This window comes from Micromonospora sp. NPDC049060 (genome assembly GCF_040649055.1).
Classification (GTDB): Bacteria; Actinomycetota; Actinomycetes; order Mycobacteriales; family Micromonosporaceae; genus Micromonospora; species Micromonospora reichwaldensis.
Genome location: NZ_JBEZEV010000003.1, coordinates 112,449 through 168,348, shown reverse-complemented (window position 1 = coordinate 168,348; position 55,900 = coordinate 112,449). Strand labels below are relative to the sequence as shown.

The following is a 55,900-nucleotide window of genomic DNA, read 5'->3' as shown; positions in this document are numbered from 1 at the left end:
CCACCGGCTTCGACGGGCAGGCCGGCTACCGGGTGCAGCGGGTGCCCACCGCCGACTACCGGGGCGTGATGCTGCCGATGGGCAACCCGGTCACCGCCGACCTTGCGGTGCGGCGGGCACTGAACGCGGCGGTGGACCGCGCGGCGATGGTCACCGGGCTGCTCGGCGGTGCCGGCGAGCCCGCGTTCGGGCCGGTCCCGCCGACGTCGGAGTTCGCCGAGCCGTCGATCGTGGGCAGGCCCGCCGCCGACCCGGCCGCCGCGACCGCCGCCCTCGACGCCGCCGGCTGGAAGCCGGGCCCGGACGGGATCCGCGCCAAGGACGGCCGGCAGGCGGCGTTCGCGCTCATGTACCCGGCCACGGACAGCCTCCGCAAGGAACTCGCCCTCGCGGTGACCGCCGACGCGAAGAAGGTCGGCATCAAGATCACCCCCGAGGGGTTGACCTGGGACGCGATCACCCCCCGGATGGGCAGCGACGCGCTCATGATGGGCTACGGCACCCCGTACGACCCGGACTTCGTCTCCTACAAGCTGTTCGGCTCCGCCTTCGCCGGCCAGGGCTTCTTCAACCCCGGCTCCTACCGGTCGCCCGTGGTGGACAAGGCGTTGCAGGACGGCCGCGCCAACGCCGACCCGGCGGCCCGCAAGGCCGCGTACGCCACGTTCCAGAAGCAGCTCGCCACCGACATGCCGTGGGTGTTCCTCACCTACCTCCAGCACACCTACGTGGTGAAGGACTCGGTCGCCGGGGTGACCCCCCGGGTGGAGCCGCACGAGCACGACGTCGCCAACAGCCTCTGGTGGAACATCCACACCTGGACGAAGAAGTCGTGACGACGCCCGCCCCGACAGCGAAGACCCCCGCCCCGACCGCCGCGCCACCCCCGGCGAGGACCACCGCCCGGCGCCGGCCGCGGCGGCTGGCGGGAGCCGGCAAGGTGGTCCGCCGGCGGCTGCTGGTGGCCGTACCCATCCTCGCCGCCACCAGCGTCGGCATGTTCGCCCTCGGCGCGGCCTCGCCCATCGACCCCGCCCAGCAGTACGCGGGCGCGGCGGCGTTCACCGCCACCGAGGAGAACCTGGCGCAGATCCGCGCCAACTGGGGCGTCGACGACCCGCTGCCGGTGCAGTACCTGCGCTGGGTCGGCAACCTGCTCCAGGGCGACCTGGGCTGGTCCACCAGCCGCCACGAACCGGTCACCTCCGTGCTCGCCGCCCGCGCCGGCTGGACCCTGCTGCTCGTCGGCGCCGCCCTCGCCCTCGTCCTCGTGGCGAGCCTGCTGCTGGGCACGCTGGCCGCGTACCGGCGTGGCGGCTGGTTCGACCGGGCGCTGCGCGCCACCGCGTACGCCGTGCAGTCGATGCCGGTGTTCTGGATCGGGCTGGCCGCGATCGCCCTCTTCGCCCTCACCCTCGGCTGGCTGCCGGCGGGCGGGCTCACCGACATCACCGCCACCGGCACCGACCCCGCCGACGTGGCCCGGCACCTGATCCTGCCGGTGGGCGTGCTGGCGATCGCCCAGACGCCGTGGTTCGTGCTGTTCATCCGGGACGCCGTCGCCGACAGCCTCCGCGACGACCACGTCCTCGCCGCCCGGGCCCGGGGCCTGCCCGGCCGCACCGTCCTGTTCGGCCACGCCCTGCGTACCGCCCTGCTGCCGTTCCTCACCCTCGTCGGCACCCACCTGCCCGAGCTGATCGGCGGGGCCGTCCTGGTGGAGACCGTGTTCTCCCTGCCCGGCCTCGGCGCGGTGACCGTACAGGCCGCGCTGGGCAGCGACTTCCCGCTGCTGGCCGCCACGACCCTGGCCACCACCGTCGTGGTGCTGGCCGCGAACCTGGGCACCGACCTCGCCTACGCCGCCGCCGATCCCCGGGTACGCCTCGATGACTGACCTCGCCCTGCCCGCCCGGGTCCGGCGGCCGAAGCCGCGTACGGGCCGGGTCGGTGCCGCGCTCGCCTGGGCCGTGCTCGTCGGCGCGGGCCTGGCCTGCCTCCTCGCCCCCGTCCTCTGGCCGCTCGACGAGAGCGCGGTGGACCTGGCCCGTACCCGGCTGGCGCCCTCCTGGGCGGACCCGGCCGGCACCGACGACCTGGGCCGCGACGTGGCCCACCGCAGCCTCTACGGCCTGCGGGTCTCGCTGCTCGTCGGCGCGGTCGCCGCGCTCGTCGCCACCGTGATCGGCGGCCTCGTCGGCGCGGTGGCCGGCACCCTCGGCGGCTGGGTCGACCGCGTGCTCATGCGGGTGGTCGACACCATCGCGGCGCTGCCGCACCTGCTGCTGGGCATCTTCATCGTCGCGATGCTGCGCCCGAGCCTCGGCGCGGTGATCCTGTCGATCGGGCTGACGCACTGGCTCTCCACCGCCCGCATCGTCCGGTCGGAGCTGCTCAGCCTGCGCACCCGGCCGTTCATCGACGCCGCGATCTCCGGCGGCGCGAGCCGCACCCGGGTGATCACCCGGCACCTGCTCCCGCACGTGCTGCCCCGGTTGGCGCTGGCCACCACGCTGATGGTGCCGCACGCCGTCTGGCACGAGACCGCGCTGTCCTTCCTCGGCCTGGGCCTGCCCCCGCACCTGGCCTCGATCGGCAACATGATCAACGACGGGCAGCGGTCCCTGCTCACCGGCGCCTGGTGGGCCAGCATCGTGCCCGGCCTGCTCCTCGTTGTCGTCACGCTGGCCCTGGCCGCCCTCACCGGCCGGTGGCGCGACCGCCTCGACCCGCGCGTACGAGCGGAGCTGCACCTGTGACCACCACCCGCGAGCCCACCGCCACCGCCACCGCCACCGCCGCCGCCACGGGTGATGCCGCCGCCCCCGCCGGTACCGCCGCCGACGGTCGGCCGGGCCTGTTGGAGGTCGACGGGCTGATTGTCCGCTTCCAGCTCCGCGACGCCGTCGTGCAGGCCGTCACCGACCTGCACCTGACCATCCACCCGGGCGAACTCCTGGCGGTGGTCGGGGAGTCCGGCTGCGGCAAGTCGGTGCTCGCGCACGCCCTGCTCGGCCTGCTCCCCGGTAACGCCACCGTCACGGGTCACGCCCGCCTGCGCCCGCCCACCGGGGCGCAGGTCGACCTGGTGAACTCCTCGGAGCGGCACCTCGCCCGCGCCGTACGCGGCCGCGCGGTCGGGCTGGTCCCGCAGAGCCCCGCCACCGCCCTGACTCCCGTACGGACGGGCCGGCGGCTGCTCGAGGAGACCCTGCGCGCCCACGGGCGCACCCGGCGCGAGGCGCCCGCGGCGGCCGAGCGGGTCGCCGACGACGTCGGGCTCGACCCCGCCGACCTCGACCGCTATCCCCACGAGCTCTCCGGCGGCATGGCCCAACGCCTGGCCACCGCCCTCGCCCTCGCCCCCGACCCGCCGCTGCTGCTCGCCGACGAACCCACCACGGGCCTCGACCGGCCTCTGGTCGACCACACCCTCGACCTGCTGCGCCGCCGCTGCGACGCCGGCGGTGCCGTCCTGCTCATCACTCACGACCTGGCCGCCGCCCGCCGAGTCGCCGACACGGTCGCCGTCATGTACGCGAGCCGGATCGTGGAACGGCGGCCGACGGCCGAACTCTTCGCGGCACCCGCCCACCCCTACACCGCCGGCCTGCTCGACGCCCTGCCCGAGCGGGCCTTCCGGCCGGTCCCCGGCCATCCGCCGATGCTCACCGACCTGCCTCCCGGCTGCGCCTTCGCCCCGCGCTGCGACCGCGCCACCGACATCTGCCGCACCCCGCCCGCGCCCTCGGCGGGCACCCCGGCCCGGATCGCCTGTCACCACCCGCTGACCCTCGGAGCGCCGGCATGACCAGCACCGCCGGCATGACCACTACCGCGCTCGCCGCCCACGAGGTCGCGGTCTCCTACGGCGGCCGGCGCGTCCTCGACGGCGTGGACCTGCGTGTCGCCCCCGGCGAGACGGTCGGCCTGCGCGGGCCCTCGGGCAGCGGAAAGTCCACCCTCGCCCGGGTGCTGGCCCTGCTGCACGCCCCCGAAGCCGGGCACGTCACCCTCGACGGTCAGCGGGTGGCGGGCGCCCGGCACCGGCTGCCCGCCGCCGTCCGTACCCGCGTCGCGATCCTGTTCCAGAGCCCCCGCGCGGCCACCGACCCCCGGCTGGGCCTCGCCGACATCATCGCCGAACCGCTGCGCGCCACCGGCACGCCCGAGGCGCCGGCGCGGGCCCGCGCGGCGGAGCTGGCCGACCTCGTCGGCCTCACGCCCGACCTGCTCGCCCGCCGCCCCCACGCCGTCAGCGACGGGCAGCTGCAACGCGCCTGCCTCGCCCGCGCGCTCGTGCACCGGCCGGACTACCTGCTCTGCGACGAGGCCACGGCCATGCTCGACGCCTCCACCCAGGCGCACCTCGCGGCCGTCATCACCGACTACCAGCGGGAGCACGCCGCCGGGGTCCTGCTCATCACCCACGACCCGGCGCTGATGGCCCGCTGGGCCACCCGGGTGGTCGACCTGCCGCCCCCGCCGCAGCCCTGACCGGCCCCCCGGGGCCGATCGCCGACGTCTACCGGGTACGGGCCGACGTCTACCGGGTACGGGCCGACGTCGCGGCGGAACCGTCGGAGTCGGTGGCGTCGGCGCGGCCGGCTGCGGCGAGGAACGAGTTGTAGCGGGCCAGGTCGTCCGGCTCGCCGGTGGCCTCGGCGCGGGCGGCGGCCCGGTCGAGGCGGGCCTGCTCCCGCCCGTCGGCGCGGATCCACTGGCGGACCAGCACGACCAGCACGACCGCGGCGGGGATCTCCCCGAACGCCCAGGCGATGCCCGCGCCCAGCCGCTGGTCCTCCAGCAGCGACGACGCCCAGTCGGGGTGGACGGCGACGTACCAGTCCGGGGCGATGAGGCTGGTGGTCTGCATCAGCACGAGGCCGAAGAAGCCGTGCGCCATCATCGCCGCGAGGTGGATGATCACCAGGATGGGGTGGGGGAGCCTCGACCGGCCCGGGTCGACCCCGATGAGCACCCAGAACAGCAGGTACCCGGCGACCACGAAGTGCGTGAGCATGGCCAGGTGGCCGAGGTGGGAGCGCATCAGCGTGCCGAGCAGGTCGCTGAGGTAGAGGCCGAAGAGGCTGCCGGCGTAGATGCCCAGTGCGACCAGGGGGTGGGTGAGCAGCCTCGCGGGCCGGCTGTGCAGCGCCAGCAGCAGCCACTCCCGCGCACCACGGACCTGCGGGTCGGCGGGGCGACGTAGGGCGCGCAGCGCGAGGGTGACCGGGGCGCCGCCGACGAGCAGGATCGGCACCAGCATCGACAGCACCATGTGCTGCACCATGTGGGCGCTGAACAGCACGTACGCGTAGCGGGCCACGCCCAGGTTGGTGACGGCGGCCAGCAGCAGCAGGCCGGCCGACCAGCTCGCGGTCCGGGCCAGCGGCCAGCGGTGCCCGGCCCGTTGCAGCCGCCACACCCCGGCCAGGTAGCCGCCGATGCCGAGGACGGTGAGGGTCAGGAAGAACATGTCCGGCAACGGCTGGCCCACCAGGCGTTCCGGGGTCGGCGCGGCGGGCATCGGGAAGCCGAGCAGCTCGGTGATCGGATCGGCGTCGAGCGGGCCCTGCGTCACCGGGGTGGGGCTGCGGGACAACGCCACCGCCAGCCCGACGGTGGCGGCGAACACGACCACCTCGCCGGCGGCCAGCCGGGCGAACGCGCCGCGTCGACCCGCGCGCAGGGCCGGCAGGGTCCGCGACCGGTGCACGGCGCCCAGGGTGCCCAGGACCGCCAGGGCGACGAGCTTGCCGAGGACCAGCCAGCCGTACCGGGACTGCCAGAGCTGGGTCACGTCGCCGAGGCGTACGGCCGCGTTGGCCGATCCGCTCACCGCGACGGCCACGAAGCAGCCCAGGGCGAGGCGGCCGTACCGGTGGGCGGCGTCGGCGAGCTGCCGGCTGCGGCGGACCATCAGCAACGCCACCAGCCCGCCGACCCAGAGGGCGGCGGCCAGCACGTGCAGGGCGAGGCTGGACACCGCGATCTGGTGGTTGCCCGCCCCGGCGGCGTGCCCGGTGAACGCCGGCGGCAGCACCCCGACCAGCGCGACCAACGCCGTCAGGGCGGCGAGCCCGCGTGACACGCCAACCCGGGCCAGCACCGCCACCGCCAGCGCCAGCCCCGCCTGGAGCAGCAGCGCCTGCCCCTGCGAGATCGAGGTGGCGAAGCTGACCACGGTGGGGGCGCCGAGTCCGTCCACGGGGACGCCGAGCAGGTCCGAGACCGTCAGCACGATCAGCGTCACCGCGGCCACCGCCCAGCCCGCCGCCGCCGTGCCCGCGCGGCGCAGCAGCAGCCAGCCGTACGCCGAGACGCTCCGCCCGTCGCCGGGCAGCAGGAAGGCCGCCGTCACCAGCATTCCGACCGTCAGGGTGGCGAGGCCGTCGGCGAGCAGCCGGACCACGGGCAGCGCCCACGCCGTGACCGGCCCCGGGTCCGGCAGCCCGGGGATCGCGACCGCGAGCGCGTCGCCGGCCCGCAAACCGAGCAGGAGTACGGCCACCGCCGACGCCACGGCCGCGACGGGTACGAGCCCCGCGCCACGCCCCCGGGAGCCGGGACGGACGCCGGCGCCGGGCGGGCCCGCGACCGGTCCGGCGGCACCGGGCGGGCCCGCGACCGGTCCGGCGGCACCGGGTGGGCCCGCGACCGGCCCGGCGTCACCGGGCGCCGTCGTCGTCACGGAGTCGGCGCCCGGGCCCCGGGCGGGCTGGGCGGGGCGTGAGGTGGTGTCTGGCACGTCGGTGTCCCTTGGGTTCGGGGAGGGCGGCGGTTCGCGTCGGGGGCGGCCCGGGGCGCGGTGCCGGAGGGGCGGGGCTCGGGGTGCTGCCGGTCAGCGGGTCTCGCGGCGCCGGCGCAGCAGCAGCGCGGTCCCGCCGAGGACGGCCACCAGGACCCCGACGGCAAGCAGCACGCCGCCCGTCCCGAGGCCGCCGGAGCCGGTCGCGGCGGCGGCTGGGTCGACCGACCCGGAGGCCGGCGGGGCGGCGGCGTCGGTCGGCGCGGCGGCAGCGGACGTGGCCGCGGCAGCGGACGGGGCCGCGACAGCGGTCGGCGCGGCGGCGGTAGACGCGGCGGCGGCCGGCGGATCGGTGACCGCCCCCGTCGCCGTGCTCGCCCCGCCGCCGCTGGCCACGGTGAACCGGTACGACCCCTGCACCGGATGCCCGTCGGCGGAGACGATCCGGTAGGCGACGGTGTAGGTGCCCTCGCCCAGCGTCTCGTCGACGGTCACCGTGCCCTTCGTCCCGTCGACGGTGGGCCCGCCGGTGGGGATCTTCCGCCGGGCGGCGTCGGTCAGCGCGATGGTGGTGAAGGTCGGGTCGAGCCGCTGCGCGAACTCCAGCGTGACCCGCGTCGGCGGCGTCGTCAGGCGGTCGCCGTCGGCGGGGCTGGCGGCCCGCAGCGTGTTGTGCGCGGCGGCGGGGGCGGCCGGTACGAGCAGCAGCGCGGTGGCGGCCAGCGCGGCGGCGACGAGGGCCGCGACGGTCGGGCGGCGGGACGGGTTGTGCATGTCTGGCGCTTCTCCTGGTTGGTGGTGGTCAGCCGGGCGGTTGGTGACCGGTCAGGCCGCGCGGCGGTCGGAGACGCGGGCGGAGCCGGGATACGGCGACGGGAGCAGCCGCAGCCCCGGCGACTCCGTGGGCTCGTCGGCGGGGAGGCTCCAGCGGGGTTCGTCCGGGCGGCTGCGCCGCGCCGGGCCGTCGGGGCGCAGCCCCGGGCGGGACAGGGCGACGACGATGACGTAGCCCGCGAGCAGGAAGCCGTGGCTGACCAGCCGGGCGGTGTCCACCCACCCGGTCAGCAGGTCGTTGACCGACAGCAGCGCCAGCATGCCGACGAAGGCGCTCAACATCGGCACCAGCCCGGTCGGCGGGGTGCGCCGGGCGGCGACGAAGAGGAAGCCCGCGCCCACGGCGACGTTCCACGCGGCCGACTCGTGCCACAGGTGCCCCGACATCAGCCCGCCGGTCGCCACGTGCGCGTGGGCGCTCGCCGTGCCGCGTCCGATCTGCGCCAGGCCCAGCACGAGTTGCAGCGCCCCGACCAGGCCCAGGACCGCCCGCAGGGTGAGCACGACCCGTTCCCGCCGGCGGCGCGGAGCCGGGGCGGGCAGCGCGCCGAGGATGGCGTCGGTGCGGTCGTCACCGGCGACGGCGACCGACAGCCGCGCCCGGCGGGTCACCGCCGTGGCCCGGTCGTACCACGTCCGGCAGCCGGCGCAGCCGGCCAGGTGGGCCGCCACGGCTGTCCGCTCGGCGGCGGTCTCCTCCCCGTCCAACTGCGCCGACAGCACCTCACGCCACTGCTCACACCCCATGTACCGGTAGTCGTCCCGGACCCGTCGTTGGTTCCCGCGCAGTTTCGTGGACCGTCGTCTTCCCGCAGGTCAGCGCGGCGGGGTGGGTCAGCCGGTGGCGTCGCCGCCCCGGCCCGCGTCCGGCTCCGACCAGCCGTGGGCGGCGGCGACCAGATCCTCCCGGGCCCGGGCCACCCGGGAGCGGATGGTGCCCACCGGGCAGCCGCACACCTCCGCGGCCTCGGCGTAGGACAGGCCCAGCACCTGGGTGGCGACGAACGCCTCCCGCCGGTCCCTCGGCAACGCCGCGATGAGGCGTTCGAGCACGACCTGCCGGTCGAAGCCGCTGCGCGCCGGGTCGGCAACGTCGTACCCGTCGGGCATCGGCACCGTGCGCGGCCGCGACGTGACGGTACGGACGTGGTCCGCCGCGACCCGGCGGGCGATGGCGAGCAGCCACGTCCGTGTCGAGGAGCGTCCGGCGTACGACGGCAGCGACCGCATCGCCCGCAGGAAGGTCTCCTGGGTCAGGTCGTCCGCCTCGCGGGGCGTGACCAGCGCGGCGAGGAAGCGGCGGACCTGCTGCTGCGTCGCCCGGACGAAGCAGGCGGCGGCCGTCGGGTCACCCCGGCCGGCGGCCAGCGCCCACGCGGTCAGCTCCGCGTCGTCAGCCATCCGGCACCTCCGTGTCGGGCCACCGGAGGGCGGGTGCCCGACGGTGGTCACGACGGGTCGTAGTAGTGACTGGCCGGTAGCGTACCGCAAGCGGCCCGGTGGTGGCCCTCCCCGACGCCCCCGCCTCCGGGTGCCACCGCGCCCGTCGCCGGGGGCAGCTGTCTAGCATGGACGGCCCCGCCCGACCGTCGAAGCAGGCAGCCCATGACCGGTACGGTTTTCGAGAACGCCCGGATCCACACCCTCGACCCCGCCCGTCCGCACGCCGAGGCGATGCTGGTGCGCGGCGAGCGCATCGTCGCGGTCGGGGACCTCGACGAGTGCCGGGACCGCGCCGGCGCCGGCGCGCGCCGGGTCGACCTCGGCGGGATGACGGTGCTGCCCGGCCTGATCGACAGCCACCTGCACTCGGCGCTCTACGTGCGCGGCCTGGAGCAGGTGGACCTGCGCGGCACCACCAGCCTCGACGAGGCGCTGGCGCGGATCGCCCGGCACGCCGCCACCCTGCCGCCCGACGCCTGGCTCTTCGGCGGGCGCTGGGACAGCCACAAGTGGGACCGCCCGGTGCAGCCGACCCGGGCCGACCTGGACCGCGTCTGCCCGGACCGGCCCGCCGTGCTGCCCACCATCGACGGGCACACCACCTGGGTCAACACCGCCGCCCTCCGGCGACTCGGCATCGACGCCGGCACGCCCGACCCGATCGGCGGGCAGATCGTCCGCGACGAACGCGGCGAGCCGACCGGCATCCTGCGGGAGGCGGCCGGCGACGCGGCGTACGACGTCATGCGCACCTCGCTCAGCGGTGACCTGGTCGCGCAACTGCGTACCCACCTGCCCCGGCTGCTCTCCGTCGGCCTGACCAGCATCCACGACATCGACGGGCAGGACTGCCGGGCCGCCTACGAGACCCTGTACGCCCGGGGCGAGCTGCCGCTGCGGGTGCACAAGTCGATCCCGTCGACCGCGTTGGACGAGGTGATCGACCTGGGCTGGGCGACAGGCGACGGGGACCGCTGGCTGAGCACCGGCCCGGTCAAGATCTTCACCGACGGGGCGCTCGGCTCGCACACCTGCCTGATGACCGAGCCGTACGACGGCGAGCCCGGCAACCACGGCATCGCCGTCACCCCGGCGGAGGAGTTCGAACGGCTGGTGGCGAAGGCGGCCGGGGCCGGCATCGCCGTCGCGGCGCACGCCATCGGCGACGCGGCGAACGAGATGGTGCTGCGGGCGTACGCCAACTGGCAGGAGTCGGCGCGCACCCACCCGACGGCGGTACGGCGGCTGCGGCACCGGATCGAGCACACCCAGCACCTGCGCCCGGCGGACGTGCCGCTGCTCGCCCGGCTGGGCGTGATCGCCTCGATGCAGCCCACCCACTGCACCAGCGACATCCCCCTGACCAGCCGGATGCTCGCCGGCCGGGACCTCGCCTCGTACGCCTGGCGCAGCCTGCTGGACGCCGGCGCGACGGTGGCCTTCGGCTCGGACGCCCCCGTGGAGGACCCGGATCCGTTCTTCGGCATCCACGCCGCGGTGACCCGGCAGCAGCCCGACGGCACCCCGCCCGGCGGCGTGCAGCCGCACGAGCGGCTCGACCTCGACACGGCGCTGCGCTGCTTCACCGAGGCGGGCGCGTACGCCTCCTACGAGGAGCACCTGAAGGGGCGGCTGACCCCGGGGATGCTCGCGGACTTCATCGCGCTGCCCACCGACCCGTACCGGGTCGAGCCGGCGGCCCTGCGCGACCTCACGGTGGCGCTCACCGTGGTCGGCGGGGTCGTGCGCTGGCAGCGCTGACCGGGGCCGCCGCCCGCTGACCGGGGTCGCCCGCCGCCCGCCGACCGGGGCCGGACGCTTCCCGCAGGCCGGGGTCGGCGGTCAGGCAGGCCGCTCGGGCGGCAGGTCGACCACCAGTGCCGGGCCGGTCCGGCGGCCGCCGCCGGGGCGTCGGGTCAGCGCGACTACGGCGTCCGCGGCACGCGGGGCCCGCAGCGCCTCCTCGGTCGGCCGGTGCGGCCCGGCGGCCGGGGCGACCGCCAGCCGCCGGGTGCCGGCCGGCGCCTCCGCCACGCTCGTCGCCGTCCCGGTCAGGCCGAGCGGGCCGGCGTCGGGCAGGTCCACGGGACGGGTCCCGTCCCCGGCGTGCGCGGTGGCGTCCGGGCCGCCGCAGCGCAGCAGGGTGACGCGCCCCTCGGGGGAGACCTCCACCAGGGTGGCGGCGAGGTAGCCGCCCGGGGCGATGTCCCGCACGAGGCCGTCGAGGGCCCCGGCGGCCCGCGGCAGCGATCCTCCGCCGCGCAGGGCCTCGTCCCGGAAGGCCGACTCCAGCGCCCGGGTGTGCTCCGGGCGGGCCAGGGTGGCCCCGTGCGCCACGCCGAGGAGGACGCGCAGGCCGCCCCGGCGCAGCGGTACCGCCGCCGCGACCTCCCCGGGGGCGCGGCAGACGGCCAGCGCGGCGCGTCCGGTGCCGGCGGGCATGGTGAACACGGCGACGTCGCGGGGCGCGGGCACGCGGGCGACTGCCCGCTCCCCGCGGCGTCGCCGGGCCCAGGCCAGCAGCGGTACGGCGGCCAGGCTCGCCACGGAGGCGCCGAGCGCCCACGGGTCGGCGCGGTGTCCGGGTACCACGGGAACGACCACGGACGCCGCCAGCAGGACGGCCGCCCAGGCGGAGATCAGCGCCGCCACCCGGGGGCGGGTGGACACGCCGAGCAGCCCCGGAAGCAGCACCCAGCCGAGCGGCGTGCTCACCTCGGCCACACCCATCACGAGGGCGTTGCCCGTCGCCCCGGCGAGAGCCGTCCGGGTCGACACCAGCACCCCACTCCGCATCGCCCCACCCATCCGTCGCCCTCGATTTCCGGCGCCGTCGCGTCGCGCCCGGGTGCGCGTCGTCGCCCTGCTCGCCAGGTCGCCAAGGGTATCCGCAAGGTGGGCGATCGCCTCCTGATCGTGATAGGCAGGAGGGGCGCGGGCGACGAGGCCGCCGCATCGGCCCCCGTGGACCTCCCGACGGGAGGCCGACGGCCGGTCGTCCGCGCCGCCGGCGGGCACGGGCACGCCGGCGGCGCCGTATCGCCGATATGCAGATTCGCTCCTTACCGGTTAGGGTTGGCTAACCGGTTGTCGAACTCTGGGGAGGGTATGTGCTGGTTCTGGTGGCGGTCCACGCACTCGCAGCCGTGATCGCCCCGGGACTGATACGTATCTGGGGCCGAAAAGGGCTCTACCTGGTGGCCCTGGCTCCCGCGGCGACCCTGGTCTGGGCGCTGACCCGCACCGGGACGGTCCGCTCCGGCACCCCGGTCGTCGAGACGGTCACCTGGGTTCCCCAGCTCGGCCTGGAGATCGCCCTGCGGATGGGCACCCTGGCCTGGCTGATGGTGGTGCTCGTCGGCGGGGTCGGGGCGCTGGTGCTCGCCTACAGCGCCCGCTACTTCCGCTCCGACGACCCGGGCCTGGGCCGCTTCGCGGCCGTCTTCGTCGCCTTCGCCGGGGCGATGCTCGGCCTGGTGGTATCCGACGACCTGCTGCTGCTCTACGTGTTCTGGGAGCTGACGACCGTCCTCTCCTACCTGCTGATCGGCAGCGACCCCACCAAGCGGGCCAGCCGGCGCGCGGCCATGCAGGCGCTGCTCGTGACCACCCTGGGCGGCCTGGCGATGCTCGCCGGGTTCGTCATGCTCGGCCAGCACGCCGGCACGTACCGCTGGTCGCAGATCGCCACCGACCTGCCCGGCGGCGGCTACCTGGCCGTGGCCCTGGTGCTGATCCTGCTCGGCGCGCTGAGCAAGTCGGCGATCTTCCCCTTCAGCTTCTGGCTGCCCGGCGCGATGGCCGCGCCCACCCCGGTCAGCGCCTACCTGCACGCCGCGGCGATGGTCAAAGCGGGTGTGTTCCTCGTCGCGCTGATGGGACCGGCCGTGGTCGGGGTCGCACCGTGGCGGCCGATCCTGCTCGTCGGCGGCCTGATCACGTTGTTCCTCGGCGGCTGGGCGGCGCTGCGACAGGTCGACCTGAAGCTGCTGCTGGCCTACGGCACGGTCAGCCAGCTCGGCCTGCTGATGGTGGTCCTCGGCGCCGGCACCCGCGACACCGCGCTGGCCGGCGCGGCGATGGTGCTGGCCCACGCGCTGTTCAAGTCCACCCTGTTCCTCGTCGTCGGGGTCGTCGACCACGTAGCCGGCACCCGTGACCTGCGCGAACTCAGCGGCCTCGGGCGGCGGGTGCCGGCGCTCGCGGTGGTGGCGGGCCTCGCGGCGGCCTCCATGGCCGGCCTCCCGCCGCTGGCCGGATTCGTCGCCAAGGAGGCGGCGGTCGAGGCGTTCCTGCACGGCGGCACCGCCGACCTGGTGGTGCTCGCCGGCGTGGTGCTCGGCTCGGCGCTGACCGTGGCCTACACGCTGCGTTTCGTCTGGGGAGCGTTCGCGACCAAAGGCGACGTGCCCGCCACCGAGGCCCGGCCGGTCGGGTGGCCCTTCCTCGCGCCGGCCGTCGTGCTCGCCGCCGCCGGCCTGGCGGTGGGGCTCTTCGCGCCCGCCGTCGACAAGGTCCTCGCCCCGTACGCGGACCTGTACGAGAGTGCCGAGCCCGGCTACCACCTCGCGCTGTGGCACGGGCCGACCCTGGCGCTGGGCCTGTCGGCGCTGGCGGTCGCCGGCGGCGTGGGGCTGTTCCTCCTGCGGCACCGGGGGCGGCTGGGCACGTCGGTTCGACTGCCCTTCGACGGGGCCGCGGTCTACGACCGGCTCATCGGCGGGGTGGACCGGCTCGCGGTGGAGCTGACCGGCGCCACGCAGCGCGGCTCCCTCCCCTTCTATCTCGGCGTCATCCTGCTGGTGATGATCACCTTGCCGGGTGGGGCGCTGCTGGCCGGGATGCCCTGGCCGCAGCAGTTCCAACTGTGGGACACCCCGTTGCAGGCCGTCGCCGCCGCGGTGGTGATCGTGGCCGCCGTGGCCGCCGCCCGCGCCCGGCGCCGACTGACCGCGATGATCCTCGTCGGCGTCGCCGGCTACGGCACCGCGCTGCTGTTCATCCTGCACGGCGCCCCGGACCTGGCCCTGACCCAGTTCCTGGTGGAGACCGTCACGATCGTCATGTTCGTACTGGTCCTGCGCCACCTCCCCGCCAAGTTCTCCGAGCGGCCCATCCGGTCCAGCCGGCGCGGTCGCATCGCGCTCGGCGTCGCCGTGGGCGTGGTCACCGCCGGCATGGCGTACGTCGCGGCGGGAGCGCGGATCGCCACCCCGATCTCCGTCGACTTCCCCGACGAGGCCGTCTCCTACGGCGGCGGCAAGAACATCGTCAACGTGACCCTGGTGGACATCCGGGCGTGGGACACCATGGGCGAGATCGCCGTGCTGGTGGTGGCCGCCACCGGCGTGGCCAGCCTCATCTTCCGCCACTCCCGGGACCTCGACCTGCGCAGGGGCATCCCCGGCGTCGGCCGCACCGAGTCGGCGCGGCCCCGCTGGCTCACCACCGGCGCCACCACCCGTCAGCAGTCGGTCATCCTCCAGGTCGTCACCCGGCTGCTGTTCCACGCCATCGTGCTCTTCTCGATATACCTGCTCTTCTCCGGGCACAACGCCCCCGGCGGCGGATTCGCCGCCGGACTGGTGGCCGGGCTCGCGCTGGCCGTGCGCTACCTGGCGGGCGGTCGCACGGAACTCAACGGGGCCGCCCCGGTCGACGCCGGCGCGGTGCTCGGCGCCGGGCTGTTCGTCGCGGTCGGCACGGGCGTCGCCGCGATGCTGCTGGGCGGGGAGTTCCTCCAGAGCGCCCTGCTGGACCTGCACCTGCCGGTCTTCGGCCACGTCCACTTCGTCACGTCGGTCTTCTTCGACGTCGGCGTCTACCTCATCGTGGTCGGCCTGGTCCTGGACATCCTGCGCAGCCTGGGCGCGGAGATGGACCGGCAACAGGAGACCGACCAACGCGAGACCGAACAGGCCGACGACCGGACGAAGGAGCTGGTGTGAACCCGAACCTGACCTACGTCCTCGTGGTCGGCGTCCTCTTCGCCGCCGGGGTGACGCTGCTGCTGGAGCGCAGCCTGACGCGGGTGCTGATGGGCGTCATCCTGCTCGGCAACGGCGCCAACCTCCTGCTGCTCACCGGCGGCAAGGCCGGCGGGCCGCCGATCGTCGGCACCACCGCCGAGGGGGACATGAGCGACCCGCTGCCCCAGGCCATGGTGCTGACCGCGATCGTCATCACCCTCGGCATGACCGCGTTCCTGCTCGCCCTGGCGTACCGCAGCTGGCACCTCAACGGGCACGACGAGGTGCAGGACGACGTCGAGGACCGCCGCATCATGGAGCTGGCCGACCGGGACGAGGGACCGGGCACCGCCGACAACGACGCCGGAGACGGTGACGGAGACGGCGACGTCGCCCTGGCCACCGTGCCCGCCGACGACACCACGGCCAGCCCGGCCGGGGACGCGGGGAGGGGCCGATGACCTGGCTCGTACCCCTGCCGGTGGTGATGCCGCTGCTCGGCGCGGCCCTGACGCTGCTGCTCGTCGGCCGGCCACGCGCCCAGCGCTGGGTCAGCCTCACGGTCCTCACCGCCACCGTCGCCGTGGCGGCCACGCTGCTGGTCCGCTCCTCCGTGGACGGGCCGCTGGTCGTCGAGGTCGGCGGCTGGGTGGCGCCGCTGGGCATCGTCCTGGTCGCCGACCAGCTCGCCGCGCTGATGCTCGTCGTCTCCGCCGCCGTCACCCTCTGCGTGCTCGTCTACTCGATCGGGCAGGGCACGGCCGACGGCAACGAGGAGACGCCGCTGTCGGTCTACCACCCGACCTACCTCGTGCTGACCGCCGGCGTGTGCAACGCGTTCCTCTCCGGCGACCTGTTCAACCTCTACGTCGGCTTCGAGATCCTGCTGGTCGCCAGCTACGTGCTGCTGACCCTGGGCAGCACGGAGACCCGGATCCGGGCCGGCACCACGTACGTCGTCGTCAGCCTGCTGTCGTCGCTGATCTTCCTGGTCGCGATCGGCCTGGTCTACGCGGCGACCGGCACCCTCAACCTGGCCCAGCTCGTGGACCGGCTCGACGCGCTGCCCGACGACATCCGGCTCGTGCTGCAGGGCATGCTGCTGCTCGCCTTCGGCATCAAGGCGGCCGTGTTCCCGCTGTCGGCCTGGCTGCCGGACAGCTACCCGACCGCCCCGGCGCCGGTCACCGCGGTCTTCGCCGGCCTGCTCACCAAGGTCGGCGTGTACGCGATCATCCGCACCGAGACGCTGCTGTTCCCCGGCGGGCGCACCGCCGACCTGCTGCTGGTGGTGGCGGCGCTGACCATGGTGGTGGGCATCCTCGGCGCGGTCGCCCAGTCCGACGTCAAACGGCTGCTGTCGTTCACCCTCATCAGCCACATCGGCTACATGCTCTTCGGCGTCGGCCTGAGCACCTCCCTCGGGCTGTCCGCGGCGATCTTCTATGTGGTGCACCACATCACCATCCAGACGACCCTGTTCCTCGCCGCCGGCCTCGTCGAACGCCGGGGCGGGAGCACCGCCCTGGACCGGCTCGGCGGGCTGGCCCGACTCTCGCCGCTGCTGGCCGTGCTGTTCTTCCTGCCCGCGCTCAACCTCGCCGGCATCCCACCGTTCTCCGGCTTCCTCGGCAAGCTCGGCCTCGTCCAGGCCGGGGTGGACGACGGCGGCCCGCTGGCCTGGACGCTCGTCGTCGGCGGGCTGCTCACCAGCCTGCTCACCCTCTACGCCATCGCCCGCGTGTGGAACCTGGCCTTCTGGCGTGCCCCGCACCCGGACATGCCGGACGTCGGCGACGCCGTGCGGGCCGCCCGCACCGACGGTGCCGAGCAGCCGCACAAGGCACCGACCCCCGAGGCGTCGGGCGCGGTGCTGCCCCGGCTGATGATCGGGTCGACCGCCGCCCTGGTGGTGCTCGGCCTGGCGCTGACCGTGGTGGCCGGGCCGCTGTTCGACATCAGCACCGACGCGGCCGACGACCTGCTGCGCCGCACCCCGTACGTCGAGGCCGTGTTCCCGGACGGTGCCCCGTGACCAGTGACCCGATGAGCCCGCCGAAGCCCGTCGCGCCGGCGAACCCGCCGCTGACCCGCACGGCCCTCCGGCGCAACCGGATCGTCGCCGTGACCGGGCTGACCGGCGTCTGGGTGCTGCTGTGGGGCACCCTCTCCTGGGCCAACCTGATCAGCGGGCTGGTGCTCTCCGTCGTGCTGCTGGCGGTCTTCCCGCTGCCGCCGGTGACCTTCGCCGGACGGATCCGCCCCGTGCCGCTCGCGCGGTTCTGGGTGCGTTTCCTGCGGGACCTCGTGGTCGCCTCCGCCCAGATCGCCTGGCTGGCGGTGCGGATCGGGAAACCTCCACTCAGCGCGATCATCGCCGTGCCGCTGCGGGTCAACACCGACCTCAACCTCACGCTGACCGCCGAGGCGCTGTCCCTGGTGCCCGGCAGCCTCATCATCGAGGCCGACCGGACGACCGGCACCCTCTACGTGCACGTCATCGGCGTCCGCAGCCGCGAGGAGGTCGAGCGGTTCCGGCAGGGCGTGCTCGACCTCGAAGCGCGGATCGTCGCCGCCATCGGCTCGCCCGACGAACTGCGCCGCGTGACGCAACCCCACGCCGCCGGCCCGTCGGAGCCGACCCACCCGGAAGGGGTACCCAGATGACCGTCGTCGCCGTGACCGTCGCCGCGCTGCTCGCCGTGGCCGTCGGGCTGACCCTCGTCCGCATCATCCGCGGACCGTCCATCCTCGACCGCGCCGTCGCCACCGACGTCCTGCTCGCCGTCGTCGTCGCCGCCATCGCCACCGAGGCCGCCTACAGCCGCGACGCCACCGCGCTGCCCGTGCTGGTCGTCCTCGCCATCCTCGGGTTCGTCGGCTCGGTCAGCGTCGCCCGGTTCGCCGCCCGGAGGAACGACAAGTGACGCTCGACGCCGTCCTCGACGTCGCCGCCGGCGTCTGCCTGATCGCCGGCGCGCTGCTCTGCGTCGCCGCCGGGGCGGCGCTGCTGCGCTTCCCCGACCTGCTCGCCCGGATGCACGCGGCGGCCAAGCCCCAGGTGCTCGGCCTGCTGCTCGTCCTGCTCGGCTGCGCGCTGCGCCTGCGTACGGGGGTGGACATCACCACCCTCGTGCTCGTCGGCGCCTTCCAGCTCGCCACCGCGCCCGTCGCGGCGCACATGGTGGGCCGGGCCGGCTACCCGCACGACGAGATCCGCCGCGACCTGCTGATCACCGACGAACTCGCGCCCCACCTGGACCGCATCAGCTCCGGCCGCTCCTGACCGGAAGGGCCGCGGCGGCTCTCCGGTAGCCGCGCGGACGGCGGGGAGTCGACCGACGCGGCCGCCGCTCGACGCCGTCTGACGACGACGTCGAGCGGCGACGGCCCGTCACGATCGGCGTCCGACCGGACATGGAGTGGACGTGAGCTCCGCGACCGAGCACGAGGACCGTTTCCGAAGCGTCTACGCCGAGGGCTTCGAGCCGCTGCTGGCGTACGCCCTGCGGCGCGTCGAGCACCCCGAGGACGCGGCCGACGTGGTCGCGGAGACCTTCCTCGTGGCCTGGCGGCGCAGACACGAGATGCCGACGGAAGCCGAGGCCCGGCTGTGGCTGTACGGCGTCGCCCGGCGGGTGCTCGCCAACCACCATCGCAGCGGCAGACGCCGGCAGCGGCTGGGCGAGCGGCTACGACAGGGGCTCACGGCCGCGATCGCCGCCGACCCGGGCAGCGAGGTGCCGGCACGGCTCACCGTCCAGGCCGCGCTGGCCCGCCTCTGTGAGCTGGACCGGGAGGTGCTGATGCTTACCGTCTGGGAGGGCCTGGAGCCCCGGGAGGCGGCGGCGGTCCTCCGGGTGAGCCCGGCCGTGGTCCGTACCCGCCTGTCGCGCGCCCGGGCCAGGCTGCGCGATCTCGTCCGTGACGACCCCGACCCACCCGGACATGTACTCGACGTCCTGACCGCACCCACCCCGAAGGAGGGCCGATGACCGAGGAGCACCTCGACCGGATGGTTCGAGACGCCGACCCCTACCGACCCGCCGTCATCCGGCGCCTGGACGGGGCGAAGCAGACCCTCCTGGAGGAGATCATGTCCGAGCCGAGGCTCGAACGCATCGTCGAGTCACCGCCACCACGCTCCCGAACGGGCCGCGGCATCGTTCGCCGCTTCGCCGGCGCGCTGACCGCCGCCGCCGTCCTCACCGGCCTCCTCGCCGTGTCCACCGTGCTGCGCGAACATCCGGACGACAGCCAGGCCCCTCCCACTGATGCGGCCAGTGCGGGTGCCCCCGTCGTCTACTCGCCGGTGGCGATGAAGGCCGCCGAGGGGAACCCGCGGCTGCTCATCGACCAACCAGGCTGGAAGGTGGTCACCGTCTACGGGTTCACCGAGCAGCAGGGCACCATCGCGTTCAGCAACGACGGGCGCCAGTTGGAGATGAACTGGTACCCGGCCGGACAGTACGAGAGCTTCCACGCCGACCGGCTCCACGTCAGCCCCCCGCAAGCGGTGCGGGTCGACGGCTGGCCGGGCGACCTGTTCCGCTACAGCTCCGACGACTTCGCGGTCATGCTCCGCCCTCGCGACGGCGTCTTCGTCGAGCTGCGTGCCGGAGGAGGCTGGAGCCGGGACGAGTTCGACACGGTCCTCGCCGCCGTCGTCCGCGTCGACGTACGCACCTGGCTGGCCGCGCTACCGGCGGAGATCGTCACGCCGGCGCGGGTGGACGAGGAGGCGGCGAAGGTGCTCGCCGACGTGCCGCTGCCGCCGAACTTCGACCCCACCGCGCTGAGTGACGTCGGCACCAACGACTCCTACCAGTTCGGCGCCCAGGTGACCTCCCGGGTCGGCTGCGCATGGATCGCCGAATGGCTACGCGCGAAGCGGGCCGGCGACGACGCGGCTCTCCAACGCGCCGGCGACGCCCTGCGCAGCAGCCACAACTGGCGCGTGCTGCACCAGATGAACGACGAGGGCGACTGGCCGGAGGTGTTCTGGGAGATCGCCGACAAGGTCGCCGCCGGAAACCCGCCGCCCGCGTACGCCCAAGGGCTGGGCTGCGACTGAGCGCCTCGACCGTCGCCACGCCGGCACTCGCGCAGCGCGGGTGCCGGCGTCGAGGGTCCATTGCAGGCTGCGGCGCGGGGTCCACTGCCTGTCGCGGCGGCGCTGGGGCATCAGGAGAGCGCTGCCGTGGGCGACCACCGAGCCGTTTTGGGCGGCTGGTCTCTAGGACGCCTGGCGGATGGGCATGTCGGCCCGCCAGACATCGGCCAGGTCGCTGAGCGGGACGTCGAGGGCCTGACTGAGGCCGACCACGGTGCCGAACGCCGGTGCGGGAAGGCGACCCGCCTCGATCTTGCGTAGCGTCTCGGGGGAGATGCCGGCTGCCAGGGCCACCTCGACGAGGCTGCGGCCGGCCCGCGCGGCCCGGAGGGCGGCTCCGAGGCGCTGGCCCGCTGCGATCTGTTCGGCGGTGAGTGGTTGGCGAACCATGCCAGCAGGATACCCCCGGATCATCCCGACCCGGCGTGGTATAAAAATACCGCACAGGGGAGAGGGAGGCTGTCGTGATCGAGCTCAAGTCCGCCGAGGAGATCGACCGGATGGCGGTGACCGGCCAGTTCGTCGGCGAACTGCTCGCCGAACTGCGCGACGTCGCCGCGGTCGGCGTCAACCTGATGGACCTCGAACACCACGCCCGCCGCCGAATCAAGGAACGCGGCGCCGAATCCTGCTACTGGGACTACGCCCCTTCGTTCGGCCGCGGACCGTTCCGCAACGTGCTGTGCCTGTCGGTCAACGACGCGGTGCTGCACGGCCTGCCGCACAACTACGTCCTGCGCGACGGCGACCTGCTCAGCATCGACATGGCTGTCGGCATCGACGGCTGGGTCGCCGACTCCGCGCTCTCCGTCGTCGTCGGCACCCCCGACCCGGCCGACCTGAAGCTGATCGAGGCCACCGAGGTCGCACTGGAGGCCGCCATCACCGCCGCCCAGCCCGGCGGTCGCCTCGGCGACATCTCCGCCGCGATCGGCGAGGTCGCCCGCACCTACGGCTACGGCGTCAACGCCGAGTTCGGTGGTCACGGCATCGGCCGCACCATGCACGAGGCCCCGCACGTGTCCAACGACGGCCGCCCCCGCCGCGGCCTGAAGCTCAACCCCGGCCTCACCATCGCCATCGAACCCTGGTTCTGCCGCTCCACCGACAAAATCAAGTTCGACAAGGACGGCTGGACGATCCGTTCCGCCGACGGCTCCCGCACCGCCCACTCCGAGCACACCGTCGCCATCACGGCTTCCGGCCCTCAGGTCCTAACCCGCCGCCCCACTCACGGCGCCGCCTCTGCCGACCCCACCAGGAAGCCCGCCGCAGCCTCCTGACCCACTGCCCGCCCCGGGCGTGAGCGGATAACGACGGGACAGCGGGCTGGGGCTGCGCCGACGACTCTCGCGGACGACGGTCCCGCTGACGGCTCTCGCCGACGATGGTCTCGCTGGAAGCTGAGACCTGGTCAGGATTCAGAGCGCCTGACTATTCCGCCGTTCCTGCTGGCCGGCTGGCACCGGGTCGGGTGCCGTCTCATCGGCCTGTCGGAGCGGCTGCCGGTCGTCGGGCGGTTGCGGCGGCGAGATCCAGGTGACCAGTACGACTGAAATGATCATCAAGAGGAACCACGACGTCAGCTTTGTCAGCGAGACCGGATGCCATCCGCCCACTTGGCTCGGGTAGAGCCAGGCGTTCGACCAGGTGGCGATGTTCTCCGCGAGCCAGATGAAGAAGGCGACGAGGAGGAAGGCCAGCAGCAGCGGTATCCGCCACCGCACCCGGAAGATGCGGAAGTGCATGACACAGCGCCCGAACACGAGTGCGACGAGCGCGACGAGCAGCCACCGCAGGTCCTGCACGTAGTGGTTGGCGAAGAAGTTGAGATAGATCGCAGCCGCCACCGCGGCCGTCAACCAGCGCTTCGGGTAGCGCGTGAAGCGCAGGTCGAACAACCGGTTCACCCGGACCATGTAGGAGCCGACCGCGGCGTACATGAAGCCGCTGAACAGGGGCACCCCGCCGAGCCGGAGCACGCCGTCGGGCTCGTAGGTCCACGAACCGATGTGGGTCTTGAACAGTTCCATGAGCGTTCCGACGAGGTGGAACAGGACGATCACTCGTAGCTCGCGCAGAGTCTCGAGGCGACCGGCCACCATCGCGACCTGGATGGCGATGGCGGCGACCGTGAGGGCATCGTTGCGGGCGAACGCTGCTTCGTCCGGATACCACAGGTGCGCCGCGCAGAGGACCGCGAGCATGGCGGCACCGAACACACATGCCCATGCCTGTTTGAGCCCGAAGGCCAGGAACTCGGTCAGCCACCCGGCCGGCCCGTGACGCGGCAGCCGGGCCAGCGCCACGCGCAAGCGGGCATCGATCGCGCGTTCGGCCGTGGTGAGCGAAGCCGGTTCGACGGGGACGTGTCGCATCGCCCGAGGTTAGTGCTCCCGAAACGGCGACATCCGCGCCGGCGGCACGCGGATGGCCCGCACGATCGCGACTGGCTGGACGACGCTGCCGAAGCTGCCGTCTTCCTGCGCCGCGTGGCTCCCGGGCCGCCGTGACGCGTCAGGCCAGATCAGCCGATGCCGTCGACCGCGGCCCTGAGTGCGTTGATCGACGGGTCCCAGCTGAAGTTCAGGACGGGGAGGCCGGAAGCGCCGGCATTGCTGTCGCCACCAAGGACCACCGCCCGCGGCTTACCGGTGCCCTGGGGGACTACGAGGTACCAGTTGCCCTTGACATTCGCGATGAACACTTCATCTACCTCCTGGTCGGACGGGTTCGGGTTGGCGACGTCTCCGACGTAGTTCTCAGAATCCACCGTCGCGCGGAAATCCGTCGGACTGCCGGTGTTCAGCCAGAGACTCGTATGCACATGCGGCCCGACACCACGGTCACTGCCGTGCGCCGAGGCGCCGGAGTACGCGATCGTCTGGCCTCGCGACACACGTTGACCGGTCGAGACGGCGATCCTCGACAGGTGCAGGTGCCGGGTGTAATTGCCATCGTCGTGGGCCATCCCCACGACGCGCCCGGTCGCGGTGGAGGTGTCGGTCTTCACGTAACGGATGGTGCCGTTCGCCGCGGCCTTGACGGCAGTGCCGGTTCCGACCGCATAGTCGGTGCCCGGCTCACCCGAGGGTGGCCTCCGATTCCGGTGGTCCTGCCACGAACTCGAAATCCGGACGCTTCCGCACGGCCTCTGATAGCTGCCGGCAGCCTGAGCGGAGCCGGGCAACAGAGCGAAGGCGGCCGACACCCCGGATGCCGCCAACGCGGCGCCTGTGATGAACCCCCGTCTCGAAAGTCCACGCAGATAGGCGATGCCACCGAGATCCTCGGGCCGCAGATCGCCGTGACTGACATTCTGCAGTAGAACGCCGAGGCGGCATGGGCCACGTGGTGATGGACGACCTCGATGCGGTCCGGGCTGTAGCCACCGAAGTATTCGGGCGCCAGCAGCTTGCGGATCAGGCGGCCGTCCGTGATGGGCTCGGCCTGCTCCGGCCAGCGCGGATTCCAGCCGACGACCACGGCGTCCACGTCGGCCGGCCCGATGCCAGCCTGATCCAGGCAGAACGCCGCCGACCTGGACGCCGCGCGCGAGCCCGCGTTGCGTTTGCGGCGGTTCAGGCGCTCCTCTTCGACGAACGCCACGATGCCGGTCTCCTCGTGCAGCAGGCAGGCCGACGAATCATGCTCGTACGGGCCGCCCAGCCCCAGCAGGTAACCCACGTCAGGGCCTGCCCGCGGCGACGCTGGTCCCCTCCAGGACCAGCGGGGTCAGTTGCGAGAGCGCGTCGATGTGCAGCGTCCCGGGAATGTGGCCGTAGATGCGGAAGCGGTCGTACATCACCGTCTCGGCGAAGTTCGCGGCCTTGGCGCCGATGATGTCGTTGATGAGGTTGTCGCCGACGTACCAGCAGTCGCTGCCGTCGAGGCCCATCCGCTCCAGCCCGATCTCGAAGATCTTCGGATCCGGTTTCTCAGTCCCGATGTCGTGGGAGTCGAGCACCATTTCGAAGAAACCGAGCAGTCCATAGGAGTCGAGCTCCTCGTCGAGCCCTCCGTCCGAGTTCGAGATGACGCCCAGGCGGACACCGGCGTGGCGCAGCGCGGTCAGCGCGGGTATCGCATCGGGGTCGAGCAGGCGGAAGAGGTCCGGCCGGGCGAACACACGGCGCAGCGCACGGCACGCCTCGGCCTGTGGGATGTCCAGCAGAGCCGCGAGGGTGAGACCGGTCTTGTCCACGTAGTCGCGTCCTCTCGGCAGCGGCAGGTGGCGTGCCGGGAACGACGTGACCATGGCGGCGGTTGCCAGCTCGATCGGGAGTCCGGTGATCCCCTCGGCGGAGAGCTCGGTCACGAGGAACTCGCCGTCGGCGTGGACGAGTGTCATGCCGACGTCGAACAGGACTGCTTTGGGCGGACCGGAGACCATCTGCTGTCCAACCTTTCATCGAGGGGAGACCGAACAGGACGGTCGGCTACAGATCGCTCGGATCGGCGTACAGCGCGGCGACGACGTCCTCACGCTGGAGCATCGCCGCGCACCAGTCGTAGTGGCCGTCCTTGCCCGTCGGGTCGTAGGCGTTGCTGGTGAGCACGGCGTAGACCGCGCGATAGAGCAGAAGCCGGGTCATCGGATATCCGGCCTGGTCGTGCAGGCGGCGGAGCAGCTCTTGGTCGAACGTCCGGTGCTCGCTGCCGTACATGTCGAAGATGGCGGCGGTGACGCTCGCCTCGAAGGCGGGATCGGCTTCGGTGGTGAGGAATCCCCAGTCGAGCACCGCGGCGGGGGCGCCGTCCGCGGTGACCAGGACATTGGCCGGGACGAGGTCGCCGTGCACGATGGTGCCGGGCCCGGCGGGCAGGTGTTCGATCAGCAGCCGGATCCGTTTCATCAGCTCGTCGAAGCCGTCGACGGATGCGGCGAGCTGTCCGCCGTAGCGTTCCACCCGGCGGTCGAGCAGGGCGGACAGGGCGGAGTGCCAGGTGTCGTGCCCCTGCCATGCCGGGATGTCCTCGTCGATGACCGTCAGCGCCCGGCAGCTGACGCCGGCTGCGGTGGCGCGTAGCTCCGCCAGGATGGCGAGCATGCAGTGCTGAGCCTGCTCCACGGTCACCTGCCCGGACCGCAGGGCGTCACGCAGCGGCACGCCACTGAGTTCGCGTTCGACCGTGACGGTGTGTCCGGCCATCTCGTGGATGTCGAGGATCTCGGGGGTCCGGAAGGAGAGACGCTGGTCGCTCAGGTGGGTGTAGAAGCCGCGCAGGGGTTCCAACTCGGCGCGCTGCCGCCGGAACCAGACCTTGCCGACGAGTCCGTCGCCGAGGCTGTAGACCTCGCCCTCCATGCCTCGTCCGATGACCTCCGCCCCGGCGAACCCGAGGCCGCTGAACCGTGCCGGCCAGTCCACACTGTCATGATCGACCATCGTGCTGTCCTTTCTGCTGCTGCTCCGCGCGGAACCGCGCGGCCATCCGGTACGAGTCCTCGTCGCGCTGCACGAGGAGCAGCGGCTGGTAGCCCGAGGGCATCACGGCGTCGTAGCCGAACCACTGGAGGACGGCATCGGCGGTGCCCGCCACATCGGCGGTGCCCGCCACATCGGCGGTGCCCGCCACATCGGCGGCCAGGTCCTCGTAGTAGTAGGTGCGGTACGGCGTGCCCGTCCGCTGGAAGAAGTGGAGCCATGCCGCGTTCGACTCCGCTATCTGCCGCTCGATGCAGTCCAGGTCGTCGAAGTCGTAGAGGTCACCGGCCGCCATCCGCTCCCGCGCGGCGGCCAGCACTCCTGGCGCGGCCCAGTACGCGTCGTCATACACGTACCTGGCCTCGTCCCTGTCGCTGCGGGCAGCGAACGCCCCGGTGGCGTAGGCCCTGAGTGTCGAAACCGCTTGCAGGGCGGTGTCGCGTCGACGCAGGAACACCATCTTGACCTTCTCGGGGCCGAGGCGGCCGGCGAGGAGGTCCTCGAGGGCCGCCTCCAACCCGTACCCGGAGACCTGGTGCCAGAAGATCTTCATGCCGCAGCGGGTGTCCTGCGACCGGCTCATGAACCAGTCCAGATAGCGGACGATGTCTGCCTTTCCGCCGCCGTCGGACAGGCGCAGGCCGGACTCCTGGATGGTGGCGCGCGAGAAGGCCTCTTCCGCGCGCGGAAGGCCTGCTGCGGCCAGCGCATGGCACAACACGTTGGAACCCGTCCGGGCGGTGCCCGCCACCAGGTAGAGCTCTGTGGCTTTCATGCGTCACCATTCTTCAGGAGATGGACCCAGTCCTGCTGCAGCGGCGGTCGGAGTCCATAGCACATGTCGCTGTACCGCTGCTGCAGGGCTCCGGCGACCGGCCCGTCGCCGCCGGCGAGCCGCACACCGTCGACCGCGGCCACCGGGCGGATCTCGTCCAGGGTCCCGGTGAGGAACACCTCGTCCGCGCTGAGCAGGTCACTGCGCGTCAGCGACTGCTCCACCACGGGAACGCCGAGGTCCTCCGCGAGGAGTCTGATCGCGATCCGCCGGGTGATGCTGTCGAGTATCCCGTCGGCTACCGGTGGAGTGTGGGCCGTGCCGCGTCGTACCGCGAAGACCGCCGCGCCCGCCGTTTCGGCCACCGTTCCCCGGTCGTTGAGCAGGATGGGCTCGTCCGCCCCGCGCGCGGCGGCCTCGATGCGCGCCATCCGCAGCGCGGCATAGCCGGCCCCGACCTTGGCGGCGGTCGGCATCACCGTGTCCGGGCAGCGTCTCCAGCTGGTGACCGCGCAGGTCACCGCCGCAAGCCGATCCGCTGGGCCGTCGACCTACGCGGCGGACCAGCCGCGCTGCTGTTGGCGGTCCTGTTCGACCGGGGTGCGGACGTGCGCTACGTCAGCGGCACGGTCACCTCACGGATGGCGGAGGCGTTCCACGGCGAACGCAAGACCGACGCCCACGACGCCTACGTCATCGCCCAGACCCTGCGCATGCGCGGCGACCTACCGACCCTCACCCTCGCCGACGGGGTGCAGCAGCAGTTGAAGCTGCTCGTCTCCCGCCGCCTCGACCTGGTCGCCGACCGGGTCCGCCTTACCGCCCGCATCCAGGACCTGCTGGCCATGATCAGCCCAGCGCTCGAGAAGACGCTGAACCTGCGCAGCAAGGGCGCGCTGCGGCTCCTCGCGCAGTGGCAGACACCCGCCGGACTGAGCCGCGCCGGTGAAGCCCGCATCCTGGACTACCTACGCCAGCACGGCGTCCGGGCCGCCAGGGCACTCACCGCCAAAGTCCTCACCGCCGCCCGGACGCAGACCATCGCCGTCGCCGGAGAGGCCACGTGGCCGGGATCGTGGCGCAGATGGCCACCGACCTGGAAGCGGTCAACGACCGCATCACCGCCATCGAAGAAACCATCGCCGTGATTGTCGCCGAGCACGAGCTGGGAGAGATCGTCACCAGCCTGCCCGGCATCGGCACCACCCTCGCCGCCGAGTTCCTCGCCCACGCCGGCACCCTCACCACCTCCCCAGCGCCGCCGCACTCGCCGCCCACGCCGGGCTCGCGCCGATCTCCCGCGACTCCGGCCGCAGGCAGGGTCACCAGATCCGGCCGCACCGCTACCACCGGGGCCTACGCCGGGTGTTCAGCATGTCCAGCTTCACCGCCCTGACCCACTGCCCACGATCCAGCGCCTACTACGACAAGAAGAGAGCTGAGGGTAAGACCCACCGCCAAGCCACCGCCGCCCTGTCCAGACAACGCCTCAACGTCCTCTGGGCCTGCATCCGCGACAAGATCACCTACCAGCCCTAACAAGCAAGATCAGCAGAGGTGGTGCTGTGCGAACTCGCGTAGAGACTCCTCCGGCGGATGCCAACCCGGGTGAACCGGTGCCACCGCGAGCCACTGCGGCGACCGCCGGTCGCAACCCGGGGTTCGTGTGCTCGGCGTGTGGTCCTGGGCTGGGCGAACGCGGGTCCGGGGAACGTGAGTGAACGTGGGCCACTCCCTGCCACCCCAGGTGAACCTCAGGTCGCTAGACTAGGCCCTCGCGCCCTCGTAGCTCAGGGGATAGAGCATCGGTTTCCTAAACCGTGTGTCGCAGGTTCGAATCCTGCCGGGGGCACCTCGAAGATCAGCAAAAATGCCATCTGAGCAGCGGATACGTTACCGCGTCGATCGGCCAGCCTGAGCAGCCGGATGCCACCCGCAGCCGCCGGTTGCAGCCGTCCGTGCAAATACGTGCAATGATCTTGAACCCTTTCGGGCGATCGTTTACGCAGGCCACAGGGCGTAGAAGCAGAGAGGTCGCAGTGCCACCACGGCCCCTGGCGCTCAGCCCGTGATCAACCTCCGTTCGCAGCAGCCAGCGTGATCAGCGAGTCGGATGACGGGAAGACGGGTTCAAGTCTCAGCGTTGCCGAAACGTTCTCTCTCTAATCAAGGGGCCGCGCAAGCGCAACGCGCCCGCCGCGCTCGGCCTGCTGGCGGTCTCCGGCCGGCATCGGCCGGCGCGGTGGGCTGCATCTCCTGGTTGAACTGGCAGGGTGAAACCGGTCGCGCTTCGTGGGTGACGACGTGTCGGGAGTTGCCATCCGTAGGATCGTCCCGGTGGTTTCCCAGATGGATGCAAAAGACGGTGATGTCGGCTTGGCCCTGCCGGTGCCGGCTGCGGGTTCCCGCGATGCGTTTCGCGTGGAGTTCGTCCCGACCAGCGAGGGCGGTCGGTTCGGTGAGTTCCAGCTCTACGTGGGTGGCGTCCCGATCGGGGATGGCAGCACATCTGCCTGGTACCCGCACTACATGGATCTTCGCCGCCTGTGCAGCTTGGCGGAGCAGCCTGGCGTACGGGAACGGGGGCCGTTGCACCTTGGTGACACCTTCGACCATCTGAACATGTACATGGAGATGACCGAAATCGACGTGGTATTCACCTTCACCACCCGCCCTCGCTTGGAGTGGGGTGAGCCACCGCCATGGGCGCCACCGGTGGGCGTATGGATGCGGCTGGGCGTTGCCCGTTTGGAGTTCATCAGCATCTGGCGTCAGGCCGAGCCGCAGTTCCGCTCTCTCATGGCAGGACGGTAACCGGCACTTCGTCAGTACGTCGGGGCTTCCCTCAGAGCTCAGCGAACAATGATTACCGGGCGAGTCGTCCTCATCCGGGCATCGAGACGGTTATCAGCCTGGCGGTCCTTCTTGCCGTGACGATCGCGGGGTTGTCGGCCACCGTCGTGGCCGGGGCGATCGGCTGCCGCGCCGCTTCGCGGCTTGCCACCGAGTACCTGGGACCAGGCGCGCGGAGAGCCGCCGACATGGCCAGCCGCCCCGGCCTTCGGGCCGGGGCGGTAACCCGTACACAACCGGGCAGCCGCGCGCCCACAGCGCAGCCGTGCCTTGGTGCGGGTGGCCCATGACGACGTTGGTCGGCAGCCGCTGCTACTCCGCAAGCTCCGGATGGTGCCCGCGGTCGAAGGCTCTTCGCTCGGCATCGATGAGGAGTGCGTGTACCTCTGCTTCGTTCCGCTCCACGAAGTCGGCATAGGCCCCAAGGGTCAAGATCATGGCGGAAGTCCTGGTCCGAACCGAGAGGTCTCCGATCGCAACGTCCTCACCCAGCTCGAAGCGGATGAGGGCCTCGGTCTCCAGCCAGGGCAGTTCCGGGCCGAATGCGCGCCGCATGGCAGATACGAGGAGCGGGTCTCCGCCGGGCATGTGAGATGCCACGATCGCTGCCGCAGCGATGGCCGAGACGGCCTCGTCATGCTCGAGGTATCCGGTGTTGAGTGCGGCCGTTGTCAGGGCAGCGCGAACCATTGCCGACCGCGCAGACGGATCGGCATCGTGGAGGTCACCGCACCAGTCGGCGGCAGTGTCGTTGTCAAACGGATCGATCTTGGCGATCATGGCTACGGCCGAGCCAGTCGGGGCGGGTCAGAGGCCCGAAGGCGACTCGGCCCGTACTCCACTTCTGAACCGTGTGTCGCAGGTTGGAATCCGGCCGGGGCACTTCGAAGATCAGCAAGGAAGAGGCAGCAGGGCCGACACCCCGATTTGCTGACCGAGCATGATGCGCAGGTCTTCGACCGTGAACTCTGCTACCGGCTTGCGCCGCAGCTCGGTGCAGCGTCGGACGAGGAAGGTGCTGCCCGGGTCGGGGTCCGGCCAGACCTCCCGCTCAAGCTGCTCGATGGTCGTCACGGCGGCCAGGGTAGTCAGCCTTGTGCCCACGCGGGCGGCTGTTTCGCGCTGCTCGACGGCACGGCTCGTCGAACCAATGAACGATCTTGTTGGGTGGCGGCGAGGAGAGCGGCCCGGGGAGCGGAGTGTCGGTCGACCAGCGAACGCACCGCGGCGACGTTGTGCGTCTTGCGGACGAGCTGGTACGTCCTCCGCGCCCCGGGCAGATCGCCGACGACCGGAAGGAGTGCGCCTGGGGGTGCCCGACGAACTCCTTCCGGCGATCGGCGAGCGGTGGCTCAGTTGAAGGTGTAGCAGTACAGCTGCACGTTGGCGGTGTAGTAGTAGTCGCTGACCTTCGTGCTGCTGCTGTAGGTCGTGCGGCAGTCGAGGTAGGTGTTGAAGCCGCCCATCTGGGCCTTCCACTTGGCGTCGTTCTCCGCCGACCAGATGGCGAGCGAGGCGGAGGATCCCGAGCCGTAACCCGTGTACCAGCCGACTGCGTTGGCTCCAGCGTCGGCGGACGCGGGGGCCGCACCCGCCAGCATGGACACCGCGGTCGCGCCGGTGACGGCGGTGGCAGCGAGGATCTTTCGAATCGCGCGCATTGAAGCTCCGTTCTGTTCGAAGGGATGCCCTGAGCCTGCCACGATAATCAACCACTGTCAATTCAACTGTGCCTGGTGTTGACAGTTGTTAAATCGTTCGTGGGGCGCGAGAGCTGTTTCGAGGATGTCGTCTTCTGTCCCCGCGCAGGTAGACGGCTTGAGGCGGCGTTCTGTGCCGCGATCCAGGCGGTCACATCTGATTTGAGGTCGGTGAGGCTGCGCCGGGCAAGCCGACGTGGTTGCGGTAGGTTGGCTCGCGGAACAGTTCGCCCAGGGTTCAGTCACGATGAGTAGTTCGGGGTGAAGTGCAGGTGGAACTGGCGTGCTCAATGAGTCCCTGCTGGATGGCGGGCTGGCGTAGCTGCCCAGCATGATGTGTGGTTCCAGTTCGGTCCTTGGCCCGCCCGGTCGATGGTGCGGAGGAAGCACATAACTCCTGGTGGTGACGTGTGCGCTGGGTCTGGCCGATCGGCCACGTCCACCGCGGCAAACAGGTCGGTGGTGCCGTGGCGGACGTAGTCGATGGTCACCGTCCGTCAAATTGGGCCAATTCCAGAGGGCGCGACCACGGGGCGGCGCGGGCCGGTTCGTAATTGGTCGCTCGACCTGGCGCGCCATGCTGTTGTTGGCCGCGATCGAGGTGGTTATGGCGACCGGTCCGGGGCGAGTTGCCGAGTCGCGGTCGAGCCGCCCATGGGCGTTGGACCATTTGCAGCTCGCTCTTGCCCTAATGGCGTGGAGTGCATTCCGTGGCAGCAGGTGATCGGCCCGCACGAGGCGTGCGTCGGGCGGTATTCCTGACCGGGCTGGTTGTCGCAGGTTCGGATCCTGGCCGGGCGAAGGGAATAGGCCATGACGCGACACTGCTCGTCCCGAAAGGGAGGGGCTCGTTTGTCTGGTTGCCATCCCTTGCACTCCGTCGTCGTACCCGAATCGCGGCCCGCGCGGCGCGGGGGGCGGACGCCGCCGGGTGGGGTGGGCCCTTACGCGGCCGACACCGCCGGGGGCACGGGCGCGATCGACCGGTACGACCCGTGGAGATAGAGCAGCGGCGCCTTCGCCGGATTCAGTGGGCCGTACGACACCGCCTCCCCGATGACCACCGAGTGGTCGCCCTGGTCGGAGAGGTCGCGTACGCGGCAGTCGAAGTAGGCAAGTCCCTCGCTGAACACGAGACAGCCGGTGGCCGGCGCCCGGTGCACCCGGACGCCGGCGAACGCGGCCGCGCCGGAGGGCCGCCGGGCGTCGGCGAACCAACGGGCGACGTCCCGTTGGTCCGCCGCCAGCACGGTGACCGCGAAGATCCCGGAGTCCCGGATCTGGGTGAGCAGCCGACTCCGGTGCTTCAGGCAGGTCAGGACCAGGGTGGGGTGCAGCGAGACGGTGGTGAACGAGTTGACCGTCATCGCCAGCGGGATGTCGTCGTACACGCTGCTGACGATGCCGACGCCGGTGGCGAACGCCCCGGCGGTACGGCGGAACTCCACTGCCCGGTCCTGGTTGGTCATGGCGTCAGTCCTGACCCCAGACCAGGCAGAACGGGTGTCCCACCGGGTCGGCGTAGACCCGGAAGCCGTGGTTGCGGCTGCCGCCGCCGCGCAGCCGGGTGGCGCCCAGCCGCAGCACCGCTTCCTCGGCCTCCTGGATGTCGTCCACCTCCACGTCGAGGTGGGCCTGCTGCGGGAAGGCCGGATCCGGCCACTGCGGCGGCTGGTAGTCGGCGACGCTCTGGAGGCAGAGGCGGGGATGCCCGTCCGCGCCCTTCAACGTCACCCAGTACCCGTCGCTGTCGGCCCACTCCAGGCCGGTCAGCTCGACGTAGAACTCCGCCAACTTCTCGGCGTCCGGACAGTCCAGCACCACCGAGTGCAGTCGACCGATCATCCGACCTCTCCCGTCATCGTCGTACGCGCGATGACCGGCGCCCCCGGTCACCGTGTCAGTGAAGGTACTCGCCGAAGGTGGTGAAGTAGTCGATGGCGCGCACGGGTGGCCCGGTCTCGGTGGAGACCTGGAGCAGCACCACCCCGCGGTCGTCGCCGTCGCCCGGTCCGCCGCTGGCGACGACCACACCGCCGTAGTCGGCCTTGACGATCCGGCCGGGCGTGCCGCCGTGCGCCCGGGTCGGCCGGGTGGCGGCCTTGACCCACAGCCGGAACCCCCGGTGCGTCGTCCACGCGTTGACGAACGGGTCCGACTGGCCGCGCACCAGGTCGCAGATGGTGGTGGCGCTGTCCCGCCAGTCGATGCGGGTGTCCTCGACGCCGATCCGGTGGTAGAACGACGCCCCCTCGGGCGGCTGCGCCTGGCCCCGGTGGCCCTCGGCGACCCGCTCCAACGCCTCCAGCGTGACCGGCACGTACTCCGCGAGGAGGCGCTCCAGGATCTGGCCGGCGGTGTCGTGCGGGCCGATCTTCACGCGGGCCTGGGTGATGATCGGGCCGGTGTCCAGCTCCTCCGCCATGTAGTGCACGGTGAGGCCGGTCTCCTCCTCGCCGTTGCGGATGGCCCAGTTGACGGCGCCGAACCCGGCGTACGCGGGCAGCAGCGCGTCGTGCGTGTTGACCGCGCCGCGTTCCGGGATCCGCAGCACCTCCGCCGGCACCCGGGTCCGCCAGTTGGTGGAGACGATGAGCTCCGGTGCGAGGTCGCGTAGTTGCTCGTGCAGGTCGGGCTCGCGGGCGGTGGCCGAGTAGCGCACCGGCAGTCCCAGGTCCGCCGCGGCCAGCTCCACGTCCGGCTCGCCGAGCCCGCTGAACTCGGCCCGGTGGGTGAGCACCAGCAGCACCTCGTGGTGCGGCGTGATGCCCCGCAGCACGGTCGCGCCGAGCTCGCCGTACCCGAAGAAGACGATCCTCACGGCTTCGCCGCCCCGGTGGCCCGCCCGGCGCGGAAGCGGACGGTGTTGACCCGCAGCCAGCCCGAGGAGTCGCGCTGGTCGAACACGTCGTCCGCCTCGAAGGTGGCGAACGCGGTGTCGTAGCGGCTGTGCGGGGAGCGGCGGCCGATCACCTGGACGGTGCCCCGGTGCACCCGCAGGATCGCGTCGCCGGTGACGTCCTGCTGGCTGAAGTCGATGGCGGTCTGCAACATCAGCCGCTCGGGGGCGAACCACAGGCCCCGGTAGACCAGGGCGGTGTACTTCGGCATCAGCTCCTCCTTGAGCTGCGCCACCTCCGGGTCGAGCACCAGCGACTCCACCGCCCGGTGGGCGTGCCAGAGCAGGCTGCCCGACGGGGCCTCGTAGATGTTGCGGGTCTTCATGCCGAAGATCCGGTTCTCCACGATGTCGAGCCGGCCGATGCCGTGCCGGCGGCCGATCTCGTCGAGCGCCTCCAGCACGGCGCTGGCGGACAGGGGCGTCCCGTTGACGCCGACCGGGTTGCCGCCCTGGAAGTGGATCTCGACGGTCTCGGGCTCGTCGGGGGTGTCGGCGATGTCGCGCACCCGGAACAGCAGCCCCTCGGGCGCGGGCTGCGCCGGGTCCTCCAGCGCCTCGCCCTCGTACGAGGTGTGCAGCAGGTTGCTGTCGATGGAGTACGGCCGTTCGCCGCTGCTGAGGTCCAGCTCGATGCCGTGCCTGCCGGCGTACGCGAGCAGGTCGCTGCGGGAGGCCAGGTCCCACTCCCGCCACGGGCTGATCACCGTGAGGTCGGGGCGCAGCGCGGCGAAGGTCATCTCGAAGCGGATCTGGTCGTTGCCCTTGCCGGTGGCCCCGTGCGCCACGGCGTCGGCACCGACCTCCTCGGCCACCCGCACCTGCGCGGCGGCGATCAGCGGCCGGCCGATGGAGGACCCCATCAGGTACTGCCCCTCGTAGAGGGCGTTGGCCCGGTACATGGGGAAGGCGTAGTCCCGGGCGAACTCCTCGCGCAGGTCGACCACCCGCACCTCGTCGGCGCCGAGCTTCTCGGCCTTGCGGGCGGCGGTGTCCAGCTCCTCGCCCTGCCCGAGGTCCGCGATGAACGCGGTCAGCCGGCAGCGGTACCGCTCCTTGAGCCAGACCAGGGCCACCGACGTGTCGAGCCCGCCGGAGAAGGCGAGCACGATGTGCTGGGGGGCGATGTTGTTCCGAGTCGACATGATGGTCACACCTCTCCGGCGGGCACGGTCGCCCACAGCTGGTCCATGGTTTCGTGGGTGAAGTCGCGGGTCAGGTCGGACGTCGAGGCGTACCCCATGTTGATGATCTTGCGGCGGCCCTGGCGGACCGGGGCGACCCGGTGCAGCGTGGTGTTGGTCCGCATCAGGTACAGGTCGCCGGGGAACAGCTCCATCGAGTAGATCGGCCGGCTGACCAGCGCCCGGTTGACCTCCGGACGCTCCTTGTTCCAGACCGTGTTGGGCACGCACTGGACGAAGCCGCCGTGCTCCACCGGCGGGCACTCGACCACCCAGACCAGCGCGAAGGTGAAGTCGTCCCAGTGCCAGCCGTGGGTGTCGCCGTCCTTCTCCAGGCAGGTGATGACGAACTGCTCCGGCTCGTACGGGCAGGGGTGCACCGGCTCGCCGGCCACCTCCGACAGCACCCGCAGGATCGGCTCCGCGGTGTAGATCCCGTTGATGACGGTGCCCAGTTCGGCGATCTCGGCCCGGGTCACGTTGCGCATCCGGCGCGGCGTGTAGTCGGTCTCGGCGAACCTCAGGTCCCGGCGCGTGCCGGCCTTGTCGATCAGCTCGTTGACCTCGTCGGCGACGGCCTTCTTGACGCTGTCGGGGGCGACGAAGGAGACCTTCGCGTGCCCCAGGTAGGAGAAGTCGCGGCGGGCCGTGGCGACGTCGTCCGGCGCCACGTCGCGCTCCACGTGCTCCCGCAGTTCCTGGTACAAGACTCTCGAGTCGAACACGGATCCTCCTTGGTTAACCTCGCGCCGCCGCGACGCGCGCGAAATCGATGACGGCCGCCGCCACCTGCGTCACGGCGGCGGAATGCAACACTCCGAAGTGGTCGGTGCCGATCCGCTGGGACCGGGCCGCCCCGACCCGCGCCGTCCACTGGGCGAGCTGCGCGTCGAGCAGATCCGCACCGATCACCAGCGCGGGAGTGTCGACCGGGCCGTCGTGGACGTACTCGGCGCTGGCCCGGACGTGGCGCTCGTAGCTGCGCCACCGGTGCGCCAGCAGCGCCGTGGGCACGGGCTGCTGGACGGCGGCCAGGCTGGCCGCGAGCGCGCCGAGGGCCAGCCGCTCGTCGAAGCCGGCCGGCTCCGGGCCACCCGTCACCCGGGGCCTCGGGGTGTCCGGCTCCAGGTCGAGGGCCCGGTGGATGTTCTCGGTGAAGGTGTCGAAGCGGTCCCGGACCTCGTCGGCCGGCAGCTCGTACCCGACGGGCGGAGCGGAGTCCAGCACGACCAGCGCCGAGCGCCGTCCGACCTGGTCGGCGGCCATCTGGTAGGCGACCTGGCCGCCGAAGGACCAACCGCCGAGCAGGTCCGGGACCAGCCCCGCCGCGTCCAGGTCGGCCCGGTACCGGCGGGCCAGCGCCGCCACCGTCGGCAGCTCCGCGCTGTCGCGGGAGGCGGTCACCCGCCAGTGCTCCGGCAGCTCCGCCAGCAGGTCCTGGTAGTCCTGCGGGCTGCCCCCGGCGCCGTGCACGAGGTGCAGGTGCGGCCCCGGGCCCGCCCGCAACTCCACAAGCGTCGACTCCGCCGCCACCGGCTGCGACCCGTTGCCCAGCAGGTCGGCCAACCGGCGGGGGGTCGGCTCGCCCAGCCACCGCACGACGTCCACCGCCGGTCGCCCGTCGGCCGCCAGCGCGTCCACCAGGCGCAGGGCGCTCAGCGAGTTGCCGCCGGCGGCGAAGAAGTCGACGTCCGCGTCGGCCGGCGGGCCGCCGAGCACGTCGGTCCAGGCGGCGACGACGTGCTCCCAGTCCGCCGACTCGGGCAGCGGGCCGGTCGCCCGGTCGCGGTCCACGGTGGCCGGGGCCGCGCGGCCGGCCCGGGCGCGGGTGGCGACGTCGAACGAGCCGACCGTACGCTGCGGCTCGGCGCCGCCGTCGGCCAGCACCTCGTCCAGGTCGTGCAGGAGGGCCAGCACGCTGCTCTCCCGGTAGCGCCCGGTGTGGTACTCGATCTCGGCGAGGTAGCCGCCGTCGGCCTCCCAGACGGACATCGCCAGGTCGGCCCGGGCGGCCCGGTTCGGGCTGGGCAGCAGCGTCGCCGGGACCGGGCCGAGCCGCAGGTCGGTGCCGATCGGGCCGAGGTAGCTCAGCAGCAGCGGCGCGGGATCGCCCAGCGCGCTCCGGGTCGCCTCGGGCAGCGCCCCGAACACCACCGGGTACGGCACCGCCTGGTGGGTCAGCATCTGCCACATCCCGTCCCGGGCGGCACCCACCACCCCCGCGACGGTGTCCGCCCCGTCGACCGTGGCCCGGGCCACGCAGAGATTGGCGGTGTACCCGAGCAGCGCCTGGTCGCGGGCGGTCATCCGGTTCGCGGTCACCACGCCCACCGCCACGTCCGGCCCGGCGCCGGCCCGGGCGAGCACGATCTGCGCCGCGCCGAGGATGACCGCGAACGGGGTGGCGAAGGTGGCCTTCGCCAGGGCGGCGATCCCGGCGCCCGCCTCGGCGCTGAAGCCGTAGCGCAGGATCGCGCCGGGCGCGCCGCTGGCCACCTCGCCCGGCAGGTCGGGTTCCAGGACGGCGGAGGCGGCGCCCGCGAGCGCGTCGCGCCAGTACGCCAGGCTCTTGTCCCACCGGCCGTCCGCGCGGGCCGCGGCCTGCTCCCGCGCGTACGTGCTGAACGGCACCGGGTCGGCCGGGAAGCTGACGGCACGTCCCTCCCGCGTGGCCGCGTACGCCTCGGACAGCTCGCCGACGAGCAGTTGGACCGCCCAGCCGTCGAGCACCACGTGGTGCACGGTCAGCAGCACCTCGTGCCGGTCGCCGACCCGGACCAGGGTGATCCGGGCCAGCGGTGCCGCCTCCGGTTCCATCGGCCCGGCGTGCACCTCCTCGGCGACGAGCCGCAGCAGTGTGCCCAGGTCGGCCGGTCCCGGGTCGTCCACCTCCACCCGGTGCGGGCCCACGACGATCCGGGGCGCCACCACCAGCGTGACGGCGTCCGCCTGCCGGACGACCGAGGTCCGCAACGCCTCGTGCCGGTCCACCATCGCCTGCCAGGCGACGGCCAGCGCCGCCTCGTCGAGCGGCTCGTCGACCGCGAGCCGCCAGGTGAGGTGGTAGACGGACCGGTCCCGGGCCCGCTGGTGCACCCACCACAGGGCCTCCTGCATGCCGGTGGCCGGGACCGGGCCCGTGGCCGCCCCGGCGTGCTGCTCAGCCACGGGTGGCGAGCAGCTCGGAGGTCAACCGCTTGCGGTCGACCTTGTCCACCTCGGTCAGCGGGATCTCCGCCCGGTGGTGGAACGCCCGTGGCCGCATGTACGGGGGCAGGTGTCCCACCAGCCGGGTGAGGTCGTCGTCGGCCAGCGCCGCGCCGGTGTAGACGGCGTGCAGGTCCAGCTCCCCGTCGGCGCCGGCCACGGTGAGCACCACGGCCTCCACCACGTCCGCGTGGGCGCGCAGCGCGGCCTCGATCTCGGCCAGCTCGACGCGGTTGCCGCGCACCTTCACCTGGTGGTCGATGCGGCCCTGGTGCACCAGCTCGCCGAACTCGCGGCGGACCCGGTCGCCGGTGCGGTACCAGTGCTCGGCGGTCAACGGCCCGGTGCCGTCGTAGAGCCGGCCCCGGTCGCCGTCGAAGGAGACGAACCGACCCGCGTTCTCCGTCGGGTCGAGGTAGCCAGGGAAGCGCTGCTCGCCACGGACGCACAGCTCGCCGTCGTCGCACGGGCGCAGGTCCTCGTCGAGCAGCACGTAGTCGAGGTGCGGGTAGATGTCCCCGATCGGCACCGACCGGTTCGACGACTCGATCCGGGCGGCCGGGTCGGCGGGCACCTCGTACGCGGTGACGATGACCGTGGTCTCGGTGGGGCCGTAGCAGTTGATCACGGCGGTGTTCGGCGCGGCGGCCGTCCAGTCGTTGACCTGCTCGATGGTCAGCGGCTCCCCGCCGAAGGAGCTCAGCCGCAGGGTCGGCATGCTCTCCGGTGCCAGCGCCCGCAACCGCTTGGCGAACGAGATCAGCGACGGCACGGACAGCCAGTGCGTGAGCCGCTTCGTGTTGATGAAGCGCACCGGCGTCAGCACGTCGCCGCGCTGCGCCACGCACAGGGTGGCCCCGGTGCCCCACGCGCCGAACATCGCCAGGATCGAGCCGTCGAAGCACATCTCGAAGGTCTGCGAGACCCGCGACTCGGGCCGGAACCGGTACCGCTTGGTCACCTCCGTCAGGAACGAGTCGACGTTGGCGTGGGTCGCCGGCACGCCCTTGGGCTTCCCGGTGGTGCCGCTGGTGAAGATGATGTACGCGAAGTCGTCGCGGCCCCGCTCCACCTCCGGCGGGATCTCCGCCGCGTCGCCCGGGGCGAGAAACCGGCGCCAGCCCTCACCGGTCAGGTCGAGGACCGTGACGGTGGTCTGCGCGCGGAACTCGGCCAGCCCGTCGCCGGAGGTGTCGTCGACCATGACGAGGTCGAGCCCCGCCTCGTCGGAGATGGCGAGGTTCCGGGCCGCCGGATTGGCGGGGTTGAGCGGCACCACCGTCGCACCCAGCCGCAGGGCGGCCAGGTAGGCGATGTAGCCGACGAGGCTGCGGGAGGTGAGCAGCCCGACCCGTCGGGGTGGCCGTCCCGGCGCGCGCTGCATGGCGGCCGACAACCGCTCGGCCGCGGCCCGCAACTCGGCGTAGGTCAGTGCGTCCGAGGCGACCTCGATCGCCACGTTGTCCGGGTACTGCCGGGCCGACGTACGGAACCAGTCGTAGAGGGTACGGGTCTGCATCGCACATCCTTCACAAGGTCTGCCGGTGCGGGCGTTCCGCCGCCGGCGCTGGGGTGGTCGACCGGTCTCGTTCCAGGTGCCGCAGGTGGTCGAAGGTGGTCCGCACCAGCGCGGACCGGGGGCGTCCCCGACGGGCCGACTCCACCGCGAAGCGCAGCGCCCGGGGCAGGTCCGCCCAGGCCCGCACCGCCTCGTCGTCGCCGAGGTGGCGGTACCGGAACGTCCGGTGCTGCGCGACGGCCCACAGGTCGTCCAGGTGCGCCCCGGCGGCCTCCGGGTGCGCGACGACGTGGTCGCGGAGGAACTCCAGGGCCGCGTCCTCGTCGAGCAGCCAGTCGCCGGGCAGCTCCGGCTCGTCCCCGGGGGCGCCGGTACGGACCAGCCACTGCGGCTGCCCGCCGGCCGGCGGGGGCATCCAGAAGCCGAAGGCCAGCGCGTTGCGCCGGTCCTGCTCCGGGCGCCACGCCGGCGGCGGGGTCATCGCGGCGAGCAGCCCGGCGGTGCCGAGCCAGCCGGCGTACGGCTCCTGTTCGCCGGCGGGCAGCAGCCCGCTGAACCCGTCGACCACGTGCCAGTCGTCGCCGCGCCGGTCGTCGACCAGCAGCCAGTGCGGCGCGTGGGCGGTGCCGTCGGCCGAGGGGGACCAGGGCAGCGCCGCGTTGTCGGTGACCACCAGCACCCGACCGTGGCGCCGCAGCTCCGCGTCGACGGACTCGACGACGCCGTCGACCGGGGCGGTGGCCCACGCCAGCCGGGTGCCGTCCGGCAGCCGGTCGAGCGGCACCCGGTGGTGGGAGAAGGCGAGCTGCCCCTCCGGCAGGTCCGTGCGCACCGCGACGCGTACCGAGTCGGCGAACCGGTCGGGGGTGTCGGCGAACTCGCCGGCCCGGTAGCCGGCCAGGTTGGCGGTGTAGCAGCTCAGCCCGGCGAAGCGGGGGTCCGGGGCGGTCATCGCGTACCCACCACGTGCGCCACGCTCGCCGGCACCCGGCTGTGCCCGCGCAGGCTCACCCACCGCAGGTCGGCCCAGCGGCCCGTCCGCCGTCCCGCCGGCACCGGAATGGCCCAGGGGCGGCCGGCGAGGCCCGCGCCGGTCGCCTTCACGCACGCCTCCTGCACCGTCCAGATCCAGGCGAACTCGCGGTCCCGGGCCGGTGCGGGCAGCCGGTCCAGGGCGGCGCGGACCGCCGGGGCGCAGCAGCGGCGCAGCAGGGCCGGCGGCGCGGGCACGGGCACCTGGACGTCGACGCCGACCGGCACGCCCCGGCCGAGCGCGGCGGCCACCGTCCCGGCGTCGTGGGACAGGCTGACGCTGATCCCCGGCCACTCGGGCAGGTGGGGCTGGCCGCCGTCGCGGGCGGCGATCGGCGTGGCGCCAGCCGCCCGGCCCAGCTCGGTGGCGAGCAGCAGGCGCAGCAGCGCCCGCGCGGCCAACCGTTCGGCGCGCGGGCCGGCGGGGAGGTCACCGACGGTCGCCAGGTCCGCCGGGGCCGGCGGAAGGTGGGCGAGCAGTCGCTGCTCGGCCAGGGCCACCCGCACCCGGGCGCCCAGCCGCAGCCGGACGATGCCCCGGTGGCGGCCCGTCGGGTCCCGGCGCGGCCGTGCCCGGCAGGCCAGCGCCGTCCGCTGCCGGGCCGTCACCACGGCCGGTCCCGCAGCAGGTCAGGCACGTGCTCGGCGATGCCGGCGAGCATCGCGCCGGTGGCGCCGCCGGCCGTGGCGAACATGCCGGCGGCGGCCCGCAGCTGCGCCAGCCCGCCCTCGGCGTACGCCTCGGCGCCGAGCAGGGCGGCGCACTCGCCGAGCACCACGTCCAGGCCCTGCGCCACCGACGTCTTCAGCAGCATGCTGGTCACCAGGGGCTCGGTGCTTCTCCGGTGGGCGTCGCAGGCCGCCTCGATCCGCCACGCCTCCACCACGCACCGGGCGAACCGCTCCCGGATCGCCGCGTTGTCCCAGGCCCGGCCGTCGCCGAGGGGACGCTCGACGAGCCGGCGGTGGGTGTCGGCGAGCACCCGCCGGCACATCGCGGCGGCCCACACGCCGCCCGCGAAGCGTTCCGTGGCGATGTGCCGGGCGAAACTGACCATGCCCCGGCCGGGCCGGCCGACCAGGTACGACCGGTCCAGGCACACCTGGTCGAAGTGCAGGTCGCCCAGCCCGGCGCCGGTCAGCGGGGTGCCCCGGGTCGCGGACACCCGCACGCCCGGGGCGTCGGTGGGCACCAGTACCCACACGAAGCTGGTGAAGTGCCGCTGCGGGCGGTGCCGGGCCAGCACGAGCGCGTGGCCGGCGGTGCGGGCGTTGGTGATCCACCGCTTCCCGCCGTCGAGCACCAGCGACCGGTCGTCGAGGCGTACCGTCGTGCCCAGCTCCATCAGGTCGGAGCCGGCGCCGTCGCGGTCCGTCGCGGCCAGCGCGAGCGTCGCGCGACCGGCGACCGCGTCGAGGTACGCGGCCCGCACCGGCCCGTCCGCCGGCTCCGCGTCGACCTGTTCGCGCAGGACGGGCAGCGCGCTGGCGACCTGGACGCAGACCGACAGCACCACCCCCACCGGGCAGTACGCGTCGAGGGTGCCGAGCAGCCCCGGCAGCTCGGCTGGCCCGAGGTCGCGCAGCAGGCCGTGCTCGCCGAGCGCCCGCCACACGGCGCGGGCGTCCCCCGGGGACTCCAGCCCGCGCAGCGCCGCCCCGGTACGCGCGGCCACGTCGGCACCGGGATCGGGTGCCGCCGGGACGGGCCCGGTGGGGGCCGCCGCCGGTGCCGTCCGCAGCTCAGGCAAGGTGCACCTGCCGGTCGCGCAGCGTCAGCGCCCCGTTGACGAGCAGCAGCCGGTCGTTGGCGTAGTTCAGCGAGGCCGAGCGGAGGTCCCGGAAGACGCGCTCCAGGTACAGCGGCGACGACCTGAGGTAGCCGTGCCGCAGGCCCACCAGCTCCACCATCTCGTCGGCGGCGGCGAAGCACTGCTCGGCGGCGTGCACCTTCAGGGAGTTGACCAGCAGTTGGGTCGACGGGTCGGCCACGTCCGGGGTGCCCTCCACGGCGGCGACGGTGTGTCGCAGCAGGGCGTTGATCAGGTCGAGCCGGCCCCGGACCCGGGCCAGCCGGGTCAGCAGCAGCTCCGAGGAAGGATCGAACTGGCCCCGGCCGGCGTCGCGGATGTGGTGCAGGATCCGCGACAGCGCGCCGGTCGCCGCGCCGAGCCACGCCGCCGACCAGCCGATGTGCGCCAGCGGGCCGAAGGTGGGGGCGACGATCTCGCGGAACTTCCCGGGAGCGCCGATCACCTGGTCGGCCGGCACCCGCCCGGTCAGGCGCATCGGCACGCTCTGGGTGGCCCGCATCCCGAGCGGCTGCCAACCGCCGCGCACCTCCAGCGTGAGCTGGTCGCGGCGGGCGTACACCAGGGAGACCTGGCTCGGCGAGGTGGCGTCCGGCGCCAGCGTCGTGATGAGGTACGCGTCCGCGTGCTGGCCGCCCGTCACGATCGGGGCGTCCCGGTCGATCGTCAACGTCCCGGCGTCCTGCCGGACCGTCGACTCCGAGCTGAGCAGGTGCCCGCCCTTGCCGCGTTCGGTGGTGACCGAGGCGAGGTAGACGTCGCCCTTGCCGAGCTCCGGCAGGAGCCGCGCGGCGAACGGGCCGTCAGCGTGCCGGACCACCGCCACCACCTGCTGGCAGTGCATCGCGAAGATCAACGCGACGGACATGTCCACCCGGGCCAGCCGCAGCGTCACGTCGACGAGGTCGCCGAGCCCGCCGCCCCCGCCGCCGTGCTCCGCCGGCACGAGCAGGCCGAGCAGGCCGGTGGCCCGCATCGCGTCCAGCGCCGCGACGGGGAACTCCGCCGACTCGTCGGCCTGCTCCGCGTGCGCGGCGGTGGCGGCGAGCACCTCCTCCAGCGCGGCCTCGTGGCGGGTCGCGGTGCTCACGCCGCCCGCCCCCGCAGCGACTCGATGGTGTTCCACAGGCTGCCCGCGGTGGCGAAGGTGCTGTCGGTCAGCAGCTCGTCGGGCATGGACACGCCGTAGGTGTCCTCGATGGTGAAGAGCAGCTCGATCGCGCGCATCGAGTCCAGGCCCAGCTCGTTGAGCGAGGCCTCGGCGGTTATGGGCTGCGTTCCCGCGTACTTGAGGAACGGCTTGAGCAGGTCCGGAAAAGCGGCGTCCATTGTCAGATCAACCCCTGTCGCTGCCGATGACGGTGTGCCGGGTGAGCTCCAGCCGGGTCACGCCGGTGATCCGGCCCCCGGCGACGGTGACCTCGACCGGCATGGGATGCGCGAGGAAGGCCACCAGGCTGGCGTAGAGGCCGTACGCGCCCACGTTGGGCACGGCGACCAGCTGGCCCGGGACCAGTGGCGGGAGGGCCGCGGCGCGGGCCCACGTGTCCAGCGGTGTGCACAGCGGCCCGGTGACGATGGTCCCGGGCACCGGCGCGCCGGCCGCCGCGTCCACGGTGACCAGGTCCGGCACGATCGGCGGCAGCCGGCGCAGCCCGGACATCCCGCCGAGGTGGTGGATGCCCGACTCCAGCACCACCACGGTGGCGCCCTGCGACCGCTTCACGTCCAGGACCCGGGTGACCAGCGTGCCGCAGGTGCCGACCAGGTACCGGCCGGACTCGAAGGCGACGCCCGGCCCGCGCTCCGGCCAGCCCGGGAAGGCGTCGCCCAGCAACGCCGTCAGCCGGTCCGCCAGCTTCGGCAGCTCCGGCCGGGTGCCGGCCCGCGCGAAGGGCGCCCCGAAGCCGCCGCCCAGGTCGATCAACTCCGGCTGCGTCCCGGTCGCCGCCGCCAGCCGCCGTACGGTGTCGACGGACTGGGTGAACTGGGCGAGCAGGGCGTCCTCGCCGTCGACGTTGCTGCCCATGTAGAGGTGGAACCCGACCGGGGACACGTTCCGGCGCGGCCCGAACAGCTCGGGCCGGTCCAGCACCCAGCGCACGTCCGCGCCGAACTGCGAGGCGACGCCGGTCATGGTGAGCCCCTGCCCGGGGGCCGGGGTGTCGTCGTTGATCCGCACCAGCGCGCGTACCTCGACGTCGTGCTCGCGGGCCACCCGGTCGAGCTGGTCCAGCCCGTACGGCGAGTCGACGGAGAAGAGCCCGACGCCGGCCCGTACGGCCTCGGCCAGGTCGACGTCCCGCTTGCCGGGGCCGGTGTAGAGGACCTCGGCCGGGTCGCAGCCGGCCGCCAGCGCGACGCGCAGCTCGCCGGGGGAGCAGACCTCCGCCCGGCACCCCGAGGCGGTGAGGTCGGCGACCACCGCCGGGTGCGGGTTGGCCTTGAGCGAGTAGAACAGCTCGGCGGGCCCGGGCAGGGCGGCGCGCAGCGCGGCGTACGAGCGGGCCAGTTCGTCGGTGTCGTAGAGGTACGCCGGGGTCTGCGGCGCGTCCGGCCGGTCGAAGATCTCCGCGAGCTCAGACACGGGCGCGCTCCGACCACATCCGGTACAGCTCCGCCCGGTCGACCTTGCCGTTGCGGGTCAGCGGGATCTCCGGCACGACCAGGCAGGTCCGGGGCGTCTTGATCTCGTCGAGTTCGGTGCGCAGCGCGGCGAGCACCTCCGGCGCGGTCAGCTCGGTCACCGCGAACAGGGTGGCCGAGTCGCCGCCGTCCTCGGCGCGGGGCGGCAGCACGGCGGCGGCCTGCACCTGCGGTATCCGGTACGCCGCCGCCTCGACCTCGGTGACGCTGACGCGGATGCCGCGTTCCTTGTAGATGTCGTCGCGCCGGCCGACGAAGTAGAGGTAGCCGTCGGCGTCGAGCCAGCCGTGGTCGCCCGTGCGCAGCTGGGGGAAGAGCCCCTCGGCGCGGGGGAAGCGCTGCGCGGTGAGTTCCGGGCGACGCCAGTAGCCGGCCATCACGTGCGGGCCGCGGACCACGATCTCGCCGACGGTGCCGGGCGGCACCGCCGCGCCGTCCGCGTCCACGATCAGGATCTCGGTGCCCGGCAGGGCCCGCCCGGAGGCGCCGGGCCGGCGCAGGTCCTCGTCCACCGGCATGATCGCGGCACGCTTGCACTCGGTGAGCCCGAACATCAGCTGTACGCGCAGCGTGGGGATCCGGGCGCGCAGGTCGCGCAGCACCTCGGGCGGCATCGCCGCGCCGGTGTTGGTGAGCAGGCGCAGCGCCGGCACGGCCGTGCCCGGGCGGGACAGCATCCGGGCCAGGCCCCGGGCGAGGGCGGGCACGGCGGGCAGCACGGTCGCGCCGCTGTTCACCAGGTGCCGGGGCAGCGTCGGGCCGGTGTCGGCGGGGGAGGCCAGGTGCAGCCGGGCGCCGGCCAGCGTGCTGAGGAAGATCTGGTACATGCCGTAGTCGAAGGAGAGCGGCAGGGCGCACCACACGACGTCGTCGGCCCGGTAGCCGAGCTGGGCGGCGATGGCCCCGGCGGCGAAGACCACCTGCGCGTGGGTGGAGACCACCGCCTTCGGCATGCCGGTGCTGCCGGAGGTGTAGATGAGGCAGACCGGGTCGACGGCCAGCGGGGCCGCCGCCGGCTCGGCGTCCGGGCCGTCCCGCACGATCCGGCGCAGCTCCGCCGAGCCGACGGTCGGCACCCCGTGCTCGGCGGCCACGGCGAGCGCCCGGGGGCTGTCGGTGACCAGCAGCGCCGGCTCGGCGTCGGTCAGCACGTGCGCCAGGGCGATGGCGGGGGACTGGTCGTTGACGACGCTGAACACGGCGCCCGCCCGGGAGCAGGCGTACAGCAGGGCGGGCAGCAGCGGGTCGGTGGGCAGGCAGACCACCACCCGTTCGCCCCGGCGGACACCCCGCCCGGCCAGCCAGCCGGCGAGCCGCCGGCTGGCGGCGTCCAGCTCGCCGTAGCTCTGGACCAGGTCGCCGTGCGCGATCGCCGGCGCGTCCGGCCGGGCGGCCGCGGTGCGGTCCAGCAGCTCGTGCAGCAGCCCGCTCACCGGCCCGACACCCCCTGCGTCGCCGGCCGGGCACGCTCGAACACGGCGCCCAGCGAGTCGAGGTCGTGCAGGGCCGGGCCGGTGAGGTCGTCCGGGTCCAGCTCCACCCCCAGCCGTGCCTCCGCCCGCTCGATCACCTCGACCAGCCGGAACGAGTTGAAGCCCGACAGCGTCCGCAGTGGACGCCCGTCGACCGGCACCTCCGGGCCGACGCCGAGGACGCCACGCACCTCGTCGGCCAGCACCTCGCGGATCCGGCCCGGGTCGGCGGCGGATCCGTCCCGCGGCGGCGGCACCGGCCCGGCGTCGGCGAGCCGTCCGGCGAGCGCCACGTCGTCGCGCAGCAGGCCCGCGAGCTGGTCGAGGACGGGGGCGGGGAAGACGCCGCCCCGGCGCACCCGGCGCATCGCCACGTAGCTCTGACTGGCGAGCGCGAGCCAGGCGTCGGCGCGGGCGGCGGCCTCCCGTGCCGCGTCGGCGGCGTCCGGGTCGCCGGCCAGCCAGGCGGCGTGCAGGGCCCGGGACCGGCCGAGCAGCCACACGTCGAGGACCAGTTGGGCCGCCGCCTCCGCCTCGCCCGCCCGCCGTCGGACCGCCGCCAGGTAGTCCTCGATCCGGTCGGCCTCGGCGCGCAACGCGGCGGCGTTCTCCCGCAGCACCGCCGCCCGGTCGAGCACCGGAGCGCCGTCGGCGACGACGGTCATCGCGGTCGCTCGGGGCACCGCCGCGTCGAAGTCGGCGGTCGACATCCGCCACGTCCCCGGCCGCGCGTCACCCCACTGGGTGGAGTTGTGGTAGCCGTCGACCACGACGCAGTGCTCACCGGCGTCGACCAGCAGGAAGCTGTGCTCCATGTGCTGGTTTCCGGCGTACGGCAGCCAGCTCATGGTGAACGTGTCGGCGACCACGTAGAGCGGCGAGTGCGCCGCCACCAGCTCGCGCAGCCGCGCGCCCGGCACGTCGTCCCAGCGTCGGGCGACCCGCAGGCCGAGCAGGTCGGCCGCCTCGGCCAGCCGCTGGTCCACCGACGCGGTCACCGCCGGCGTCCCGGCCGGCCCCTCGACGGTGTGGAAGCGCAGGGTGGCCCCGAGCGCCAGGTGCGCGCCGGGCCCGTAGGCCCGGTCGGCCAGCGCGGCCAGGTTCACCTGGACGCAGTCCAGCAGGTCGGCGCGGAGACCGGTCAGCACCGGCGTCCACTCCCGGCTGCGCGTCGGCACCGCAGGCACAGCGACCATGTCACGCCCTTCAGATCTCGTGGACCGCGCGGAGCGACGCCGTCGCCGCCCGCAACGCGTCCGCGTCGGCCGGCCGGTCCTCGGGCAGACCGGCGAGGAGCTTGTCGTACGCGGCCAGGTCGAGCAGGCCGTGTCCGCTGACGCAGACCAGCACCCCGTGCCGCGCCGGGTGCCCGGACTCGCGCCCGGTCGCGACCCGGGCGGCGGCGGCCAGCGCGTGACCCGACTCCGGCGCGGGCAGCACCAGCTCGGTCAGGGCGAACGTCCGGCCGGCGGTCAGCGCCTCCCGCTGGCCCACCGCCAGCGCCGAGATCTGGTCCCGGTGCCGCATGGCGGAGATGAGCTTCGCCGCGCCGTGGAAGCGCAGCCCGGCCGAGTGCGACGCGGGGATCGCGTAGCCGCTGCCGATCGTGTACATCGGCTCCATCGGGCCGGTGCCGGTGGAGTCGGTGTGGTCGTAGGCGTACACCCCACGGGTCAGCTTCGGGGTGGCGCTGGACTCGACCGCGATCAGGTCGGCGGGCACGTCCAGCTCACCGGCCCGCCAGGCGGCGAAGAACGGCAGGGCCAGCCCGCCGAAGTTGCTGCCGGCGCCCACGCAGCCGATCACCGCGTCCACGGTGGCGTCGACGGCGGCGAGCTGGTCGATCGCCTCCAGGCCGATCACCGACTGGTGCAGGATGCTGTACGTCTCGCCGCTGCCGATGCAGAACGCCCGCTTGGGATCCGCCCGGGCGTACTCGACGGCCTCGCCGATGGCCAGCGCGAGGCTGTTGCCCTGCCCCGGCCGCTCGGCGGCGGCGCGTCCCACCCCGGTCAGCGGGCTGGGACTGGCGTGCAGCTCCGCGCCGTAGAGCCGCATCAGGCTGCCCCGGTACGGCTTGTCGCGCAGGCTCCCGCCGACCATGAAGACGGTGCAGGCCATGCCGAACGCGGCGCAGGCGGCGGCGAGGGCGCTGCCCCACTGCCCGGCGCCGGTGCCGGTGACCAGCTCCCGGAAGCCCGCCCGGTGGTAGTAGTGGGCCTGCGCCAGCGCGGTGTTGAACTTGTGGCTGCCGGAGATGTTCCCGCCCTCGTACTTGACGTAGATCGGGACGGTGGCCCCGATCTCGGCCTCGAAGCGGCGGGCCCGCCACAGTGGCGCCGGCCGGTAGGCCCGGTAGCGCTCGGCCACCGGCTCCGGGATCGGCCAGAACTCCCGGGCCGACACGCTCTGCCGGATGAGCTCCAGGGGCAGGGTGGCGGTCACCGGGCCGTCGGTGTCCTCCGGTGTCACGTCCGCGGGCAGTTCGTAGCCGAGGTGCGGCAGGACGCTGCGCCAGGCCCGGGGTGTCTCGGTCACGACTCCTCCTTCACCACGTCGGCGACGACGTCGACCAGGTCCGCGACGGTCGTGAAGACCCGCCCGGCGAAGATGTCGTCCGGCAGCGTCACGTCCAGCTCGTCCTCCAGCCGGACGAGCATGCCGAGGAAACCGAGCGAGTTGACCCGCAGCAGGTCGCCGTTGAGCGGTTCGAGGTCGTCGACCGTGGCGGGGTCGACCGCGAGCCGGGACTCGCGTACGACCAGCCGTTTCACCGCCTCGTTGATCAGGGACCGGTCCGTCATGCCGCCTCCGTCCCGTCGCCGCGCAGCCTGCCCCCGGCGTCGACGACCCAGCTCCAGGTCAGCAGTGCGGACAGGTCGACGGGCCCGCGTACGTGCAGCCGACCCGTGCTGATGGACAGCTCCGGTCCCAGCGCCATCGTCGGACCGTCGTGCAGGCGCAGGGAGCCGTTGACCACCAGCGCGGCGGCGTCCACCCTGGCCAGGAACCCGTCCACGACCGTCGGGTCGGTGGCCACCACGCCCTCGGTGTGCCGGGAACCGAAGCGGCGGATGTGGGCCGCCGCCTCGTCGAGGCCGGCGACGGGCCGGATGCCGACCGCGCGTTCCAGGAACTCGCGGCCGTCGTCGGCGGCGGTCAGCTCGGCCACCGGCGCCCCGGCGGGCACGGCGGCGGTCAGCCGGGGGTCGACCCGCAGCAGCCACGGCTCGGTCAGCCCGGCGCCGGCCCGCAGCAGGGCCCGGGTCAGCTCCTCGGCCACGTCGGCGTGGGCCAGCACCAGTTCGAGGGTGTTGCACGCGGTGGGCTCGCCCAGCTTGCTGTCGAGCGCGATCCGGGCGGCCAGTTCCAGGTCGGCGCTGCGGTCGACGTAGAGGTGGTTGACCCCGCCGCCGCTGGCGATGACCGGGATGGTGGAGCTGGTCTGGCAGTAGTCGATGAGCGTCGGGCTGCCCCGGGGGATCAGCACGTCGACCGCGTCGTGCCGCTTGAGCAGGGCCCGCACCAGCCGGCGGTCGGGGTCGGTGACGATCCGTACGGTGCCGGCGGGCAGCCCCGCGTCCGCCAGCGCCTGCCCGACGACGACAGCGAGGGCCCGGTTGGTGGCCGCGATCTCCGACCCGCCGCGCAGGACGGCCACGTTGCCGACCGCCACCGGGAGCAGGGCGCCCTCCACCGTCACCGTCGGCCGCGCCTCGAAGATCATCAGAACCACGCCGAGCGGCTTGGGTTGCCGGCGTACGGTGGCGCCGTTGCCGGCCCGGTGTCCCTCGGTCGGCGCGGTCACCGCCGGCAGCGCCGCACGGGTCCGCGCGATCAGGTCGACCAGCGCGTCGAGGTGGCGCTTGCCGAGCGCCAGGCGGTCCACCAGCTCGGGGCCGAGGCCCGCCTCGGTGCCCCGGGCCACGTCGGTGGCGTTCGCCGCCAGGACGTCGGCCCAGCCGGAGGCGAGCCGGTCGGCGAGCGCTTCGCAGTACCGGTCGTAGCGCCCGTCGCCGGGCGGGGGCAGCTCGGCCCGGGCCCGCGTCGCGCCGTCCAGGATCTCGTCCACATCGGTCACCACATGAACTGCCCACCGTCCACGATCAGCTTCTGCCCGGTCAGGTATCCACTCGCCGGCCCGACGAGGAACTCCAGGGCGTCGGCGATCTCCTCGGTGGTGCCGATGCGGCCCCGGGGGATCTCCGCGACCACCGCCGCCCGGGCGGCCGGGTCGTCCAGCCGGAACCGGGTCACCAGCTCGTCGGTCTCGGTCATGCCCGGGATCAGGCAGTTGACCCTGATCCGGGGCGCCAGCTCCAGCGCCAGGCACTTGGTGAGCTGGAGCAGGCCGGCCTTGCTGGCGCAGTAGTTCACGCCGTTGCGGCGGGGGCGGATGCCGGTGGTGGCCCCCACGTTGACGATCACGCCGTCGCGCCCGGCCGCCAGCATCGCGGGTGCGAACGCCCGGGTCAGGTGGAAGACGCCGGAGAGGTTGGTGTCGAGCACCCGCCGCCAGTCCTCGGTCGACATCTCCAGGAACGGCCTGTCGATGTTGATGCCCGCGTTGTTGACCAGCACGGTCGGCGGGCCGTGCTCCGCGAGGACCGTCTCCACGGCGGCGTCGACCGCGGCGGCGTCGCCGACGTCGAGCCGGACCGGGTGGAACGCGGCGCCGAGCTCGGCCGCCGCCGACGCCGCCGCGACGGCGTCACCCCGGTACGGCGCGACCACCCGGTGCCCCAGCTTCACCAGCCGGCGGCTGAAGGTGAGCCCGATGCCCCGGGTGCCGCCGCTGACGACCGCGAGCGGGCTCATCGCAGCACCGCACCGGAGGCCCGGCCGAGGAACGGCGTCACCTCGTCGACGAGCTGCGGCAGGCGCTCGGGGTCGAAGACGTCGAAGTGCCCCGCGTCGAGCCGCCCGGCGCTCAGCTCCGGCGCCAGTTCCCGCCACCGGGCCTCGGCCTCGGCGCGGAACCCGAACTCCTCGTCGGTGCACATCAGCATCAGCACCCGGCCGGCGTACGGCCGTTCGGCCCGGTAGTCGGCGAGGGCGGCGACCTGGGTGTCGAAGACCCGCCGGACCCGCTCGACGGTCGCCGCGGCGGGGCGCGGCCCGAGCATCCCGACGACGGTCTCGCGGACCCGGGCGTCCTCCTCGGCCGTGGCGCGGCGCGGCAGCGGCGTCGCGTCCACCAGCACCAGGTCGGGCAGGTGCCCCCGCTCGGCCAGCCGGACGCACAGCTCCCAGGCGACCGAGCCGCCGAGGGACCAGCCGAAGACGGCCGCCGGGACGGTGCCGTCCGCGTCCAGCGCCTGCGCCGCCGCGTCGGCCATCTCAGCGATGCTGAGCTCCGGCTCCTCGTCGGGCAGCAGGCCGGCCGCGCGTACGGCCGCGACGTTGTGGGTCTTGCCGATGGCCGCGGCGAGCCGCAGGTAGGGCTGTAGCCCGCCGCCGGCGCCCGGCAGCAGTACGCACGCCGGTCGGGCGCCCCGCCGCAGCAGGGGGACCAGCCGGCCGGGGAGCCTGGTCGTCACGGCGTCACCGCCGCTTCGTCGCCGCCGCGTCCCGTGCGGACGAGCCCCGCGAGGGTGGCCACGGTGGGCGCGGCGAAGAAGTCGACAAGCGGCACCGCCACTCCGTAGCGTTCCTGCACCTCGGCGAGGGTGGTGAAGATGTTCAGCGAGTGGGCGCCGTACTCGATGAGCGGGCGGTCCGGCCGGATGCCTTCGACGTCGAGCACCCCGCCCCACAGCCCGGCCAGCTCCCGCTCCAGGTCGTCGGCGTATGCGACCTCGGCGGTGTCGGCGCTCTGCTGCTCGACCAGCAGCTCGTCGGCGAGCCGCAGCAGGGCGTCGCGGTCGGTCTTGCCGGTCGGCGTGGTCGGGACCCGGTCGACCGGGAAGATCCACAGGGGACGCATGTAGACCGGCAGCGCCGTGGTCAGCCGTTGGCGGACCTGTTCCGGGTCGACTGTGGAGTCCGCGTCGGGACGGACGAACAGCCCGAGCTCCCGGTCGGACCCGGAGCCCCGGACCACGGCCACCGACTGTCGGACGCCGTCGACCTGGTTCGCGACCGCCTCGATCTCGCCGAGCTCGATCCGGTATCCCCGGATCTTGACCTGGGTGTCCATCCTGCCCAGGAAGACCAGGTCGCCCCGGTCGTCGCGGACCACGAGGTCCCCGGTGCGGTACATGGTCGCGTCGGGCGCGCCGGAGAACCGGTCGGGCACGAACCGCTCGGCCGTGATCTCCGGGTCGTTGATGTAGCCGTCGGCGGGGCAGTCCCCGCCCAGGAGCAGCTCGCCGGCGACGCCGGGCGGGGCGAGGTGGCCGGTGGCGTCGACCACGTACGCGCTCACCCGCGGGTACGGCTGGCCGATCGGCACGTGGGTCGGCCACACCGCGTCCCGGTACGACAGCCGGTGCGAGGTGACCGCGTGGGTCTCGGTGGGGCCGTACAGGTTGACCAGGGTGCAGTGCGGGTGGGCGAGGAAGAAGTCGCGGATCTCGTCGTCGACGATGAGCTGCTCGCCGGAGACGCACAGGTAGCGCAGCGCGGGCAACCGGGTGCCCCGGCTCGCGGCGGTCTGCACCAGGGGGCGCAGCGCCGCGACCGGCAGGTAGACGTGGGTCACCTCGGTCCTGGCGATCCGGCTGAGGACGGCGGTGAACATCCGCCGGTCGGCCGGCTCGCGGGAGACCACCGTCCCGCCCGCCGCCAGGGTCGGCAGGATCTCCTGGAAGGAGACGTCGAAGCCGAGCGGGGCGTACTGGAGGAAGCGGGTCTCGGCGTCCATGCCGAGGGCCGCGATCTGCCAGCTCGTGAGGTTGGCCAGGGGGCGGTGTCCCATCTGGACGCCCTTGGGCTGCCCGGTGGAGCCCGACGTGTACATCACGTAGATCGGGGCGTCGGGGTCGGCCAGCGAGTCGGGCACCGGCTCCGTCGTGGCGGCCAGGTCCGCCACCGCGACCGTGGGCACGTCGGGCACCAGGGCCTCGCCGACGACGAACTCGCAGCCGGCCCGCCGGACCATGTACTCCAGCCGCTCGGCGGGCAGGCCCGGATCCAGGGGGAGGTACGCCGCGCCACGGCGGAGGATGGCCAGGATGGCGGTCACCGTGTCGCAGAGGGTCGTCGCGGCGAGGCCCACCACCGCCCGGGGGCCGACGCCGTGCGCGGCGAGCCCGGCGCTGATCCGCTCGGCCTCGGCCAGCAACTGGCGGTAGTCGAGCCGGCGGGTCGGGTCCTCGATCGCGGGGGCGTCGGGCCGCTGCCGGGCCGCCGCCGTCACCCAGTCCCAGGGCGTGTCGCCGGTCAGCGGGCTGGTCCAGCCGTCGGAGCGGACGCTGGCCGCGGCGGAGGCGTCGGCGAAGAGGTCGCCGAGCCGTTGCGAGCCGTCCCGGACCGCCCCGCGTACGGCGTCGCGCAGCGAGGTGAGCAGCCCGTCGGCGACGACAGGTGCGACGAGCTGCCGGTCGTACTCGAGTTCGAGCAGCCAGCGGCCGTCGACGGGGGTGGCGCCCAGCCAGAGGTCGAACTTGGCGGTGCCGTTGCCGGGCTCCAGGACCCGCAGCACGGCCCCGCCCGGTTCCGGCGTGAAGGTGTCCTGCATGGCGAGCATCGCCGAGAACAGCGGGTTGCGGTTGCTGGACCGGTCGGGCCGTACGTCGGCGACGAGCCGGTTGAAGGTGACGTCGACGTTCGCGCGGCAGAAGTCGATGGACTCCCGGACCACCTTGCCGAGATGCTCGTCGACGGTGCGGCTCCACTCCACGTCGACGGTGACCGGCAGCGTGTTGACGAAGAAGCCGCCGAGGTCGAAGGCGCCGATCGTGCGGCGGGCCATGAACGGGCTGCCGACCAGGACGCTGGACACGTTGCCGTGCCGGGCCAGCACGGTCCCGTAGATGCCCGAGAAGAAGACGAAGGGGGAGATCTCCAGCCGCCGGCAGGTCTCCGACAGCGCGGCCGTCTCGGCCGCGCTCAGGTACCAGCTGACCCGGTCGCCGGTGAACTCCGTCTGCGCGGCGCGGCCTGGCAGAGGGGCCAGCACCAGGGGCGGGACCTCCCGCAGCCGGGCCGCCCACTCCCGGGACCGGTCGACGACGCGGTCGGAGGTGGCGGTGCGGTTCTGCGCCGCCAGCTCCTTGACGAAGGCCTTCTCGCGGGCGGCGCGCCGCTGCTCGGCCTCCGCCCCGGCGAGGCGGCCGGCCAGTGCCTCCTGGAGGTCCCGCACCAGGGGCCCCATCGACACGCCGTCGAGAATGATGTGGTGGTCGCAGAGGAGGACGGCCACCCGGGGCTCGTCAACGCAGCGGACGACGGCGAAGCGGTACGCGGGGCCGTTGGCCAGGTCGAACTCGGGTCGGCCGATCCGCCGCTGCGCCGCTGCGACGGCCTCCTCGAAGTCGCGCAGCCGGGCCGTGACCCGTTCGAGCGGGAAGTCCTCCGGACCCGGCGGCGGGGTGAGCCGCGCGTGCATCTCCGGAAGCAGCCCGAAGACCTGGCGCATCGCCGGCTGGACGGCGACCACAGTGGCCAGCGCGCGCTCGATCGTCTCGTCGGGGATTGACGGGTCGATGTCGAAGCGGACGAGCTGGTTGTAGACGGCGCGGCCGGGCGAGCGTTCGTTGACGACCAGCAGCCCCTTCTGCGACTCGGTGATCGGCAGTCGCACCGGCCCGGTGTCCGTCGCGGGTTCCGTCCCGGCCGTCGTGGTCACCGTGCGCCCCCGGTCTCGGCGCCCACGGCGCTCAGCTCGCGTAGCCACTGCTTGAGGTCGCCGACGGTGCGGAGGTCCACGAGGCGGGTGGCGTCGATCTCCGCGTCGTCGTCGTCGGCCAGCTCGACGGCGAGCCGAAGCAGGGACAGCGATTCGAGGCCGGCCTCCAGCAGGGGGGTCGAGTCGTCGAAGGCCACCGACGCGTACTTCGCGATCGTCGTGTCGAGGTCAGCTGGAGTCGTCATCCCTGCTTCCCGTTCACCTGAGGTCGGCCGCGCCGCAATGATCGGAAACCGGGCGAGGAGCCGGGCCGCCGATCGAGGTGGGGGTCGACTGAATTTGCGCTTGGAAGTTCTACGGGTCCGAGCATCCCGGCGCCGATGTTCTCTCGATGTTCCCGGGATGGAATGTCGTTGGTCGCTGATTCGGGCGGCACCCGGGAGCCCGTCCGGCTCCGGGCGGGTACGGCGTAAAAAGGGGCGCTGGCCAGTGGCGGAGGCGGGGCGGCGGTGCCCGGCGGGGCGGCAATGCC

At 73.4% G+C, this 55,900-nt stretch carries 57 protein-coding genes and 1 tRNA gene (1 of these 58 running past the window's edge); 20 read left to right on the top strand and 38 right to left on the bottom strand.

Annotated elements, in window-relative coordinates:
- The 5 genes in view from AB0B83_RS02715 to AB0B83_RS02695 are tightly spaced (each overlapping or abutting the next) and all read left to right on the top strand, a layout consistent with a single transcriptional unit that may run on beyond the window.
- Window positions 1–836: the 3' portion of an ABC transporter substrate-binding protein gene (locus AB0B83_RS02715; protein ID WP_357576670.1), read on the top strand. It extends 760 nt beyond the left edge of the window; 836 of the gene's 1,596 nt are visible here — the last part of the coding sequence; its start codon lies beyond the left edge, outside the window; the stop codon is at window positions 834–836.
- Window positions 833–1,897 (top strand): ABC transporter permease, encoded by a 1,065-nt coding sequence (locus tag AB0B83_RS02710; protein ID WP_357576669.1) that lies wholly within the window; start codon window positions 833–835, stop codon window positions 1,895–1,897. Before AB0B83_RS02715 ends, AB0B83_RS02710 begins: the two co-directional genes overlap by 4 nt.
- The gene (locus tag AB0B83_RS02705) at window positions 1,890–2,759 is read left to right on the top strand and encodes an ABC transporter permease (protein ID WP_357576668.1); all 870 of its coding nucleotides are present in this window, start codon (window positions 1,890–1,892) and stop codon (window positions 2,757–2,759) included. Before AB0B83_RS02710 ends, AB0B83_RS02705 begins: the two co-directional genes overlap by 8 nt.
- Window positions 2,756–3,811 (top strand): ABC transporter ATP-binding protein, encoded by a 1,056-nt coding sequence (locus tag AB0B83_RS02700; RefSeq protein ID WP_357576667.1) that lies wholly within the window; start codon window positions 2,756–2,758, stop codon window positions 3,809–3,811. The genes AB0B83_RS02705 and AB0B83_RS02700 overlap by 4 nt, the downstream gene beginning before the upstream one ends.
- Window positions 3,808–4,497 carry an ATP-binding cassette domain-containing protein gene (locus tag AB0B83_RS02695; protein WP_357576666.1) on the top strand — a complete coding sequence of 230 codons (690 nt, stop codon included), beginning with the start codon at window positions 3,808–3,810 and terminating at the stop codon, window positions 4,495–4,497. Before AB0B83_RS02700 ends, AB0B83_RS02695 begins: the two co-directional genes overlap by 4 nt.
- A 49-nt stretch (window positions 4,498–4,546) precedes the next feature.
- On the opposite strand, the gene AB0B83_RS02690 is transcribed toward AB0B83_RS02695, so the two are convergent.
- From AB0B83_RS02690 to AB0B83_RS02675, 4 genes are all read right to left on the bottom strand, one after another.
- Window positions 4,547–6,526 (bottom strand): bifunctional copper resistance protein CopD/cytochrome c oxidase assembly protein, encoded by a 1,980-nt coding sequence (locus AB0B83_RS02690; protein WP_357576665.1) that lies wholly within the window; start codon window positions 6,524–6,526, stop codon window positions 4,547–4,549.
- A gap of 318 nt (window positions 6,527–6,844) precedes the next feature.
- A complete protein-coding gene (locus AB0B83_RS02685) occupies window positions 6,845–7,525 on the bottom strand; it encodes a copper resistance CopC family protein (protein WP_357576664.1) in 681 nt (226 codons plus the stop codon).
- Between the two features lie 51 nt (window positions 7,526–7,576).
- Window positions 7,577–8,332, bottom strand: a complete 756-nt coding sequence (locus AB0B83_RS02680) for a zf-HC2 domain-containing protein (protein WP_357576663.1) — start codon at window positions 8,330–8,332, stop codon at window positions 7,577–7,579.
- An 87-nt stretch (window positions 8,333–8,419) separates the two neighbouring features.
- The gene (locus tag AB0B83_RS02675; RefSeq protein ID WP_357576662.1) at window positions 8,420–8,986 is read right to left on the bottom strand and encodes a sigma-70 family RNA polymerase sigma factor; all 567 of its coding nucleotides are present in this window, start codon (window positions 8,984–8,986) and stop codon (window positions 8,420–8,422) included.
- Window positions 8,987–9,190: 204 nt separating this feature from the next.
- Between AB0B83_RS02675 and AB0B83_RS02670 the strand changes: the two genes are divergently transcribed.
- Window positions 9,191–10,789, top strand: coding sequence for an amidohydrolase (locus AB0B83_RS02670; protein ID WP_357576661.1), 1,599 nt, complete (start codon window positions 9,191–9,193; stop codon window positions 10,787–10,789).
- 81 nt (window positions 10,790–10,870) lie between these two features.
- Here AB0B83_RS02670 and AB0B83_RS02665 read toward each other — a convergent pair whose 3' ends face one another.
- Entirely contained in the window at window positions 10,871–11,824 is a 954-nt protein-coding gene (locus tag AB0B83_RS02665; protein WP_357576660.1) for a hypothetical protein, read from the bottom strand.
- Between the two features lie 314 nt (window positions 11,825–12,138).
- Between AB0B83_RS02665 and AB0B83_RS02660 the strand changes: the two genes are divergently transcribed.
- The 8 genes from AB0B83_RS02660 (at window position 12,139) to AB0B83_RS02625 (ending at window position 20,071) form a co-directional block, all read left to right on the top strand.
- Complete coding sequence (locus tag AB0B83_RS02660) at window positions 12,139–14,976, top strand: Na+/H+ antiporter subunit A (protein ID WP_357576659.1); 2,838 nt, start codon at window positions 12,139–12,141, stop codon at window positions 14,974–14,976.
- On the top strand, window positions 14,973–15,458 hold the full coding sequence (locus AB0B83_RS02655) for a Na(+)/H(+) antiporter subunit C (RefSeq protein WP_225852117.1): 486 nt from the start codon (window positions 14,973–14,975) through the stop codon (window positions 15,456–15,458). Before AB0B83_RS02660 ends, AB0B83_RS02655 begins: the two co-directional genes overlap by 4 nt.
- Window positions 15,455–17,032, top strand: a complete 1,578-nt coding sequence (locus tag AB0B83_RS02650; protein WP_357576658.1) for a Na+/H+ antiporter subunit D — start codon at window positions 15,455–15,457, stop codon at window positions 17,030–17,032. The genes AB0B83_RS02655 and AB0B83_RS02650 overlap by 4 nt, the downstream gene beginning before the upstream one ends.
- Window positions 17,029–17,664 carry a Na+/H+ antiporter subunit E gene (locus tag AB0B83_RS02645; protein WP_357576657.1) on the top strand — a complete coding sequence of 212 codons (636 nt, stop codon included), beginning with the start codon at window positions 17,029–17,031 and terminating at the stop codon, window positions 17,662–17,664. Before AB0B83_RS02650 ends, AB0B83_RS02645 begins: the two co-directional genes overlap by 4 nt.
- Window positions 17,661–17,924: a monovalent cation/H+ antiporter complex subunit F gene (locus AB0B83_RS02640; RefSeq protein ID WP_089002241.1), complete on the top strand. Its 264-nt coding sequence runs from the start codon at window positions 17,661–17,663 to the stop codon at window positions 17,922–17,924. The genes AB0B83_RS02645 and AB0B83_RS02640 overlap by 4 nt, the downstream gene beginning before the upstream one ends.
- Entirely contained in the window at window positions 17,921–18,283 is a 363-nt protein-coding gene (gene mnhG, locus AB0B83_RS02635; protein ID WP_151453966.1) for a monovalent cation/H(+) antiporter subunit G, read from the top strand. Before AB0B83_RS02640 ends, mnhG begins: the two co-directional genes overlap by 4 nt.
- Window positions 18,284–18,425: 142 nt before the next feature.
- Window positions 18,426–18,992, top strand: a complete 567-nt coding sequence (locus AB0B83_RS02630; RefSeq protein WP_357576656.1) for an RNA polymerase sigma factor — start codon at window positions 18,426–18,428, stop codon at window positions 18,990–18,992.
- Window positions 18,989–20,071, top strand: a complete 1,083-nt coding sequence (locus tag AB0B83_RS02625; protein ID WP_357576655.1) for a hypothetical protein — start codon at window positions 18,989–18,991, stop codon at window positions 20,069–20,071. Before AB0B83_RS02630 ends, AB0B83_RS02625 begins: the two co-directional genes overlap by 4 nt.
- Window positions 20,072–20,233: 162 nt before the next feature.
- On the opposite strand, the gene AB0B83_RS02620 is transcribed toward AB0B83_RS02625, so the two are convergent.
- Window positions 20,234–20,500, bottom strand: coding sequence for a helix-turn-helix transcriptional regulator (locus tag AB0B83_RS02620; protein WP_357576654.1), 267 nt, complete (start codon window positions 20,498–20,500; stop codon window positions 20,234–20,236).
- Between the two features lie 74 nt (window positions 20,501–20,574).
- On the opposite strand from AB0B83_RS02620, the gene map reads away from it, so the two are divergent.
- On the top strand, window positions 20,575–21,393 hold the full coding sequence (map, locus tag AB0B83_RS02615) for a type I methionyl aminopeptidase (RefSeq protein WP_357576653.1): 819 nt from the start codon (window positions 20,575–20,577) through the stop codon (window positions 21,391–21,393).
- A 138-nt stretch (window positions 21,394–21,531) separates the two neighbouring features.
- On the opposite strand, the gene AB0B83_RS02610 is transcribed toward map, so the two are convergent.
- From AB0B83_RS02610 to AB0B83_RS02580, 7 genes are all read right to left on the bottom strand, one after another.
- Window positions 21,532–22,488, bottom strand: a complete 957-nt coding sequence (locus AB0B83_RS02610) for a DUF817 domain-containing protein (RefSeq protein WP_357576652.1) — start codon at window positions 22,486–22,488, stop codon at window positions 21,532–21,534.
- Window positions 22,489–22,637: 149 nt separating this feature from the next.
- On the bottom strand, window positions 22,638–23,132 hold the full coding sequence (locus tag AB0B83_RS02605; protein ID WP_357576696.1) for a M23 family metallopeptidase: 495 nt from the start codon (window positions 23,130–23,132) through the stop codon (window positions 22,638–22,640).
- Window positions 23,120–23,797 carry a carbamoyltransferase N-terminal domain-containing protein gene (locus AB0B83_RS02600; RefSeq protein ID WP_357576651.1) on the bottom strand — a complete coding sequence of 226 codons (678 nt, stop codon included), beginning with the start codon at window positions 23,795–23,797 and terminating at the stop codon, window positions 23,120–23,122. The genes AB0B83_RS02605 and AB0B83_RS02600 overlap by 13 nt, the downstream gene beginning before the upstream one ends.
- A gap of 1 nt (window position 23,798) precedes the next feature.
- On the bottom strand, window positions 23,799–24,503 hold the full coding sequence (locus AB0B83_RS02595) for an HAD-IA family hydrolase (RefSeq protein ID WP_357576650.1): 705 nt from the start codon (window positions 24,501–24,503) through the stop codon (window positions 23,799–23,801).
- A gap of 46 nt (window positions 24,504–24,549) precedes the next feature.
- On the bottom strand, window positions 24,550–25,500 hold the full coding sequence (locus tag AB0B83_RS02590; protein ID WP_357576649.1) for an aminoglycoside phosphotransferase family protein: 951 nt from the start codon (window positions 25,498–25,500) through the stop codon (window positions 24,550–24,552).
- Entirely contained in the window at window positions 25,487–26,314 is an 828-nt protein-coding gene (locus tag AB0B83_RS02585) for a Stf0 family sulfotransferase (protein ID WP_357576648.1), read from the bottom strand. The genes AB0B83_RS02590 and AB0B83_RS02585 overlap by 14 nt, the downstream gene beginning before the upstream one ends.
- Complete coding sequence (locus AB0B83_RS02580; RefSeq protein WP_357576647.1) at window positions 26,311–26,790, bottom strand: aminotransferase class IV; 480 nt, start codon at window positions 26,788–26,790, stop codon at window positions 26,311–26,313. The genes AB0B83_RS02585 and AB0B83_RS02580 overlap by 4 nt, the downstream gene beginning before the upstream one ends.
- Window positions 26,791–26,892: 102 nt before the next feature.
- Here AB0B83_RS02580 and AB0B83_RS02575 point away from each other — a divergent pair, with 102 nt between their 5' ends.
- The 5 genes from AB0B83_RS02575 (at window position 26,893) to AB0B83_RS02555 (ending at window position 29,128) form a co-directional block, all read left to right on the top strand.
- Window positions 26,893–27,462 (top strand): transposase, encoded by a 570-nt coding sequence (locus AB0B83_RS02575; RefSeq protein ID WP_357576646.1) that lies wholly within the window; start codon window positions 26,893–26,895, stop codon window positions 27,460–27,462.
- On the top strand, window positions 27,399–27,710 hold the full coding sequence (locus AB0B83_RS02570; RefSeq protein WP_357576700.1) for a hypothetical protein: 312 nt from the start codon (window positions 27,399–27,401) through the stop codon (window positions 27,708–27,710). Before AB0B83_RS02575 ends, AB0B83_RS02570 begins: the two co-directional genes overlap by 64 nt.
- Window positions 27,608–27,853, top strand: a complete 246-nt coding sequence (locus tag AB0B83_RS02565; protein ID WP_357576695.1) for a hypothetical protein — start codon at window positions 27,608–27,610, stop codon at window positions 27,851–27,853. The genes AB0B83_RS02570 and AB0B83_RS02565 overlap by 103 nt, the downstream gene beginning before the upstream one ends.
- A 240-nt stretch (window positions 27,854–28,093) precedes the next feature.
- Window positions 28,094–28,166, top strand: a tRNA-Arg gene (locus AB0B83_RS02560).
- A gap of 485 nt (window positions 28,167–28,651) precedes the next feature.
- Entirely contained in the window at window positions 28,652–29,128 is a 477-nt protein-coding gene (locus AB0B83_RS02555; protein WP_357576645.1) for a hypothetical protein, read from the top strand.
- A gap of 351 nt (window positions 29,129–29,479) precedes the next feature.
- Here AB0B83_RS02555 and AB0B83_RS02550 read toward each other — a convergent pair whose 3' ends face one another.
- The 25 genes from AB0B83_RS02550 to AB0B83_RS02430 form a co-directional block, all read right to left on the bottom strand.
- On the bottom strand, window positions 29,480–29,947 hold the full coding sequence (locus AB0B83_RS02550; protein ID WP_357576644.1) for a DUF4259 domain-containing protein: 468 nt from the start codon (window positions 29,945–29,947) through the stop codon (window positions 29,480–29,482).
- A gap of 111 nt (window positions 29,948–30,058) precedes the next feature.
- Window positions 30,059–30,241 (bottom strand): contact-dependent growth inhibition system immunity protein, encoded by a 183-nt coding sequence (locus AB0B83_RS02545; RefSeq protein WP_357576643.1) that lies wholly within the window; start codon window positions 30,239–30,241, stop codon window positions 30,059–30,061.
- A 278-nt stretch (window positions 30,242–30,519) separates the two neighbouring features.
- Complete coding sequence (locus AB0B83_RS02540) at window positions 30,520–30,828, bottom strand: hypothetical protein (RefSeq protein WP_311410604.1); 309 nt, start codon at window positions 30,826–30,828, stop codon at window positions 30,520–30,522.
- Window positions 30,829–31,811: 983 nt separating this feature from the next.
- Window positions 31,812–32,336, bottom strand: coding sequence for a flavin reductase family protein (locus AB0B83_RS02535; RefSeq protein ID WP_132231728.1), 525 nt, complete (start codon window positions 32,334–32,336; stop codon window positions 31,812–31,814).
- 4 nt (window positions 32,337–32,340) lie between these two features.
- Entirely contained in the window at window positions 32,341–32,712 is a 372-nt protein-coding gene (locus AB0B83_RS02530) for a VOC family protein (RefSeq protein ID WP_132231726.1), read from the bottom strand.
- A gap of 55 nt (window positions 32,713–32,767) precedes the next feature.
- Window positions 32,768–33,688 (bottom strand): methionyl-tRNA formyltransferase, encoded by a 921-nt coding sequence (locus tag AB0B83_RS02525; RefSeq protein ID WP_357576642.1) that lies wholly within the window; start codon window positions 33,686–33,688, stop codon window positions 32,768–32,770.
- Complete coding sequence (locus tag AB0B83_RS02520; RefSeq protein ID WP_357576641.1) at window positions 33,685–34,911, bottom strand: argininosuccinate synthase; 1,227 nt, start codon at window positions 34,909–34,911, stop codon at window positions 33,685–33,687. The genes AB0B83_RS02525 and AB0B83_RS02520 overlap by 4 nt, the downstream gene beginning before the upstream one ends.
- Window positions 34,912–34,916: 5 nt before the next feature.
- Entirely contained in the window at window positions 34,917–35,675 is a 759-nt protein-coding gene (locus AB0B83_RS02515; RefSeq protein ID WP_132231720.1) for a 2OG-Fe(II) oxygenase, read from the bottom strand.
- A gap of 13 nt (window positions 35,676–35,688) precedes the next feature.
- Window positions 35,689–38,118, bottom strand: a complete 2,430-nt coding sequence (locus AB0B83_RS02510) for a condensation domain-containing protein (protein WP_357576640.1) — start codon at window positions 38,116–38,118, stop codon at window positions 35,689–35,691.
- The gene (locus AB0B83_RS02505) at window positions 38,111–39,676 is read right to left on the bottom strand and encodes an amino acid adenylation domain-containing protein (RefSeq protein WP_357576639.1); all 1,566 of its coding nucleotides are present in this window, start codon (window positions 39,674–39,676) and stop codon (window positions 38,111–38,113) included. The genes AB0B83_RS02510 and AB0B83_RS02505 overlap by 8 nt, the downstream gene beginning before the upstream one ends.
- Window positions 39,677–39,686: 10 nt before the next feature.
- A complete protein-coding gene (locus AB0B83_RS02500; protein ID WP_357576638.1) occupies window positions 39,687–40,628 on the bottom strand; it encodes a hypothetical protein in 942 nt (313 codons plus the stop codon).
- On the bottom strand, window positions 40,625–41,320 hold the full coding sequence (locus tag AB0B83_RS02495; protein WP_357576637.1) for a 4'-phosphopantetheinyl transferase superfamily protein: 696 nt from the start codon (window positions 41,318–41,320) through the stop codon (window positions 40,625–40,627). The genes AB0B83_RS02500 and AB0B83_RS02495 overlap by 4 nt, the downstream gene beginning before the upstream one ends.
- Window positions 41,314–42,384: an acyl-CoA dehydrogenase family protein gene (locus AB0B83_RS02490; RefSeq protein ID WP_357576694.1), complete on the bottom strand. Its 1,071-nt coding sequence runs from the start codon at window positions 42,382–42,384 to the stop codon at window positions 41,314–41,316. The genes AB0B83_RS02495 and AB0B83_RS02490 overlap by 7 nt, the downstream gene beginning before the upstream one ends.
- 67 nt (window positions 42,385–42,451) lie before the next feature.
- A complete protein-coding gene (locus AB0B83_RS02485) occupies window positions 42,452–43,609 on the bottom strand; it encodes an acyl-CoA dehydrogenase family protein (protein ID WP_357576636.1) in 1,158 nt (385 codons plus the stop codon).
- Window positions 43,606–43,848 carry a phosphopantetheine-binding protein gene (locus AB0B83_RS02480; RefSeq protein ID WP_089002193.1) on the bottom strand — a complete coding sequence of 81 codons (243 nt, stop codon included), beginning with the start codon at window positions 43,846–43,848 and terminating at the stop codon, window positions 43,606–43,608. Before AB0B83_RS02480 ends, AB0B83_RS02485 begins: the two co-directional genes overlap by 4 nt.
- 7 nt (window positions 43,849–43,855) lie before the next feature.
- A complete protein-coding gene (locus AB0B83_RS02475; protein ID WP_357576635.1) occupies window positions 43,856–45,106 on the bottom strand; it encodes a type III PLP-dependent enzyme in 1,251 nt (416 codons plus the stop codon).
- Window positions 45,099–46,598, bottom strand: a complete 1,500-nt coding sequence (locus AB0B83_RS02470; protein WP_357576634.1) for a class I adenylate-forming enzyme family protein — start codon at window positions 46,596–46,598, stop codon at window positions 45,099–45,101. Before AB0B83_RS02470 ends, AB0B83_RS02475 begins: the two co-directional genes overlap by 8 nt.
- On the bottom strand, window positions 46,595–47,833 hold the full coding sequence (locus tag AB0B83_RS02465; protein ID WP_357576633.1) for a phosphopantetheine-binding protein: 1,239 nt from the start codon (window positions 47,831–47,833) through the stop codon (window positions 46,595–46,597). The genes AB0B83_RS02470 and AB0B83_RS02465 overlap by 4 nt, the downstream gene beginning before the upstream one ends.
- A gap of 10 nt (window positions 47,834–47,843) precedes the next feature.
- A complete protein-coding gene (locus AB0B83_RS02460; RefSeq protein WP_357576632.1) occupies window positions 47,844–49,175 on the bottom strand; it encodes a TrpB-like pyridoxal phosphate-dependent enzyme in 1,332 nt (443 codons plus the stop codon).
- Window positions 49,172–49,441 (bottom strand): phosphopantetheine-binding protein, encoded by a 270-nt coding sequence (locus AB0B83_RS02455; protein ID WP_357576631.1) that lies wholly within the window; start codon window positions 49,439–49,441, stop codon window positions 49,172–49,174. The genes AB0B83_RS02460 and AB0B83_RS02455 overlap by 4 nt, the downstream gene beginning before the upstream one ends.
- Window positions 49,438–50,718 carry a glutamate-5-semialdehyde dehydrogenase gene (locus AB0B83_RS02450; protein WP_357576630.1) on the bottom strand — a complete coding sequence of 427 codons (1,281 nt, stop codon included), beginning with the start codon at window positions 50,716–50,718 and terminating at the stop codon, window positions 49,438–49,440. The genes AB0B83_RS02455 and AB0B83_RS02450 overlap by 4 nt, the downstream gene beginning before the upstream one ends.
- Window positions 50,715–51,455: an SDR family oxidoreductase gene (locus AB0B83_RS02445; RefSeq protein ID WP_357576629.1), complete on the bottom strand. Its 741-nt coding sequence runs from the start codon at window positions 51,453–51,455 to the stop codon at window positions 50,715–50,717. Before AB0B83_RS02445 ends, AB0B83_RS02450 begins: the two co-directional genes overlap by 4 nt.
- Complete coding sequence (locus tag AB0B83_RS02440) at window positions 51,452–52,177, bottom strand: alpha/beta fold hydrolase (RefSeq protein ID WP_357576628.1); 726 nt, start codon at window positions 52,175–52,177, stop codon at window positions 51,452–51,454. Before AB0B83_RS02440 ends, AB0B83_RS02445 begins: the two co-directional genes overlap by 4 nt.
- The gene (locus tag AB0B83_RS02435) at window positions 52,174–55,368 is read right to left on the bottom strand and encodes an amino acid adenylation domain-containing protein (protein WP_357576627.1); all 3,195 of its coding nucleotides are present in this window, start codon (window positions 55,366–55,368) and stop codon (window positions 52,174–52,176) included. Before AB0B83_RS02435 ends, AB0B83_RS02440 begins: the two co-directional genes overlap by 4 nt.
- The gene (locus AB0B83_RS02430; RefSeq protein ID WP_151453764.1) at window positions 55,365–55,613 is read right to left on the bottom strand and encodes a phosphopantetheine-binding protein; all 249 of its coding nucleotides are present in this window, start codon (window positions 55,611–55,613) and stop codon (window positions 55,365–55,367) included. The genes AB0B83_RS02435 and AB0B83_RS02430 overlap by 4 nt, the downstream gene beginning before the upstream one ends.
- Between the last annotated feature and the right edge of the window lie 287 nt (window positions 55,614–55,900).

Excerpts from the sequence above, each read along its gene's own strand:
- AB0B83_RS02705 (WP_357576668.1), top strand. The coding sequence starts at position 1,890 with ATGACTGACCTCGCCCTGCCCGCCCGGGTCCGGCGGCCGAAGCCGCGT.
- AB0B83_RS02695 (WP_357576666.1), top strand. The coding sequence starts at position 3,808 with ATGACCAGCACCGCCGGCATGACCACTACCGCGCTCGCCGCCCACGAG.
- AB0B83_RS02685 (WP_357576664.1), bottom strand. The coding sequence starts at position 7,525 with ATGCACAACCCGTCCCGCCGCCCGACCGTCGCGGCCCTCGTCGCCGCC.
- AB0B83_RS02680 (WP_357576663.1), bottom strand. The coding sequence starts at position 8,332 with ATGGGGTGTGAGCAGTGGCGTGAGGTGCTGTCGGCGCAGTTGGACGGG.
- AB0B83_RS02675 (WP_357576662.1), bottom strand. The coding sequence starts at position 8,986 with ATGGCTGACGACGCGGAGCTGACCGCGTGGGCGCTGGCCGCCGGCCGG.
- AB0B83_RS02670 (WP_357576661.1), top strand. The coding sequence starts at position 9,191 with ATGACCGGTACGGTTTTCGAGAACGCCCGGATCCACACCCTCGACCCC.
- AB0B83_RS02665 (WP_357576660.1), bottom strand. The coding sequence starts at position 11,824 with ATGCGGAGTGGGGTGCTGGTGTCGACCCGGACGGCTCTCGCCGGGGCG.
- AB0B83_RS02650 (WP_357576658.1), top strand. The coding sequence starts at position 15,455 with ATGACCTGGCTCGTACCCCTGCCGGTGGTGATGCCGCTGCTCGGCGCG.
- AB0B83_RS02640 (WP_089002241.1), top strand. The coding sequence starts at position 17,661 with ATGACCGTCGTCGCCGTGACCGTCGCCGCGCTGCTCGCCGTGGCCGTC.
- AB0B83_RS02625 (WP_357576655.1), top strand. The coding sequence starts at position 18,989 with ATGACCGAGGAGCACCTCGACCGGATGGTTCGAGACGCCGACCCCTAC.
- AB0B83_RS02620 (WP_357576654.1), bottom strand. The coding sequence starts at position 20,500 with ATGGTTCGCCAACCACTCACCGCCGAACAGATCGCAGCGGGCCAGCGC.
- AB0B83_RS02610 (WP_357576652.1), bottom strand. The coding sequence starts at position 22,488 with ATGCGACACGTCCCCGTCGAACCGGCTTCGCTCACCACGGCCGAACGC.
- AB0B83_RS02595 (WP_357576650.1), bottom strand. The coding sequence starts at position 24,503 with ATGGTCTCCGGTCCGCCCAAAGCAGTCCTGTTCGACGTCGGCATGACA.
- AB0B83_RS02590 (WP_357576649.1), bottom strand. The coding sequence starts at position 25,500 with ATGGTCGATCATGACAGTGTGGACTGGCCGGCACGGTTCAGCGGCCTC.
- AB0B83_RS02585 (WP_357576648.1), bottom strand. The coding sequence starts at position 26,314 with ATGAAAGCCACAGAGCTCTACCTGGTGGCGGGCACCGCCCGGACGGGT.
- AB0B83_RS02580 (WP_357576647.1), bottom strand. The coding sequence starts at position 26,790 with ATGCCGACCGCCGCCAAGGTCGGGGCCGGCTATGCCGCGCTGCGGATG.
- AB0B83_RS02570 (WP_357576700.1), top strand. The coding sequence starts at position 27,399 with ATGGCCACCGACCTGGAAGCGGTCAACGACCGCATCACCGCCATCGAA.
- AB0B83_RS02550 (WP_357576644.1), bottom strand. The coding sequence starts at position 29,947 with ATGATCGCCAAGATCGATCCGTTTGACAACGACACTGCCGCCGACTGG.
- AB0B83_RS02540 (WP_311410604.1), bottom strand. The coding sequence starts at position 30,828 with ATGCGCGCGATTCGAAAGATCCTCGCTGCCACCGCCGTCACCGGCGCG.
- AB0B83_RS02535 (WP_132231728.1), bottom strand. The coding sequence starts at position 32,336 with ATGACCAACCAGGACCGGGCAGTGGAGTTCCGCCGTACCGCCGGGGCG.
- AB0B83_RS02530 (WP_132231726.1), bottom strand. The coding sequence starts at position 32,712 with ATGATCGGTCGACTGCACTCGGTGGTGCTGGACTGTCCGGACGCCGAG.
- AB0B83_RS02520 (WP_357576641.1), bottom strand. The coding sequence starts at position 34,911 with ATGTCGACTCGGAACAACATCGCCCCCCAGCACATCGTGCTCGCCTTC.
- AB0B83_RS02505 (WP_357576639.1), bottom strand. The coding sequence starts at position 39,676 with ATGCAGACCCGTACCCTCTACGACTGGTTCCGTACGTCGGCCCGGCAG.
- AB0B83_RS02500 (WP_357576638.1), bottom strand. The coding sequence starts at position 40,628 with ATGACCGCCCCGGACCCCCGCTTCGCCGGGCTGAGCTGCTACACCGCC.
- AB0B83_RS02480 (WP_089002193.1), bottom strand. The coding sequence starts at position 43,848 with ATGGACGCCGCTTTTCCGGACCTGCTCAAGCCGTTCCTCAAGTACGCG.
- AB0B83_RS02465 (WP_357576633.1), bottom strand. The coding sequence starts at position 47,833 with ATGGTCGCTGTGCCTGCGGTGCCGACGCGCAGCCGGGAGTGGACGCCG.
- AB0B83_RS02455 (WP_357576631.1), bottom strand. The coding sequence starts at position 49,441 with ATGACGGACCGGTCCCTGATCAACGAGGCGGTGAAACGGCTGGTCGTA.
- AB0B83_RS02445 (WP_357576629.1), bottom strand. The coding sequence starts at position 51,455 with ATGAGCCCGCTCGCGGTCGTCAGCGGCGGCACCCGGGGCATCGGGCTC.
- AB0B83_RS02430 (WP_151453764.1), bottom strand. The coding sequence starts at position 55,613 with ATGACGACTCCAGCTGACCTCGACACGACGATCGCGAAGTACGCGTCG.